59 protein-coding genes, 4 tRNA genes and 1 pseudogene (2 of these 64 only partly in view) are annotated in these 56,641 nt (G+C 57.7%); 8 read left to right on the forward strand and 56 right to left on the reverse strand.

Annotated features, from left to right (window positions below):
* On the reverse strand, window positions 1–504 hold the 5' portion of the coding sequence (locus BJ917_RS31255; RefSeq protein WP_096514793.1) for an NAD-dependent epimerase/dehydratase family protein. The gene continues 426 nt to the left of window position 1, outside the view; 504 of the gene's 930 nt are visible here — the first part of the coding sequence; its start codon is at window positions 502–504; the stop codon falls past the left edge of the window.
* Window positions 497–1,381, reverse strand: coding sequence for a sugar nucleotide-binding protein (locus tag BJ917_RS31260; RefSeq protein WP_096514791.1), 885 nt, complete (start codon window positions 1,379–1,381; stop codon window positions 497–499). The genes BJ917_RS31255 and BJ917_RS31260 overlap by 8 nt, the downstream gene beginning before the upstream one ends.
* A gap of 325 nt (window positions 1,382–1,706) precedes the next feature.
* On the opposite strand from BJ917_RS31260, the gene BJ917_RS31265 reads away from it, so the two are divergent.
* Window positions 1,707–6,011: a DEAD/DEAH box helicase gene (locus tag BJ917_RS31265; RefSeq protein WP_121106060.1), complete on the forward strand. Its 4,305-nt coding sequence runs from the start codon at window positions 1,707–1,709 to the stop codon at window positions 6,009–6,011.
* Between the two features lie 133 nt (window positions 6,012–6,144).
* Here BJ917_RS31265 and BJ917_RS31270 read toward each other — a convergent pair.
* Window positions 6,145–8,273, reverse strand: a pseudogene (locus tag BJ917_RS31270) (mechanosensitive ion channel family protein).
* Window positions 8,274–8,538: 265 nt separating this feature from the next.
* Between BJ917_RS31270 and BJ917_RS31275 the strand changes: the two are divergent.
* The 5 genes from BJ917_RS31275 to BJ917_RS31295 all read left to right on the forward strand — a co-directional run bounded on the left by BJ917_RS31275 (window position 8,539) and on the right by BJ917_RS31295 (window position 13,935).
* Window positions 8,539–9,750, forward strand: coding sequence for an MFS transporter (locus BJ917_RS31275; protein WP_096514785.1), 1,212 nt, complete (start codon window positions 8,539–8,541; stop codon window positions 9,748–9,750).
* A 202-nt stretch (window positions 9,751–9,952) separates the two neighbouring features.
* On the forward strand, window positions 9,953–10,879 hold the full coding sequence (locus BJ917_RS31280) for a DUF72 domain-containing protein (protein WP_121106061.1): 927 nt from the start codon (window positions 9,953–9,955) through the stop codon (window positions 10,877–10,879).
* Entirely contained in the window at window positions 10,876–11,673 is a 798-nt protein-coding gene (locus BJ917_RS31285; protein ID WP_096514781.1) for an endonuclease/exonuclease/phosphatase family protein, read from the forward strand. The genes BJ917_RS31280 and BJ917_RS31285 overlap by 4 nt, the downstream gene beginning before the upstream one ends.
* Window positions 11,670–12,962, forward strand: coding sequence for a cardiolipin synthase ClsB (gene clsB / locus BJ917_RS31290; protein ID WP_121106062.1), 1,293 nt, complete (start codon window positions 11,670–11,672; stop codon window positions 12,960–12,962). The genes BJ917_RS31285 and clsB overlap by 4 nt, the downstream gene beginning before the upstream one ends.
* Window positions 12,949–13,935: a lysylphosphatidylglycerol synthase domain-containing protein gene (locus BJ917_RS31295; protein ID WP_121106063.1), complete on the forward strand. Its 987-nt coding sequence runs from the start codon at window positions 12,949–12,951 to the stop codon at window positions 13,933–13,935. Before clsB ends, BJ917_RS31295 begins: the two co-directional genes overlap by 14 nt.
* A gap of 114 nt (window positions 13,936–14,049) precedes the next feature.
* On the opposite strand, the gene BJ917_RS31305 is transcribed toward BJ917_RS31295, so the two are convergent.
* The 3 genes from BJ917_RS31305 to BJ917_RS31315 form a co-directional block, all read right to left on the reverse strand.
* Entirely contained in the window at window positions 14,050–14,808 is a 759-nt protein-coding gene (locus tag BJ917_RS31305; RefSeq protein WP_096514775.1) for a S9 family peptidase, read from the reverse strand.
* Window positions 14,798–15,907, reverse strand: a complete 1,110-nt coding sequence (locus tag BJ917_RS31310; protein ID WP_096514773.1) for a DUF3182 family protein — start codon at window positions 15,905–15,907, stop codon at window positions 14,798–14,800. The genes BJ917_RS31305 and BJ917_RS31310 overlap by 11 nt, the downstream gene beginning before the upstream one ends.
* A gap of 287 nt (window positions 15,908–16,194) precedes the next feature.
* A complete protein-coding gene (locus tag BJ917_RS31315; protein ID WP_121106065.1) occupies window positions 16,195–17,187 on the reverse strand; it encodes a GlxA family transcriptional regulator in 993 nt (330 codons plus the stop codon).
* A 101-nt stretch (window positions 17,188–17,288) separates the two neighbouring features.
* Between BJ917_RS31315 and BJ917_RS31320 the strand changes: the two genes are divergently transcribed.
* Window positions 17,289–17,843, forward strand: coding sequence for a cysteine hydrolase family protein (locus BJ917_RS31320; RefSeq protein ID WP_096514769.1), 555 nt, complete (start codon window positions 17,289–17,291; stop codon window positions 17,841–17,843).
* A 97-nt stretch (window positions 17,844–17,940) separates the two neighbouring features.
* Here the strand turns inward: BJ917_RS31320 and BJ917_RS31325 are convergent, their stop codons facing one another.
* Window positions 17,941–18,453, reverse strand: coding sequence for a single-stranded DNA-binding protein (locus tag BJ917_RS31325; protein ID WP_096514767.1), 513 nt, complete (start codon window positions 18,451–18,453; stop codon window positions 17,941–17,943).
* Between the two features lie 9 nt (window positions 18,454–18,462).
* Window positions 18,463–19,860: an MFS transporter gene (locus tag BJ917_RS31330; protein WP_121106066.1), complete on the reverse strand. Its 1,398-nt coding sequence runs from the start codon at window positions 19,858–19,860 to the stop codon at window positions 18,463–18,465.
* 191 nt (window positions 19,861–20,051) lie between these two features.
* On the opposite strand from BJ917_RS31330, the gene uvrA reads away from it, so the two are divergent.
* Window positions 20,052–22,886, forward strand: coding sequence for an excinuclease ABC subunit UvrA (gene uvrA, locus BJ917_RS31335; RefSeq protein WP_096514763.1), 2,835 nt, complete (start codon window positions 20,052–20,054; stop codon window positions 22,884–22,886).
* A 64-nt stretch (window positions 22,887–22,950) separates the two neighbouring features.
* On the opposite strand, the gene bfr is transcribed toward uvrA, so the two are convergent.
* From bfr to BJ917_RS31575, 48 genes are all read right to left on the reverse strand, one after another.
* Window positions 22,951–23,415, reverse strand: coding sequence for a bacterioferritin (gene bfr / locus BJ917_RS31340; protein ID WP_008053867.1), 465 nt, complete (start codon window positions 23,413–23,415; stop codon window positions 22,951–22,953).
* A 148-nt stretch (window positions 23,416–23,563) separates the two neighbouring features.
* Window positions 23,564–25,018, reverse strand: coding sequence for a catalase (locus tag BJ917_RS31345; protein WP_121106067.1), 1,455 nt, complete (start codon window positions 25,016–25,018; stop codon window positions 23,564–23,566).
* Between the two features lie 196 nt (window positions 25,019–25,214).
* The gene (rplQ, locus tag BJ917_RS31350; RefSeq protein ID WP_007955635.1) at window positions 25,215–25,601 is read right to left on the reverse strand and encodes a 50S ribosomal protein L17; all 387 of its coding nucleotides are present in this window, start codon (window positions 25,599–25,601) and stop codon (window positions 25,215–25,217) included.
* Window positions 25,602–25,643: 42 nt separating this feature from the next.
* On the reverse strand, window positions 25,644–26,645 hold the full coding sequence (rpoA, locus tag BJ917_RS31355; protein WP_007924176.1) for a DNA-directed RNA polymerase subunit alpha: 1,002 nt from the start codon (window positions 26,643–26,645) through the stop codon (window positions 25,644–25,646).
* A 22-nt stretch (window positions 26,646–26,667) separates the two neighbouring features.
* Window positions 26,668–27,288: a 30S ribosomal protein S4 gene (rpsD, locus tag BJ917_RS31360; RefSeq protein ID WP_003176404.1), complete on the reverse strand. Its 621-nt coding sequence runs from the start codon at window positions 27,286–27,288 to the stop codon at window positions 26,668–26,670.
* 18 nt (window positions 27,289–27,306) lie between these two features.
* Window positions 27,307–27,696, reverse strand: coding sequence for a 30S ribosomal protein S11 (rpsK, locus tag BJ917_RS31365; RefSeq protein ID WP_002555466.1), 390 nt, complete (start codon window positions 27,694–27,696; stop codon window positions 27,307–27,309).
* Between the two features lie 30 nt (window positions 27,697–27,726).
* Complete coding sequence (gene rpsM / locus BJ917_RS31370) at window positions 27,727–28,083, reverse strand: 30S ribosomal protein S13 (RefSeq protein ID WP_009045849.1); 357 nt, start codon at window positions 28,081–28,083, stop codon at window positions 27,727–27,729.
* 130 nt (window positions 28,084–28,213) lie between these two features.
* Entirely contained in the window at window positions 28,214–28,330 is a 117-nt protein-coding gene (gene rpmJ, locus BJ917_RS31375; RefSeq protein WP_002555468.1) for a 50S ribosomal protein L36, read from the reverse strand.
* Between the two features lie 27 nt (window positions 28,331–28,357).
* Window positions 28,358–29,686: a preprotein translocase subunit SecY gene (secY, locus tag BJ917_RS31380; RefSeq protein WP_003228718.1), complete on the reverse strand. Its 1,329-nt coding sequence runs from the start codon at window positions 29,684–29,686 to the stop codon at window positions 28,358–28,360.
* Window positions 29,687–30,124: a 50S ribosomal protein L15 gene (gene rplO, locus BJ917_RS31385; protein ID WP_003228720.1), complete on the reverse strand. Its 438-nt coding sequence runs from the start codon at window positions 30,122–30,124 to the stop codon at window positions 29,687–29,689. It abuts the gene before it with no gap.
* A gap of 3 nt (window positions 30,125–30,127) precedes the next feature.
* Complete coding sequence (gene rpmD / locus BJ917_RS31390; RefSeq protein ID WP_003176408.1) at window positions 30,128–30,304, reverse strand: 50S ribosomal protein L30; 177 nt, start codon at window positions 30,302–30,304, stop codon at window positions 30,128–30,130.
* 2 nt (window positions 30,305–30,306) lie between these two features.
* Window positions 30,307–30,807 (reverse strand): 30S ribosomal protein S5, encoded by a 501-nt coding sequence (rpsE, locus tag BJ917_RS31395; RefSeq protein WP_003186035.1) that lies wholly within the window; start codon window positions 30,805–30,807, stop codon window positions 30,307–30,309.
* 3 nt (window positions 30,808–30,810) lie between these two features.
* Window positions 30,811–31,161, reverse strand: coding sequence for a 50S ribosomal protein L18 (rplR, locus tag BJ917_RS31400; RefSeq protein WP_003186037.1), 351 nt, complete (start codon window positions 31,159–31,161; stop codon window positions 30,811–30,813).
* Between the two features lie 10 nt (window positions 31,162–31,171).
* Window positions 31,172–31,705: a 50S ribosomal protein L6 gene (gene rplF, locus BJ917_RS31405; RefSeq protein WP_003176412.1), complete on the reverse strand. Its 534-nt coding sequence runs from the start codon at window positions 31,703–31,705 to the stop codon at window positions 31,172–31,174.
* 12 nt (window positions 31,706–31,717) lie between these two features.
* On the reverse strand, window positions 31,718–32,110 hold the full coding sequence (gene rpsH / locus BJ917_RS31410; protein WP_003228724.1) for a 30S ribosomal protein S8: 393 nt from the start codon (window positions 32,108–32,110) through the stop codon (window positions 31,718–31,720).
* A gap of 209 nt (window positions 32,111–32,319) precedes the next feature.
* A complete protein-coding gene (gene rpsN / locus BJ917_RS31415; RefSeq protein ID WP_003228726.1) occupies window positions 32,320–32,625 on the reverse strand; it encodes a 30S ribosomal protein S14 in 306 nt (101 codons plus the stop codon).
* Between the two features lie 13 nt (window positions 32,626–32,638).
* Window positions 32,639–33,178 carry a 50S ribosomal protein L5 gene (gene rplE, locus BJ917_RS31420; RefSeq protein WP_003210069.1) on the reverse strand — a complete coding sequence of 180 codons (540 nt, stop codon included), beginning with the start codon at window positions 33,176–33,178 and terminating at the stop codon, window positions 32,639–32,641.
* A gap of 20 nt (window positions 33,179–33,198) precedes the next feature.
* Window positions 33,199–33,513: a 50S ribosomal protein L24 gene (rplX, locus tag BJ917_RS31425; RefSeq protein ID WP_003186046.1), complete on the reverse strand. Its 315-nt coding sequence runs from the start codon at window positions 33,511–33,513 to the stop codon at window positions 33,199–33,201.
* An 11-nt stretch (window positions 33,514–33,524) separates the two neighbouring features.
* Window positions 33,525–33,893 (reverse strand): 50S ribosomal protein L14, encoded by a 369-nt coding sequence (gene rplN, locus BJ917_RS31430; RefSeq protein WP_002555479.1) that lies wholly within the window; start codon window positions 33,891–33,893, stop codon window positions 33,525–33,527.
* A gap of 23 nt (window positions 33,894–33,916) precedes the next feature.
* Window positions 33,917–34,183, reverse strand: coding sequence for a 30S ribosomal protein S17 (gene rpsQ / locus BJ917_RS31435; RefSeq protein ID WP_096514759.1), 267 nt, complete (start codon window positions 34,181–34,183; stop codon window positions 33,917–33,919).
* A 2-nt stretch (window positions 34,184–34,185) separates the two neighbouring features.
* Window positions 34,186–34,377, reverse strand: coding sequence for a 50S ribosomal protein L29 (rpmC, locus tag BJ917_RS31440; RefSeq protein ID WP_002555481.1), 192 nt, complete (start codon window positions 34,375–34,377; stop codon window positions 34,186–34,188).
* Window positions 34,377–34,790, reverse strand: a complete 414-nt coding sequence (gene rplP / locus BJ917_RS31445; protein ID WP_003228729.1) for a 50S ribosomal protein L16 — start codon at window positions 34,788–34,790, stop codon at window positions 34,377–34,379. Before rplP ends, rpmC begins: the two co-directional genes overlap by 1 nt.
* Window positions 34,791–34,802: 12 nt before the next feature.
* Complete coding sequence (gene rpsC / locus BJ917_RS31450; protein ID WP_007970424.1) at window positions 34,803–35,489, reverse strand: 30S ribosomal protein S3; 687 nt, start codon at window positions 35,487–35,489, stop codon at window positions 34,803–34,805.
* Window positions 35,490–35,502: 13 nt separating this feature from the next.
* A complete protein-coding gene (gene rplV / locus BJ917_RS31455; RefSeq protein WP_003103908.1) occupies window positions 35,503–35,835 on the reverse strand; it encodes a 50S ribosomal protein L22 in 333 nt (110 codons plus the stop codon).
* A gap of 11 nt (window positions 35,836–35,846) precedes the next feature.
* Window positions 35,847–36,122 carry a 30S ribosomal protein S19 gene (gene rpsS, locus BJ917_RS31460; RefSeq protein WP_002555486.1) on the reverse strand — a complete coding sequence of 92 codons (276 nt, stop codon included), beginning with the start codon at window positions 36,120–36,122 and terminating at the stop codon, window positions 35,847–35,849.
* Window positions 36,123–36,138: 16 nt separating this feature from the next.
* Window positions 36,139–36,963, reverse strand: coding sequence for a 50S ribosomal protein L2 (gene rplB, locus BJ917_RS31465; protein ID WP_003186055.1), 825 nt, complete (start codon window positions 36,961–36,963; stop codon window positions 36,139–36,141).
* A 14-nt stretch (window positions 36,964–36,977) separates the two neighbouring features.
* On the reverse strand, window positions 36,978–37,277 hold the full coding sequence (gene rplW / locus BJ917_RS31470) for a 50S ribosomal protein L23 (RefSeq protein WP_002555488.1): 300 nt from the start codon (window positions 37,275–37,277) through the stop codon (window positions 36,978–36,980).
* Entirely contained in the window at window positions 37,274–37,876 is a 603-nt protein-coding gene (rplD, locus tag BJ917_RS31475; protein WP_007924200.1) for a 50S ribosomal protein L4, read from the reverse strand. Before rplD ends, rplW begins: the two co-directional genes overlap by 4 nt.
* Before the next feature lie 12 nt (window positions 37,877–37,888).
* The gene (gene rplC / locus BJ917_RS31480) at window positions 37,889–38,524 is read right to left on the reverse strand and encodes a 50S ribosomal protein L3 (RefSeq protein WP_003186059.1); all 636 of its coding nucleotides are present in this window, start codon (window positions 38,522–38,524) and stop codon (window positions 37,889–37,891) included.
* Window positions 38,525–38,604: 80 nt separating this feature from the next.
* Window positions 38,605–38,916, reverse strand: a complete 312-nt coding sequence (rpsJ, locus tag BJ917_RS31485; RefSeq protein WP_003186070.1) for a 30S ribosomal protein S10 — start codon at window positions 38,914–38,916, stop codon at window positions 38,605–38,607.
* Between the two features lie 158 nt (window positions 38,917–39,074).
* Window positions 39,075–40,268 (reverse strand): elongation factor Tu, encoded by a 1,194-nt coding sequence (tuf, locus tag BJ917_RS31490; RefSeq protein WP_008018195.1) that lies wholly within the window; start codon window positions 40,266–40,268, stop codon window positions 39,075–39,077.
* A 30-nt stretch (window positions 40,269–40,298) separates the two neighbouring features.
* Complete coding sequence (gene fusA, locus BJ917_RS31495; RefSeq protein ID WP_046815908.1) at window positions 40,299–42,404, reverse strand: elongation factor G; 2,106 nt, start codon at window positions 42,402–42,404, stop codon at window positions 40,299–40,301.
* Between the two features lie 30 nt (window positions 42,405–42,434).
* On the reverse strand, window positions 42,435–42,905 hold the full coding sequence (gene rpsG / locus BJ917_RS31500) for a 30S ribosomal protein S7 (protein WP_002555493.1): 471 nt from the start codon (window positions 42,903–42,905) through the stop codon (window positions 42,435–42,437).
* Window positions 42,906–43,024: 119 nt separating this feature from the next.
* Window positions 43,025–43,396, reverse strand: a complete 372-nt coding sequence (gene rpsL / locus BJ917_RS31505; RefSeq protein WP_003186084.1) for a 30S ribosomal protein S12 — start codon at window positions 43,394–43,396, stop codon at window positions 43,025–43,027.
* Between the two features lie 216 nt (window positions 43,397–43,612).
* Window positions 43,613–47,812, reverse strand: coding sequence for a DNA-directed RNA polymerase subunit beta' (rpoC, locus tag BJ917_RS31510; protein WP_096514757.1), 4,200 nt, complete (start codon window positions 47,810–47,812; stop codon window positions 43,613–43,615).
* A 64-nt stretch (window positions 47,813–47,876) separates the two neighbouring features.
* A complete protein-coding gene (rpoB, locus tag BJ917_RS31515) occupies window positions 47,877–51,950 on the reverse strand; it encodes a DNA-directed RNA polymerase subunit beta (RefSeq protein ID WP_008018199.1) in 4,074 nt (1,357 codons plus the stop codon).
* Window positions 51,951–52,170: 220 nt separating this feature from the next.
* Window positions 52,171–52,536, reverse strand: a complete 366-nt coding sequence (gene rplL / locus BJ917_RS31520; protein ID WP_007970414.1) for a 50S ribosomal protein L7/L12 — start codon at window positions 52,534–52,536, stop codon at window positions 52,171–52,173.
* A 75-nt stretch (window positions 52,537–52,611) separates the two neighbouring features.
* Window positions 52,612–53,112, reverse strand: a complete 501-nt coding sequence (gene rplJ / locus BJ917_RS31525; RefSeq protein ID WP_007970413.1) for a 50S ribosomal protein L10 — start codon at window positions 53,110–53,112, stop codon at window positions 52,612–52,614.
* A gap of 198 nt (window positions 53,113–53,310) precedes the next feature.
* A complete protein-coding gene (rplA, locus tag BJ917_RS31530) occupies window positions 53,311–54,006 on the reverse strand; it encodes a 50S ribosomal protein L1 (RefSeq protein ID WP_003186095.1) in 696 nt (231 codons plus the stop codon).
* Window positions 54,006–54,437, reverse strand: coding sequence for a 50S ribosomal protein L11 (rplK, locus tag BJ917_RS31535; protein ID WP_007933726.1), 432 nt, complete (start codon window positions 54,435–54,437; stop codon window positions 54,006–54,008). Before rplK ends, rplA begins: the two co-directional genes overlap by 1 nt.
* A gap of 117 nt (window positions 54,438–54,554) precedes the next feature.
* Window positions 54,555–55,088: a transcription termination/antitermination protein NusG gene (gene nusG / locus BJ917_RS31540; RefSeq protein WP_007957598.1), complete on the reverse strand. Its 534-nt coding sequence runs from the start codon at window positions 55,086–55,088 to the stop codon at window positions 54,555–54,557.
* Between the two features lie 9 nt (window positions 55,089–55,097).
* Window positions 55,098–55,466 carry a preprotein translocase subunit SecE gene (gene secE / locus BJ917_RS31545; RefSeq protein WP_121106068.1) on the reverse strand — a complete coding sequence of 123 codons (369 nt, stop codon included), beginning with the start codon at window positions 55,464–55,466 and terminating at the stop codon, window positions 55,098–55,100.
* Window positions 55,467–55,511: 45 nt separating this feature from the next.
* Window positions 55,512–55,587 (reverse strand) — tRNA-Trp (locus BJ917_RS31550).
* A gap of 171 nt (window positions 55,588–55,758) precedes the next feature.
* Window positions 55,759–55,834: transfer RNA gene (locus BJ917_RS31555), tRNA-Thr, on the reverse strand.
* A gap of 26 nt (window positions 55,835–55,860) precedes the next feature.
* Window positions 55,861–55,934 (reverse strand) — tRNA-Gly (locus tag BJ917_RS31560).
* Between the two features lie 24 nt (window positions 55,935–55,958).
* Window positions 55,959–56,043, reverse strand: a tRNA-Tyr gene (locus BJ917_RS31565).
* Between the two features lie 142 nt (window positions 56,044–56,185).
* On the reverse strand, window positions 56,186–56,626 hold the full coding sequence (locus BJ917_RS31570) for a hypothetical protein (RefSeq protein WP_121106069.1): 441 nt from the start codon (window positions 56,624–56,626) through the stop codon (window positions 56,186–56,188).
* 7 nt (window positions 56,627–56,633) lie between these two features.
* A protein-coding gene (locus BJ917_RS31575) for a pantothenate kinase (protein ID WP_121106070.1) crosses the window boundary here: on the reverse strand, window positions 56,634–56,641 show its 3' end. It continues 742 nt past the right edge of the window; 8 of the gene's 750 nt are visible here — the last part of the coding sequence; its start codon lies beyond the right edge, outside the window; it ends in the stop codon at window positions 56,634–56,636.

Here is a 56,641-nt window from a genome sequence, read left to right on the forward strand (position 1 = left end):
CGGTTCAAGTGCATGTTGGCGCCGGTAGAAATCGAAATAATGCTCGCTGGCCAACTTGTCGGATGCATAGGGCGTCAACGGTGCCTTGGGCGTGTCTTCATCGATTGACTCACCTTCGCCATTGTTGCCATACACCGCCGCGCTGGAGGCAAACAGCACACGCTTGACGCCCGCCTGGCGCATGGCTTCGCAGACATTCAGCGAGCCGACGAAATTACTCTGGTGCGTCTTCACCGGATCGTCCACCGAAGCTTGCACCGAAGCCACCGCCGCCAGATGCGCCACTGCACTGCAACCGACCATCGCCCGTGCCACCAGCGCGGCATCGGCGACGTCGCCGACGATCAACTCGACCCTGGGATTGTCCAGCGGCAGGTTGCTGCGCTTGCCGGTGGACAGGTCATCGAGAATCCGTACCGAATGCCCCTTGGCGAGCAAGGCGTCGGTCAGGTGCGAACCGATGAAACCGGCGCCGCCGGTGATTAAAACGGGGGTATCAGCCATGGCGATAGAACCTGTCCAAAAGGCCCGGAAGCGCCGCACGCCAGGCGCGCGGTTTGATTCCGAAGGTGTGCAGAATTTTTTTGCAGGCCAACACCGCGTGTTGCGGCTCTTCGGCGGCGTCCGGCCGCGCGGCGTGAGCCTGGGCGGTCGGTGCTTCGATGGCCAGCGGATGCAAGGCACGCGCCTCGCTGAGAATGGCTTGCCCCAGCGCCAGCGGCGTGGTCGCCTCATGCCCGGCGTAATGGTAGGTGCCCCACAGCGGCGCCGCGCAGTCGAGTTGCTTGAGTACCGAAATGATCACGCGGGCGGCATCGTCCACCGGCGTCGGATTGCCCCGGCGGTCATCGGCCATCAGCAGCTCTTGCGGTTGTTCGGCCCGACCGAGGAACCGTCCGAGGGTGCCCTCGGGGCTGTCATCGAGCAACCAGCCGAAACGCAACAGCACGTGTTGCGGGCAAGTGGCGCGAACGCTTTGCTCGATCCGCCACAAGGCCTGACCGCGCAGCCCCAGCGGCACTGGCTCGTCTTTTTCGCTGTAGGCAGTGGCGCGGGAGCCATCGAACACACGATAGCTCGAAGGCTGCAACAGAACGATATTGTGATGCTGGCACAGTTCGGCCAGGCGCTCGATCGCCCGCTCCTGCCCGGCCAAACGCTGCTCGCTGACCGCCTCGGCCTGGAACCAGTCGAAGTAGTAGGCAAGGTTGATCAGCGCATCCGGGCGGGTGTCGTCGAGCAGTTGCGTCAGGCTCGCGGCGTCCCAGCCGTCTTGTGGCGGGCGGGGGGCGAGGAAGCCGATGTCTTCCTCCGCACCGAGGCGAATCAGCGCCTGCCCAAGGGCATTTCCGCCGCCCAGTAACATAAGGCGCATTCGCATAAAGTCAGCAGGCCCAGTCTGATTGGAACAATGGTTTTATCGACAGCGCTTGCGGGCGATGTCGTCGATAGTTGCAGGAATCGTTGCATTTTGCGGGTTTAGTGCGCAACCGTCATCCGTAAAGTGTAGATGCCCCGGATTTGTGGTGCTGCTACTGACCCCATTGCTGGCGAGCCAGCTCCCACAGTGATTTCCGTTGTTCACACGAATTGCGTCCACTGAAGATCCCTGTGGGAGCTGGCTTGCCAGCGATGGGGCCTTGCCAATCAACACAGATCCCCAGTGGTACTTGCATCTTCGGCCCCCCACCCGCATAAATTGCCCCATGAACCTGCCCATCCCCGCAGACAGTGCCCTGAACGGCTTCCATCCTGCCGTCAGCGCCTGGTTCAGCAATACCTTCGCGACGGCCACCGCCGCCCAGGCCAGGGCATGGCCGCTGATCCGCCAGCGCCGCTCGACCCTGATCGCCGCGCCCACCGGGTCCGGCAAGACATTAACCGCATTTCTTGCGGTCATTGATGATCTGGTTCACCGCGGGCTGGAAACCGACAATGGCCTGCCCGACGAAACCCTGGTGGTCTACGTGTCGCCGCTCAAGGCGTTGTCCAATGACATCCAGATCAACCTGCAAAACCCGTTGGCCGGCATCACCGAACAACTGCGCGTGATGGGCCTGCCCGAATTGCAGATCACCACCGCCGTGCGCACCGGCGACACCCCGCAAAAAGACCGTTCGGCGATGCGCAAGACTGCGCCGCACATTCTGGTCACCACCCCGGAGTCGCTCTATGTCTTGCTCGGCTCCGACTCTGGCCGAAAAATGCTCGGCACCACGCGCACAGTGATCGTCGACGAAATCCACGCCATCGCAGCCAGTAAACGCGGCAGCCATCTGGCCCTGAGCCTGGAACGCTTGCAGGCGCTCTGTGCCGAGCCGCTGGTGCGCATTGGCCTGTCGGCTACGCAAAAACCCATCGAAGCGGTCTCGCGCTTTCTGGCAGGTCGCGACCGCGATTGCGAGATCATTGACATCGGCCACGCCCGGCCACGGGACCTGAGCATTGAGGTTCCGCCCGTACCGTTGTCGGCGGTGATGGCCAATGATGTGTGGGAGCTGGTTTACGACCGCCTCGCCGCCCTCGCCCGCGAACACCGCACCACGCTGATTTTCGTCAACACCCGACGCCTCGCCGAGCGCCTGAGCCGGCATCTGAGCGAGCGCCTGGGCAAAGACGCCGTAGCCGCCCACCACGGCAGCCTGGCCAAGGAGTTTCGCCTGGACGCCGAGCAACGGCTCAAGCGCGGTGACCTCCAAGTGCTGATCGCCACGGCGTCGCTGGAACTGGGCATCGACATCGGCGATGTCGACCTGGTGTGCCAGATCGCCTCGCCGCGCTCGATTGCCGGGTTTCTACAACGGGTCGGACGCTCCGGGCACCAGGTCGGGGGAACGCCCAAGGGCCGCTTGTTCGCCACCACCCGCGACGATCTGATCGAATGCGCCGCGCTGCTCGATTGTGTGCGCCGGGGCGAGCTGGACACCTTGCAGATCCCGCTGGCGCCGCTGGACGTACTGGCGCAGCAGATCATCGCCGAGGTCAGTTGCCAGGAATGGCCGGAAGACGCTTTGCTTGCCCGGTTCCGCCAGGCTTCGCCCTACGCCACGCTTGACGAGAAGCACTATCAGGCGCTGCTGCACATGCTCGCGGAGGGCTACAACGGGCGCCAGGGCATCCGCAGTGCCTACTTGCATCGTGATGCCGTGAACCGCACGCTGCGCGGGCGTCGCGGCGCCAAACTGACGGCCGTCACCAGTGGCGGGACCATTCCCGACAACGCCGACTACAGCGTATTGCTGGAACCCCAGGGGCTGAACATCGGCAGCGTCAACGAAGACTTTGCCGTGGAAAGCATTGCCGGCGACGTGTTCCAGTTAGGCAATACCTCGTACCGCATCCTGCGGGTCGAAACCGGCAGGGTCCGGGTCGAGGATGCCCAGGGGCAACCGCCAACCATTCCGTTCTGGCTCGGTGAAGCGCCAGGGCGCAGTGCAGAATTGTCGTTTGCCGTCGCGCGCCTGCAAGCACAACTCGATGAACTGCTGGGCGCTACACCAGGCAACCTGCAACCGGCCCTCGATTGGCTGACCGAGACCCTTGGCCTCAATCTCGCCAGCGCCGAACAACTGGTCGAATACCTGGCCCGCGCCCGCCAGACCCTCGGCGCTTTGCCGTCCCGGGACACGTTGCTGATGGAGCGGTTTTTCGACGAGTCCGGTGGCACCCAACTGGTCATCCATACGCCGTACGGCAGCCGCATCAACCGTGCCTGGGGCCTGGCCTTGCGCAAGCGTTTTTGCCGCACCTTCAACTTCGAGTTGCAGGCTGCCGCCAGTGAAGACGCCATCGTGCTGTCGTTGTCCACCAGCCACAGTTTTGAATTGGACGAGGTCTGGCGTTACCTGCACAGCAACAGTGCCGAACACACGCTGATCCAGGCCGTGCTCGATGCGCCGCTCTTCGGCGTGCGCTGGCGCTGGAATGCCGGCGTGGCCCTGGCATTGCCGCGCTACTCCGGTGGACGCAAGGTACCGCCGCAGATCCAGCGGATGAAAAGCGAAGACCTGATCGCCAGCGTGTTCCCCGACCAGATCGCCTGCGTGGAAAACCTCGCCGGCGAACGGGAAATTCCCGACCATCCGTTGGTGGAACAGACCCTCGACGATTGCCTGCACGAGGCCATGGACAGCGAAGGCTGGCTGGCGTTGTTGCGGCGCATGGAACGGGGCGAAATCCGCCTGATCAGCCGCGACTTGCCGGCGCCCTCGCCGCTGGCCGCGGAAATTCTCAGTGCCCGCCCCTACACGTTTCTCGACGATGCGCCGCTGGAAGAGCGCCGCACCCAGGCGGTGCTCAATCGCCGCTGGAGTGACCCTCAATCCACCGACGACCTCGGCGCGCTGGACGCCGACGCCATCGCCGCCGTGGCTGAAGAAGCCTGGCCGACGCCCAACGGCATCGATGAAATGCACGAGGCGCTGATGAGCCTGGCGTGCATCACCGAGGCCGAAGTGCGGGCGAATCCGAACTGGCTCGACTGGCTGAAAACCCTGGCCGACAGCGGCCGCGCCTGTTGCATCAATCAATCGCTATGGCTGGCGCGAGAGCGGCTGAGCTGCCTGCGGGCCATTTATCCACAGGCTGATTTGAGTCCCGCGCTGGACGCTTTGCGGGGGTTTGATGAACCCTGGGAAACGGAGGACGCCGTACTGGAGCTGATTCGCGCACGGCTCAGCGCATTTGGCCCATTGCCGCTGCCGGAAATCGCCGAACCGCTCGGATTGGCGCCAGCCCAGGTCACACAGGCACTGGCGCAATTGGAGCGCGAAGGTTATGTGCTGCGCGGTCACTTCACCCCAGGCACCGCCGAAGAGGAATGGTGCGAACGGCATTTGCTGGCGCGGATTCATCGCTACACGGTCAAGCGTCTGCGGCGCGAAATCGAGCCGGTGGCGTTGCAGGATTTCATGCGGTTTCTGTTCGACTGGCAGCATCTGTCCAGCACCACCCAGGGCCAGGGCAACGCGATATTGCAAGCGATCGTCGCTCAGTTCGAGGGCTACCCCGCCGCCGCATCCGCCTGGGACAGCGACATTCTGCCGGCGCGGCTCAAGGACTATTCACCCACTTGGCTGGATGATCTGTGTCGCAGCGGCAAACTGGTCTGGACCCGCCTTACCGCGCACAACAAAGGCGCCAGCAGCGCACTGCGCAGCACGCCGATTGTGTTGTTGCCGCGCAATCGCGTCGGGTTGTGGAGCGACTTGACCGAGCAGACGCCGGTCAACGAACTGTCGCCCAAAACCCAAAAAGTCTACGAAGCACTCCACCAGCATGGCGCGCTGTTTTTCGATGAGCTGGTGCATGAAGCGCATGTGTTGCGCACAGAACTGGAGATCGCCCTGCAGGAATTGGTGGGCGCCGGACGGGTGAATGCCGACAGCTTCGCCGGCCTGCGCGCGCTGATCACCCCGGCCAGCAAACGGCAGAATCGCAGCAGCCGTCGTGGACGCGGGGCATTCATCGGCGGCATGGACGATGCGGGGCGCTGGGCCTTGCTTCGACGCGGGTCGCCAGCGCCGATTGTGGATAACCCGCGTCCGGCACCCACACCCGCCGAGACGCTGGAACACATCGCCATGACCTTGCTGCGCCGATACGGCGTGGTGTTCTGGCGTCTGCTTGAGCGCGAGGCGGACTGGCTGCCGAGCTGGCGTGAACTTCTGCGCACCTTTCACCGGCTGGAAGCGCGGGGCGAGATTCGTGGCGGACGTTTTGTCAGTGGCCTGGCGGGCGAGCAATTTGCGCTGCCCGAAGCGATACCGTTGCTGCGTGAAGTGCGGCGGCGACCCCATGACGGCAGCCTGATTGCGGTGTGCGGGGTTGATCCGCTGAACCTGGCCGGCACTCTGCTGCCCGGCGCGAAAGTGCCGGCGCTGGCGAGCAATCGGCTGGTGTATCGCGATGGGTTGCCGGTGGCTGCCGAGATTGCTGGCAAGCAGCAGTTCTGGCTGGATTTGGATGAGCAGGTCATGGCTGAAGTGCGTAGTAAATTGATCCGACATTGATGCTGTCTGGCCCGGCCTCTTCGCGAGCAGGCTCGCTCCCACAGGGGATTTGTGTCCGACTCACATCTGGCCTTCAACGCAGAACACTGTGGGAGCGAGCCTGCTCGCGAAGAGGCCAGCACTGCCACCCCCATTACTGAGGCCGCGGCCGATCCGGCATCAACACCGCCGAATGCTCCGGCTCAGTCGCACCGTCCTGCAGCGGCTCAATCGCCTGCCTCGGCATCAAGACCTGCTGTGGATAAGTCTGCGCGAAATGCACGCATGGACTGTTATCCACAAGCTTTTTCAGCCGCTGGTTGAATGCCCGGCTCACCGCATATTGCCCACCGGAGACGGTGCGAAACTGCGCCGTCAACACCACGCCGTTGAGGTCCATCTTGTCGACGCCGAACACATCCAGCGGCCCCTCCCCTGCAGGTTGTACTTGAGGAACGGATCGCCAGTAATCGAATGCCCGGCCTCGCGGATCAGTTCGATGGCCTTGTCGACGTCGGTGTCGTAGGTGAATTGCACCGAAAAAAACGCATAGGCAAATTGCCGGGATTGGTTGGTCACGGCCTTGATCTGGCCGAATGGCACCGAGTGCACAAACCCCTTGCCGTCGCGCAGGCGCAAGGTACGGATGGTCAGGCCTTCGACGGTGCCGGCATGCCCGGAGTCGAGTACCACCCAGTCGCCGATGGACAGGGTGTCTTCGATGATGATGAACAGCCCGGTGATCACATCCTGCACCAGTTGCTGGGAGCCGAAGCCGATCGCCAGCCCGATGACACCGGCACCGGCCAGGAACGGTGCGACGTTGATGCCCAGGTTAGCCATGGTGGTGATTGCGCAGATCACCACCAGAATGATTTTGATCGCATTGCGCAGCAACGGCAGGATGGTCTTGACCCGTGTACTGGGCTGGCGCGCCGAGCGTTTGTTGACCGGCGGTTTCAAGGCTTCCTGAATCGCCGTGTCGAGCACGACCCAGACCATCCAGGTGATCAGGAAGATCAAACCGATGTGGCTCAACGAGTCGCTGATCGCCCGACCGACCGAATTGCTCACCGCGAATTCGAACAGCGAGACGCCCCAGATACGCCCCAGAATGTCGATGAACACGATGGCTATGGCAATGCGCAGCAACGCGTGGGAAAGGTTCAGAAAGCGTTCCTTGTAGGCACTGCTGCGTCGCAGGTCCGCTTCATGGCGCGTCTTGAACAGGTGATGCAGCGTGGTGCTCAGAAACACCGTGGCAATCAGCAGAACCGTGGTAAACAGCGCACTGCGCAGTACCTGTTGATTGTCGGCGCTGACGCTGATCAGGTTGATGACCGAAACCAGTACCATCAACAGAATCGGCCAATACCAGAGCCCGGAAAAAATCCGCAGGGTTTCGCGCAGCGCCGGCTGCGATCGACGCTGAGCCAGCGGCAGAATCCGGATGACATGGGCGACGGGACGGCGCATGCGAAATACCAGCAGACCGAAGGAAATCGATGCCGCCAGACCGGTAAACACGGCGATGCTGCTGGTGAGGTTGCTGCCTAGCTGCTGGGCGATCTGCGGGCTGGTCAGGGCGTCGCTCAGGGCGACCAGGAAGCCGATCAGAAACAGCGGTCGCGGGCTGTCCTGGTGAATGATCTGCACCGCCCTGCGTTTGTGACCGACGTTGAACAACACCACCAGTGACATCACCAATGACGCGGCGAAAATGCCGCTGCTGGTGGCATAGGCAAAACACAACGCCATCGCCCGACCGGCCGACACCGGCAAAAACTGACTGACATAAATCGTCAACGGCAGACTGATCAACGCGGGAAGACTGTAGGGCAACACATACCCCAGCAATGCCTGACCACGCTCTCGACTCAACAGCACGCGATGCCGACACAGACGCTGGGTCAAGAACTTGCCGAACATCCGCAGCAGGCCGAAGACGCCCGCCCACACAGCGGTCAGCAGCAGGAAATCCCCCGTTACGCGCCAGCCCGAACGGGCAGAGGGCCGATTGACCAATTGATCCACTTCATCTGCCGCACGGTCGGCACGCAGGCGCCAGGCGTCGACCAGGTTTTCGTTGAGATCGAGTTTTGCCTGCACCTCATCGATGCTTGAACTGATGGCCCCCAGCAATCCGCCTTGCACCAGCGGTTGCGGGTGTGCCGGTGGCGTCGCGGTGGCGGCCGGCAGACCCGGGATCGTTGCCGCATCCAGTTCCTCGCTGCCCAGAACCAGCAGCGCTCCCAGAAATATCGCGGTCTTGAGCTTGATCAACGTATCCGCTCCCTTGGATGAGACTGTAAGGAACTGATCGGGAAATCCCCCTGTAGGAGCCGGCTTGCCGGCGAATGCGGTGTGTCAGACATCATGTAGGTTGGTTGATACACCGCCATCGCCGGCAAGCCGGCTCCTACAGGTCCAGCATCCTCGTTCGATATTTGATCTGTACGCAAATATCAAATGCCCATACCTGTATTTTTCCGCACGACCCAAACCCCGACACTGCACTCCATCAATTCAACCCACCGGAGTTGCAGCCATGCCCATTGCCTTGCTCGCGCTGACCCTCAGCGCCTTTGCCATCGGGACGACCGAGTTCGTCATCGTTGGCCTGTTACCCACCATCGGCGCCGATCTCGGGGTCAGCCTGCCGTCCGCCGGCCTGCTTGTCAGCCTGTACGCATTGGGCGTCGCCGTCGGTGCCCCGGTGCTGACTGCCCTGACCGGCAAAGTCCCGCGTAAATTGCTGCTCTTGTCGCTGATGGTGCTGTTCACCCTCGGCAACCTGCTGGCCTGGAAAGCGCCAGGCTACGAGTCGCTGATTCTGGCGCGAATCGTCACCGGCCTGGCCCACGGGGTGTTTTTCTCGATCGGTTCAACCATCGCCACCAGTCTAGTGCCCAAGGAAAAAGCCGCCAGCGCGATCGCCATCATGTTCACCGGATTGACCGTGGCACTGGTCACTGGCGTACCGCTGGGCACCTTCATCGGCCAGCATTTCGGCTGGCGTGAAACCTTCCTCGCCGTGTCGGCGTTGGGCGTCATCGCGTTCATCGGCAGCCTGCTCTACGTGCCGAAAGACATTGCCCACAGCAAACCCGCGTCGCTGTTGCAACAGTTGCAGGTACTCAAGCAACCCCGACTGTTGCTGGTGTACGCCATGACTGCGATCGGCTACGGCGGTTCGTTTATCGCCTTCACTTTCCTGGCACCGATCCTTCAGGACCTTTCCGGTTTCAGCGCCAGCACCGTCAGCCTGGTGCTGCTGGTCTACGGCATCTCGGTGGCCGTGGGTAACATCTGGGGCGGCAAACTGGCGGATAAACGCGGCCCGATCAGTGCCCTGAAAATCATCTTCGCCCTGCTCGCCGCTGTGTTGTTCGTGCTGACCTTCACGGCCGGCAATCCATGGCTGGCGCTGGCCACCGTGCTGGTCTGGGGTGCAGTGGCGTTCGGCAACGTGCCGGGGCTACAGGTCTATGTGGTGCGCCAGGCCGAACATCACACCCCCCATGCGGTGGACGTGGCTTCCGGCCTGAACATCGCCGCGTTCAACCTCGGCATTGCCGGCGGCGCGTGGGGCGGCGGCTTGATCGTTGCGCACTTGGGCCTGATCCACACCGCGTGGATCGGTGGTCTGGTGGTGTTGGGGGCGTTGGCGTTGACGGCGTGGAGCGGGCGTCTGGATCGGTTGGGGCCGGTGTATGCCGAACCGGCTGAGGGCTCTGCCCGCGTTATCACGGGTCACTGATTAACCCTGTGGGAGCGAGCCTGCTCGCGAAGACGGTGGCACATTCAACATTGATGTGACTGACACACCGCTTTCGCGAGCAGGCTCGCTCCCACATTGGATCTGCGGTGATTCGTGAATATGTACCGTCCGTACCCCCACCGAAACTTTCGTCGCCGCCCCACAGTCAGCAAAAGAACGGGGCACTCAGACGGGAGGCGACATGGCGGCGATTCATATCGGCATTTCAGGTTGGCGCTACACGCCCTGGCGAGGGGATTTCTACCCCAAGGGGTTGCCCCAGAAACGCGAGTTGCAATTCGCGTCACGGGCGGTCAACAGCATCGAAATCAATGGATCGTTTTACGCCCTGCAAAAGCCCGAGCGCTATGCCCAGTGGTACATCGAAACGCCGATGCACTTCGTGTTCAGCGTCAAGGCCCCACGTTTCATTACCCACATCAAGCGTCTGCGTGACATCCACAAACCCCTGGCGAATTTTTTTGCCTCCGGCGTTCTGGAGCTCAAGGAAAAGCTCGGGCCGATCCTCTGGCAGTTTCCGCCCAACTTCAAATTCGATGCCGAACTGTTCGAGACCTTTCTCGAACAATTACCCCGTGACACCGAACAGGTGGCCGCCCTCGCCCGTCAGCACGACTCGCACCTCCACGGCCACGCCAGCCTGAAGGCGTACAAGAAAAAACCTGTGCGCCATGCCGTGGAAATCCGTAACGACAGCTTCATCGACCCGGCTTTTGTCCGGCTGCTCAAACGCTACAACACGGCACTGGTGATCGCCGACACCGCCGGCAAATGGCCGTACCGCGAGGACATCACCAGCGACTTCGTCTACCTGCGCCTGCACGGCGCCGAAGAACTCTACGCCAGCGGCTACACAACGCAGGCACTGCAGCGCTGGGGTGAGCGGATCGAGGCCTGGCATCAAGGGCGGCAACCGAAAGATCCACAGTTGATCGCGCCCCGGCAGAAACCCAGGGTCTGCAAATCCCGCGAAGTGTTCTGCTATTTCGACAACGACATCAAAGTCCGCGCGCCTTTCGATGCGCGTCGCCTGCTGGAGCGATTCGACCTCGACCAGGAGCTGCTCACCGCCCCGGGTGAACCCGTTGCCGAAGGAGCGCTGCCATGAGCATTCGCGAACCGGTCGGCGTCACCGACGAGCAGGCCTCCATCGACACCATGGTGCATCGTTTCACGGTGCTGACGGTCAACACCCACAAGGGTTTCACCGCGCTGAATCGGCGTTTCATCCTGCCGGAACTGCGCGAAGCGGTGCGCAGTGTCTCTGCCGATGTGGTGTTTTTGCAGGAAGTCCACGGCACCCATGAACAGCATCCCAAGCGCTACAACAATTGGCCGGCGATGCCGCAATACGAATTCCTCGCCGACACCCTGTGGCCGCAGTTCGCCTACGGGCGCAATGCGGTCTATCCGGCGGGCGATCACGGCAACGCGCTGCTGTCGAAATTCCAGATCGTGCGGCACGACAACCTCGACGTGTCCATCAGTGGCCATGAGAATCGCGGCCTCCTGCATTGCATCTTGCGCCTGCCCGGCGAAGGCCCGGAGGTGCACGCGATATGCGTCCACCTGGGCCTGCGCGAAAGCCATCGCAACGAACAACTCAGGTTGCTGGCCCGCCGGCTGGAAGAACTGCCAAACGATGCGCCAGTGATCGTCGCCGGGGATTTCAATGACTGGCGTCAGCGTGCCGATGCCCTGCTCAACCCTTGCGGTTTGCGCGAAGTGTTCGCCGAGCACCATGGCAAGCCCGCGCGCAGTTTTCCCGCTCGATTACCCGCGCTGCGTCTTGACCGCATCTACGTGCGCAACCTCCAGGCCAGCCAACCACAAGTGCTGACGTCCCGGCCCTGGTCACACCTTTCGGACCATGCACCGCTGTCGGTAGAGATCGAGTTATGAGCCTCTCGCCGATGGAAAAAACCACCGTGGAGCAGATTGCCGCGCCGCCGACCAGCGAACCCGCAGCGGTCGACGTCGAGTACCGTTGGCAAGGCAACAACCGCGTCGAGCTGCTGGAAAACGGCGAGGCCTATTTTCCCCGGGTGTTCGAGGCCATGCGCCAGGCCAAGACCGAGATCCTTCTGGAAACCTTCATCGTGTTCGAGGACAAGGTCGGCGAAGAGCTCAAGACCGTACTCATCGGCGCCGCGCAACGCGGGGTACGTGTCACCGCCAGCTTCGACGGATTTGGCTGCGGCGAACTGAGTACCGGTTTTCTCACCGCGCTCAGTGGAGCCGGCGTGCATCTGCAAATGTTCGATCCGGCACCCAAGCACCTGGGCGTCCGCACCAACTGGTTCCGCCGCCTGCACCGCAAGATAGTGGTCGTAGACGGAACCGTCGCCTTCATTGGCGGGATCAACTTCTCCGCCGATCATCTGGCCGATTTCGGTCCCGAGGCCAAACAGGATTATTCGGTAGAAATACAAGGCCCGGCGGTGGCCGACATTCATCACTTTGCCCTGTTGCAATGCGGTCGTCCCGCGCGGGCCAAGTACTGGTGGCAACGGCGTCGACAACGTCGCTCGGAACTGGCCTTCGATGAGCATGACGGTCAGGTGCGGCTGGTGTACCGCGACAACGCCGAGCACTTGACCGACATCGAAGAGGTTTACCGCCTGGTGTTACGCACTGCGCAGCGGCGCGTGGTCATCGCCAACGCTTACTTTTTCCCCGGCTACCGATTGCTGCGCGAGATCCGCAACGCCGCCCGCCGCGGTGTTGATGTGCGGCTGATTCTGCAAGGTCAACCCGACATGCTGGTGGCTAAACTCGCTGCGCGCATGACCTACGATTACTTGCTCAAATCCGGGGTGAAGATCTACGAATATTGCGACCGCCCCCTGCACGGCAAGGTCGCGCTGGTGGACGAAGACTGGAGCACCGTCGGTTCCAGCAACCTCGACCCGTTGAGCCTGTCGATGAACCTGGAAGCCAATGTGTTGATCCGCGACCGCGCATTCAACCGTGACCTGTTCGAGCGCCTCGAAGAACTCAGTGACCATCACTGCAAGGCCATGTCGGTGGACAACGCCCCACGCGGCCGCGTCTGGCACATGACCGTGGGTTTTCTGGTGTTCCACTTCCTGCGGCATTTCCCGGCATGGGCCGGCTGGTTGCCGGCGCATAAACCACGCCTGAAAGCGTTCACTTCACCGACCGGGAGCGATCAGCATGAGCCGCACTGAAGCACACGCGGCGACCCACGCCGACCACCCGGCAAAATCTCGCCTGAGCCGCTGGAAAAGACCGCTGACGATGCTGTTTTTCCTGGCGCTGATCGTGCTGTTGAGCCTGTTCGCCTCGCGCATGGAATGGGGCGAAGTGTTCGACACCCTGGCTGACTTCAAGGTGCGCACGCTGATCATCGCCTCTGGATTGACCCTGGTGAGTTTTCTGGTCTACGCCAGTTTCGACCTGATCGGCCGCACCTACATTCGCCAGGATCTGACGTGGAAACAGATCCTGCCGGTGGGGATCATCAGCTACGCCTTCAACCTCAACCTGAGTGCCTGGGTCGGCGGCATTGCCATGCGTTATCGGCTGTATTCGCGGCTCGGTGTGAGCAAAGGCAACATCGCAAAAATCCTCGGCCTGAGCCTGGCCACCAACTGGTTCGGCTACATGGTGATTGCCGGGGCAGTGTTCAGCAGCGGGCTGGTACGCATGCCCCCGGGATGGAAACTGAGCAGCGACGCGCTGCAAGGTATGGGCGTTTTGTTGCTGCTGGTGAGCGCGGGATATCTCGCGGCGTGCCGGTTTTCCAAACGGCGCGAGTGGGCGATACGCGGCATTGAAATCGACTTGCCGTCCTTGCGCATGGCCATTGTGCAACTGGCCCTCGGGGCGTTGAACTGGTCGCTGATGGCGGCGGTGATCTTCACCCTGCTGCCGAGCAAACTCGACTACCCATTGGTGCTTGGCGTGTTGCTGATCAGTGCTATTGCCGGGGTCATTACCCACATACCGGCCGGGCTCGGTGTGCTGGAAGCGGTGTTCGTGGCTTTGCTGCAACACGAGGTATCGCGGGGCAGTCTGGTGGCGGGTCTGCTGGCTTATCGGGCGATCTATTTTCTGCTGCCGTTGTTGATCACGCTGGTGATGTATTTGCTGGTGGAGGCCAAGGCCAAGTCGCTGCGGATCTCGAAAAAACCCAAGTGATTTGTGGTGACGGTGATGACGCCATCGCGGGCAAGCCTTGCTCCCACAGATGGTCGACACAAATTCTGTGGGAGCAAGGCTTGCCCGCGATGCGTCCGCAAGAACACCACACGATCATTTGGATTGAATAATGCTCAACCGCTCACCCACCACCATTTCCGTGATCCAGTCCACCAGGATCGAGGTGTAGGCCTGCTGCGAAACCGGATCGCTCAGCGCATGGTCGGCACCGTCGATAATGCGGTGCGTCATCGAATGGGTCTGCTGACACGCTGCGCGATAACTCATGATCGTCGCGTGGGGCACATAGTCATCGGTTTCGGACTGGACCAACAGCACATCCCCGGTAAATTGCGAACAGGCATGCAGCGCCCGATTGCTATCGGCACGCACCAGCGTACCGCGGTAATCGCGCAAATCGAGCTTGTCCAGGTCACGCTTGGGTGTGTGCCATTGCTCGTCGCGATACAGTGCTGGCACCCGTAGCGCCAGCCAGCGCACCGGACGCAACGACGTGAGGATCGAGGCCAGGTAACCGCCATAGCTGGTGCCGACCACGGCAATGGCCGAGGTATCCAGCGCCGGGTGCGCGAGCAAGCGGTCGTAGGCCGCCAACAGGTCGCGCAGGTTATCTTCACGGGTTACCCGGGTCAGCGGAATGCCGGTGCCGCCGGTGTGGCCCCGCAGGTCGAAGGTCAGGCACACACAACCCAAGCCGGCGATGCCCTTCGCCCGCTCCAGATCGCGCTCCTGACTGCCGCCCCAACCGTGCACGAACAACACGCCGGGGACTTTCGATTTGGGGCTGAGAAAGGTCCCGCTCATCTGCTCGTCGTCGATGTCGATTTGAATGCTTTCGCTTCTAGCCGTCATAGGATTTGACCGTTACGTACTTGAGTAGGAAATCACTGTTTTGCGCCGGACCGCGATACACCTCGATGGCGTCCGCCGGAAGCGGCCGATCGGTGTAGGTTTCCACCGAAGACACGCGAATCGCGCGCATTTGCGGGTCGTTGACGAAGCTCTGCAAGGCAGCGACTTCGGCGCTGCTGGCCCCGCCCATGCGCCAGGATTGCTCGAGCACGCCGCTGCGGGGTTTGCCATCACTGGCCACCCCCTGGGCGATGTCGTAGTTGCGCCGCGACGCATAGAAGCCGGGGTAGGCTTCATTCGCCGCGTCGTCGAATACCTGCGCTTGCCTGATCGCCAATCGCACGTCTTCAGGCAAGTCCAACGCCAACAGATCCTGATAGCCACCCTGCACCACCAGCAGGTTGGAGCCGCCATACACCTCTTCGCCTTGAGGGTCCTTGGTCAAGAATTGCTCACCGCAATAACTCAGCACCCTGTCACCGATGAAACTCTGACCGACGCTGTGGGTGATCACCTGATCCAGGTCCTGCTCGAGCACCACACCTTCGTTGAACAGGGTCTTGGCCTCGGGCCGAGCGAGGATTTCGTCGAACTGGTCGAGGCTTTTGATCACTTCCTGACCGCGCCCGGCGCAGGCGTGAATCGGCTTGAGGCGGATCGGGCCGCTGTAGAGCAAATGCTCCGCCGCTGGCCGTGCATCGTCGAGGGAAAAAACACTGAGGCCATCGAGCACGACGTTGCGCACCCGTTCGCAAAACAGCGGCACCCAACCTGGTGGCGCATGGGCATGATGATTCAGCAAACCGTGGCTGATGGCTTTGGTGCAGATGAAGGCATGTTCGACATAGCCACCCCACAAATCCTCAGGACCTTTGACCCCCAACTGCCGGGCGGCTGCGGCCCCCACCAGCGTTTGGGTGGGCAGCAGGTAAATGTCTCGTCCGCGATGCTGCCCAGGGTCGTAACTGCCACCGAACTTGAGCCCGAGGATTTGTGCCAGCCACTTGGCCAGCGCGCGATTGGTTTCAATTTCATGCAATGGCGCGTCGGGGTGCACCGAGTGGGCGACCACCAGTTTCTTGCGGTTTGTTGGGGTCATGCGTCCCCCTTCAATCGGCAGTAGATGAATGTAGGTGTAGGAGGTGCAGAGATCAGGCCAAACGGGGCTGCCGGGAAACGCTTTTCAAATCATGTGGTTGCACGAACAGTAGTGGCAGGAGGCCTGTTTGATTCTGCACGATAGCCTTTCAAAATCCGGCATTTTGCACGATCCCTTGTAGGAGCGAGCCTGCTCGCGAATAGGCCCTTTCACTCACCATCGATGTGGGATGTCAGACTGCTTTCGCGAGCAGGCTCGCTCCTACAAGGGGAACTGCGGTGTTGTGCCTAGCGTGCGGCGACACCCGGCAACACCCCAAACCGCGCCCGATAATCGCTCGGCGCCAGCCCGGTGATTTTCTTGAACGTGGAGCGAAACGCCCCCGGGTCCTGATAGCCCACGGTCCAGGCAATGTGATCGATGGTGCCGTTGGTGAATTCGAGCATTTCCCTGGCCTTGCCGACCCGCAGGTGCTGGCAGTACTCAGTAGGCTTTAGCCCGGTCGCCGCGCGGAAGCGGCGCAGGAACGTGCGTTTCTCCAGCCCTGCCCGCTCGGCCATCGCCGTCAGCGACACATCGGTGGCTCCGGTGCTTTGCAGCCAGTGCTGCACCTTGAGAATCGAAGCATCGCCATGGCTGAGTATCGGCGCGAAGTTGCTGCCGCATTCACTGGCACTGTCGCTGTGCTCCACCACCAGAAAACACGCGGTGCCTGTGGCAATGCTCGGCCCCAACAGGCGATCCACCAGGCGCAGACCCAGTTCGGACCAGGCCATCAGCCCCGCGGTGGTAATCAGGTCGCCGTCATCGACGATGGGCGTATCGGCCTTGAGTTTGATCGCCGGGTATCGCTCGGCGAAAGCCTTGGCGGAGGTCCAGTGGGTGGTGGCGCTGCGGCCGTCGAGCAGCCCACTTTCGGCCAACAGAATCGAACCCACGCAAACACCACCGAGGGTCGCTCCACTGGCGTGTTGCTGCCTGAGCCAGCGAATCAGCGCCTGCGATGCCTGGCCTTCGCAGAACCCGGCAATCGACGGTGGAATCAATACCGCCACCAGTGCACCGTCCGCTGCGGGATGGCTGTCGTAGACCCGAATGGGTGGCTGATCGCCTTCGACCCGCCAATGGCTGACCCGCAACAGCGGCAAGCGCGCAGCCTGATGTTCGGCGGCGATCCGATTGGCCACCCCGAACAGGTCGGTCAACCCATGCACCGCCGCCATCTGCGCGCCGGGATAGATCAACACGCCCACTTCGGCGATTGCCCTTTGTGCATCCATTGTCAGTTTTCCCCCTGCTATTGTCGGTGCGGCCAATCCCCGGACGGCCTGCTTGAGCCAATACTCCATTCCACACCCAAACCACACTCGAGGAAACACTCATGGCCAAGCAAGCACTCATCGTAGTCGATATCCAAAACGACTACTTCCCCCAAGGCAAGTGGCCGCTGGTCGGCGCCGATGCCGCCGCGGACAACGCCGTCCGTCTGCTAGCGGCCTTCCGCGAGGCCGGCGATTCGGTGGTACACATCCGCCACGAGTTCACCTCCGACGCCGCGCCTTTCTTCACCCCCGGCTCCGAAGGCGCCAAGCTGCACCCCAAAGTCCTCAACCTGGGCAATGAGCCTGTGGTGCTCAAACACTACGTCAACTCGTTCCGCGAAACCGAACTGCAATCGATCCTCGACCAGCAAGGCATCAAGGAACTGGTGGTCGTCGGCAGCATGAGCCACATGTGCATCGATGGCATCACGCGTGCCGCCAATGACCTTGGTTACAGCGTCACCGTGATCCACGACGCGTGCGCCTCCCGTGACCTGGAGTTCAACGGCCTGACCGTTCCGGCGGCCCAGGTGCATGCCGCTTTCATGTCGGCCTTGGGCTTTGCCTACGCCAACGTGGTGTCCACCGATGAGTTCCTCGCGGCCAACCGCTGAGTACAAGACTGACCTCCGGATTGCCGGCCAAATCCGAGGCAAAAAAAACCCGCGCTCTTGAGCGCGGGTTCTATTTTCACGTTGAAGCTCTATGGCTTCAGAACGGGATATCGTCATCAAAGCTGTCGAAGTCCGGAGCTGGCTGTGGAGCGGCCTGCTGTGGAGCCGGGCGCGACTGCTGCGGTGCCGACTGCTGTGGACGTGGAGCCTGCTGGCGTGGCGCGGACTGCTGGTAGTTGCCCCCGCCTTGTTGGTCGCCCTGCTGTGGACGGCCGCCCAGCAGTTGCATGGTGCCTTGCATGTCGACCACGATTTCGGTGGTGTAACGCTTGATACCGTCTTTTTCCCACTCGCGGGTCTGCAGCTTGCCTTCGATGTAGACTTGCGAGCCTTTACGCAGGTATTCGCCGGCGATTTCCGCAACTTTGCCGAACATCGACACACGGTGCCATTCAGTCTTTTCGACTTTCTGACCGGTTTGCTTGTCAGTCCATTGTTCGCTGGTCGCCAGACTCAGGTTGGTCACGGCGTTGCCGTTCGGCAGGTAGCGAACTTCAGGATCCTGGCCGCAAGTGCCGACCAATATGACTTTGTTAACCCCACGGGCCATTACGTTCTCCTAGGCTACGCACGCTTCCCCGGCCGGGTTGTTCACCAGGCTTTCAAGGGTGGTGCGATCCAATAGTTCGGTGTCCAATTTGATGTAAATGGCCGCCTCATCAGCGACTATCACTGCATCTGTTACCCCTACGACGGCCTTCAGGCGCTCGACCAGACCCGCTTCGCGGATCGCCTCGGGCGACAATGGCAAGCGCAGGCTTGTCACGTAGGGAGGTTCTCGCATGGTAACAGCAAAGGCCAGCCAGAGGGCAGCCAGACCCGCGCATCCAAGGAACACAACCGACAAACCGCCATGCTGGAACAACCAGCCACCGAGGATTCCGCCCAGTGCCGATCCGAGGAATTGGCTGGTGGAATAAACCCCCATCGCCGTGCCCTTGCCGCCGGCGGGTGAAACCTTGCTGATCAACGACGGCAGCGAAGCTTCCAGCAGATTGAACGCGGTGAAAAACACCACCGTCCCGATCACCAGAGCCCGCAAACTATCGCCGAACTGCCAGAAGAATAGCTCAGTGAGCATCAGCGTCACGACGGCACCGAGCAAAACTCGTTTCATTTTGCGTCGCTTCTCGCCGTAGATAATGAACGGGATCATGGCGAAGAAAGAAATCAGCAATGCCGTCAGGTACACCCACCAATGCTGCTCCTTGGGCAATCCGGCTTTTTCCACCAGCGCCAGCGGCAAGGCAACGAAGCTCGACATCAACATCGCGTGCAACACAAAAATGCCCAGGTCCAGACGCAGCAGGTCCGGGTGTTTGAGCGTCGGTATCAAGGCCTGGCGCGCGACACCCGACTCACGGTGCTGCAACGGGTGGGTGGAGCGCGGCACCATGAACATCACGATCACGATGCCGAACAGCGCCATGCCGCCCGTGGCGAGGAACAGTCCGGACAAGCCGAAAGCGCGAGTCAGCAAGGGCCCGACAACCATCGCGACCGCGAACGACAGACCGATTGTCATGCCGATCATGGCCATGGCCTTGGTTCGATGCTGCTCACGGGTCAGGTCCGATAGCAACGCCATGACCGCGGCGGAAATCGCCCCGGCGCCTTGCAGGACGCGTCCGGCGATCACACCCCAGATCGAATCGGCGTTGGCCGCCAATACGCTGCCGAGGGCAAAGACAATCAGCCCCAGGTAAATCACCGGGCGGCGGCCGATGCGGTCGGAGATGAAACCAAAGGGAATCTGGAAAATTGCCTGGGTCAGGCCATAAGCGCCAATCGCCAGCCCGATGAGGGCGGGGGTCGCTCCAGCCAGGTCCATGCCATAGGTCGCCAGGACCGGCAACACCATGAACATGCCAAGCATACGGAAGGCGAACACCAGGGCCAGACCGCTCGCCGCGCGGGTCTCGCTGCCACTCATGCGTTCGCTGTGGGGATCGTGCATGGAAAAACCTCATGTGAACCGGCGGCGATTCTACCAGTCCCATCGATTGGCGGGGTATATCGCGACGCTTTGCCGCGTGTAGATGACAGACCTTTCATGTAAGTCAGCCATGACATCATTCGATAGTGTGCATCCATCCAGTATTTGGCCGTATACTCCTACGTTTTCGACGCCCGCCAAGCGAGGCCACTTTGGACAAGATCCTGATTCGTGGGGCTCGAACCCACAACCTGAAGAACATCGACCTGACCCTGCCCAGGGACAAACTGATTGTCATCACCGGCCTGTCCGGCTCCGGCAAGTCGTCCCTGGCCTTCGACACCCTGTACGCCGAAGGCCAGCGCCGCTACGTCGAATCGCTATCGGCCTATGCCCGGCAGTTCCTGTCGATGATGGAAAAGCCTGACGTCGACACCATCGAAGGCCTGTCGCCAGCGATCTCCATCGAACAGAAATCGACCTCGCACAACCCGCGCTCGACTGTCGGGACCATCACCGAAATCTACGACTACCTGCGTTTGTTGTATGCGCGCGTAGGCATTCCGCGCTGCCCGGATCACGACATTCCGCTGGAAGCGCAGACCGTCAGCCAGATGGTCGATCTTGTCCTCGCCGAGCCGGAAGGCAGCAAGCTCATGCTGCTGGCTCCGGTCATCCGCGAACGCAAAGGCGAACACCTCTCGGTCTTTGAAGAGCTTCGAGCCCAGGGCTTCGTCCGTGCCAGGATCAACGGCAAGCTTTATGAGCTGGACGAAGCGCCCAAGCTCGACAAACAGAAAAAGCATTCCATTGATGTCGTGGTTGACCGCTTCAAGGTCCGCGCCGATCTGCAACAGCGCCTGGCCGAATCCTTCGAGACCGCGCTGAAGCTGGCGGACGGCATCGCGCTGGTGGCACCGATGGACGATGAGCCGGGCGAAGAAATGATCTTCTCCGCGCGCTTCGCCTGCCCGATCTGCGGTCACGCCATCAGCGAACTCGAGCCCAAACTGTTTTCCTTCAACAACCCGGCCGGTGCCTGCCCGACCTGCGACGGTTTGGGGGTAAAGCAATTTTTCGACATCAAGCGACTAGTCAATGGCGAGCTGACCCTCGCTGAAGGTGCAATTCGCGGCTGGGACCGGCGCAACGTCTATTACTTCCAGATGCTCGGTTCATTGGCGTCCCACTACAAGTTCAGCCTGGAAGTGCCGTTCAACGAGCTGCCGAGCGATCAGCAGAAGAACATCCTGCATGGCAGCGGCTCGCAAAACGTCGACTTCAAATACCTGAACGACCGCGGCGACATCGTCAAACGCTCACATCCATTCGAAGGCATCGTACCGAACCTGGAACGTCGCTACCGCGAAACCGAGTCGGCTTCGGTTCGCGAAGAGCTGGCCAAGTTCCTTAGCACCCAATCCTGCCCGGACTGCCGCGGCACCCGACTGCGACGGGAAGCACGGCACGTGTGGGTTGGCGAGAAAACCTTGCCGGCGGTGACCAACCTGCCAATCGGCGACGCCTGCGACTATTTTGGCGAGCTGAAGATGACCGGGCGTCGTGGCGAGATTGCCGACAAGATCCTCAAGGAGATCCGCGAACGCCTGCAGTTTCTGGTCAACGTCGGTCTCGATTATCTGTCGCTGGATCGTAGTGCGGACACATTGTCCGGTGGTGAGGCTCAGCGCATACGCCTGGCCAGCCAGATCGGCGCGGGCCTGGTCGGCGTGCTGTACATTCTCGACGAACCATCGATCGGCCTGCATCAGCGCGATAACGACCGGTTGCTCGGCACACTCAAGCACCTGCGCGACATCGGCAACACGGTGATCGTGGTCGAGCACGACGAAGATGCGATTCGCCTGGCGGATTATGTTGTGGATATCGGGCCGGGCGCCGGCGTCCATGGCGGCCATATCGTTGCCGAAGGTACGCCTGCTGAGGTGATGTCGCATCCGGACTCCTTGACCGGCAAGTACCTGTCAGGCCGGGTGAAAATTGCTGTTCCGGCCAAACGCACCCCGCGCAACAAGAAGCTGTCGCTGTCGCTCAAGGGCGCCCGCGGCAACAATTTGCGCAATGTCGACCTGGATATTCCGATCGGCCTGCTGACCTGCGTAACCGGGGTGTCCGGTTCGGGCAAGTCGACGCTGATCAACAACACGCTCTTCCCCCTGAGTGCCACCGCGCTCAATGGCGCAACGACACTTGAAGCGGCCGCCCATGACAGCATCAAGGGTCTGGAGCACCTGGATAAAGTCGTCGACATCGACCAGAGCCCTATCGGTCGTACGCCTCGCTCCAACCCGGCGACCTACACCGGTTTGTTCACACCGATTCGCGAGCTGTTCGCGGGCGTGCCGGAGTCCCGCTCCCGGGGTTACGGTCCGGGGCGCTTCTCTTTCAACGTGAAGGGCGGACGTTGCGAAGCCTGCCAGGGTGATGGCCTGATCAAGGTGGAAATGCACTTCCTGCCGGACATCTATGTGCCGTGCGACGTCTGCAAGAGCAAGCGCTACAACCGCGAAACGCTGGAGATCAAGTACAAAGGCAAGAGCATCCACGAGACTCTCGAGATGACCATCGAGGAAGCCCGGGAATTCTTCGATGCGGTACCGGCCCTGGCGCGCAAGCTTCAGACACTGATGGACGTGGGCCTGTCCTACATCAAGCTGGGACAATCTGCGACGACGCTGTCGGGTGGTGAGGCTCAACGAGTCAAGCTGTCCCGCGAGCTGTCCAAGCGTGATACCGGCAAGACGCTATATATCCTCGACGAACCGACAACCGGCCTTCACTTCGCGGATATCCAGCAATTGCTCGACGTACTGCATCGGCTGCGTGACCACGGCAATACGGTGGTGGTGATCGAGCACAACCTGGACGTGATCAAGACCGCCGACTGGCTGGTGGACCTGGGGCCGGAAGGCGGCTCCAAGGGCGGTCAGATCATCGCGGTCGGCACACCGGAAGAAGTCGCAGAGATGAAGCAATCTCACACTGGCTTCTACCTCAAACCGCTGCTGGAGCGTGATCGGGCTTAACCGGGCGCCATGAAAAAGCCCCTGTCACTTCATCAGTGACGGGGGCTTTTTTGTATCCGCTGGATCAGGTGTGGGACTGCAGATAATTCTCAAGCCCGATCAACTTGATCAGACCCAACTGTTTCTCGAGCCAGTAGGTGTGATCTTCTTCGGTGTCATGCAATTGAACCCGCAGCATTTCGCGGCTGACATAGTCCTTGTGCTGCTCACAGAGCTTGATGCCTTTGCACAGCGCAGCACGCACCTTGTATTCCAGGCGCAAATCCGCTTCAAGCATCTCTGTCACCGTGGTGCCGACATCGAGATCGTCCGGACGCATGCGTGGCGTGCCTTCGAGCATCAGAATTCGGCGCATCAGAGCATCAGCGTGCCCTGCTTCTTCTTCCATTTCATGATTGATTCGTTCGTAGAGCTTGGTGAATCCCCAGTCCTCATACATCCGCGAGTGGACGAAATATTGATCACGCGCAGCCAGTTCGCCGGTCAGCAACGTGTTGAGGTAATCGATCACATCTGGGTGGCCTTGCATCGCCCTACATCTCCCTGCTTGAAAGTTGTAGTTTGAACCAACATCCCCGTATCGTCACGAGAAAGCCGCAATAAAAGCGAAGATATTCTGAGAAAAACAGCTTAAATAACGCAAAAACCGCCCAAACAAGGGCGGTTCTGCTTCTCATTTAGACTTCGTTAAGCTGTACGTTGAGCAGCTTTGCGATTGCTTCTCCGTACGCCGGATCGGCCCTGAAGAAATGTTGCAATTGACGGTCGACGACGTCACTCGATACACCTGCCATCGCTCCGGCGATGTTGCCAACCAATAACGCCTTCTGCTCGTCACTCATCAGACGGAACAGCGCACCGGCGTGGCTGTAATAGTCAGTATCTTCGCGATGATCGTAACGATCGGCCGCGCCGCTCAAAGCCAAACCAGGCTCGGCGTAACGAGGCGCCTGCTTCGGCGAATCGACGTAGCTGTTCGGCTCATAATTCGGCGCCGCGCCACCATTGCTGCCAAACGCCATCGAACCATCGCGCTGGTAGCTGTTAACCGGGATACGCGGGGCGTTCACCGGCAGTTGCTGGTGATTGGTACCTACACGGTAGCGATGCGCATCAGCGTAGGCGAATACCCGACCTTGCAGCATTCGGTCCGGCGACAGGCCCACACCCGGCACCATGTTGCTTGGACCGAAGGCTGCTTGCTCGACTTCAGCGAAGTAGTTGAGCGGGTTACGATTGAGCTCCAACTCACCGACTTCGATCAACGGAAACTCTTTCTGTGACCAGGTCTTGGTGACGTCGAACGGATTCTCATAATGCGCGGCGGCCTGAGCCTCGGTCATGATCTGGATGCACACGCTCCATTTCGGAAAATCACCGCGCTCGATGGCCTCGAACAAGTCGCGCTGAGCGTAATCCGGATCAGTACCGGCCAAACGGGCCGCTTCTGTCGGTGCCAGGTTCTTGATGCCCTGCCTGGTCTTGTAGTGCCATTTCACCCAGTGACGCTCGCCATTGGCGTTGATGAGGCTGTAGGTGTGGCTGCCAAAGCCGTGCATGTGACGGTAACCATCAGGGATGCCGCGATCCGAGAACAGGATCGTGACCTGGTGCAATGCCTCTGGAGAGTGCGACCAGAAGTCCCACATCGCCTGCGGGCTTTTCAGGTTGCTTTGTGGCAGACGCTTTTGAGTGTGGATAAAGTCAGGGAATTTCAGCGGATCACGAATGAAAAACACTGGAGTGTTGTTACCCACGATGTCCCAGTTGCCCTCTTCGGTGTAGAACTTCAACGCGAAACCACGCGGATCCCGCTCAGTGTCAGCCGAACCGCGCTCACCACCCACAGTGGAAAAACGCAGGAACGTGGGTGTTTGCTTGCCAACCGACTCGAACAGCCTCGCGCTGGTGTACTGAGTGATATCGCGAGTGACGGTAAACGAACCGTAAGCACCCGAGCCCTTCGCGTGCACACGACGCTCAGGAATGTTTTCACGATTGAAATGAGCCAGCTTCTCGATCAAGTGGAAGTCGTCGAGCAGAAGCGGGCCACGTGGGCCGGCGGAACGGGAATTCTGATTGTCGGCGACAGGGGCGCCACTGGCGGTGGTAAGCGTTTTATTTTGGCTCATGCGATCTCTTTCCTTAGTCAGTCTCGAACTGCCGGCTAATCGGCTGAAGGGAGTATTGACGATCAACATGACGCTTACTAATTCATTAAATACTCACAATCGATAGATATTACCTATGCGACTGCAAATGCCGCACTTTTCATGCGCGCACAAAAAACCGGGCACTAGGCCCGGTTCTTCGTTTCAGACTGACGTCTTACTCAGCGGATACAGCTTCACCGCCGACAGCACGATCAACCAACTCGACGTACGCCATAGGCGCGTTGTCGCCAGCGCGGAAACCGCACTTGAGGATGCGCAGGTAGCCACCCTCACGGGTAGCGTAACGCTTGCCCAGGTCGTTGAAGAGCTTACCAACGATAGCTTTCGAACGAGTACGGTCGAAAGCCAGGCGGCGGTTAGCAACGCTGTCTGTCTTGGCCAAAGTGATCAGCGGCTCGGCAACGCGGCGCAGTTCTTTAGCTTTTGGCAGAGTAGTTTTGATCAGCTCGTGCTCGAACAGCGACACCGCCATGTTTTGGAACATGGCCTTGCGGTGCGAGCTGGTGCGGCTGAGGTGACGACCACTTTTACGATGACGCATGGTTCATTCCTTACCAAACACTACGTTCGGTGATTACGACGATCAGGCAGTCGCCTTGTCGTCCTTCTTAAGACTTGCAGGCGGCCAGTTGTCGAGGCGCATGCCGAGGGACAGACCGCGGGAGGCCAGAACGTCCTTGATTTCAGTCAAGGATTTCTTGCCAAGGTTCGGAGTCTTCAACAGCTCTACTTCGGTACGCTGAATCAGGTCACCGATGTAGTAGATGTTTTCCGCCTTAAGGCAGTTAGCCGAACGTACAGTCAGTTCCAGATCGTCAACCGGGCGAAGCAGGATCGGATCGATCTCGTCTTCCTGCTCGATTACCACTGGTTCGCTGTCACCTTTGAGGTCGACGAACGCAGCCAACTGCTGTTGCAGGATGGTTGCAGCGCGGCGGATAGCCTCTTCAGGATCCAGAGTACCGTTGGTTTCCAGATCAATAACCAGCTTGTCCAGGTTAGTACGCTGTTCGACACGGGCGTTTTCCACCACGTATGCGATACGGCGAACCGGGCTGAACGAAGAGTCAAGCTGCAAGCGACCAATGCTGCGGCTTTCGTCTTCATCGCTCTGACGCGAGTCGGCCGGTTCATAACCACGACCACGAGCTACTACGAGCTTCATGTTCAGGGCGCCGTTAGACGCCAGGTTAGCGATTACGTGATCGGGATTAACGATCTCGACATCATGATCCAGCTGAATATCGGCAGCGGTAACCACCCCCGAACCCTTCTTCGACAAGGTCAGCGTAACTTCGTCTCGACCGTGCAGCTTGATAGCCAGACCTTTAAGGTTCAACAGGATTTCAATTACGTCTTCCTGTACACCTTCGATGGCGCTGTACTCGTGGAGCACACCGTCAATCTCGGCCTCGACTACTGCACAGCCGGGCATGGAGGACAACAGGATGCGGCGCAGCGCGTTGCCCAGGGTATGGCCAAAGCCACGCTCGAGAGGCTCGAGCGTGATCTTGGCGCGGGTTGGACTGACAACCTGCACATCAATGTGGCGGGGTGTCAGGAACTCATTTACCGAAATCTGCATGGATGCACCTATTTTCTAGCCCTTACTTGGAGTAGAGCTCGACAATCAGGCTTTCGTTGATGTCGGCGGACAGATCACTGCGAGCTGGAACGTTCTTGAAAACGCCCGACTTCTTCTCAGTGTCTACTTCTACCCATTCTACGCGGCCACGTTGGGCACACAGATCGAGAGCTTGGACAATGCGAAGTTGGTTTTTTGCTTTCTCGCGAACAGCAACCACGTCACCAGCACGAACCTGGTAGGACGGAACGTTAACGGTTTGACCGTTTACGCTGATCGACTTGTGCGATACCAGCTGACGGGATTCGGCACGAGTCGAACCAAAGCCCATACGGTATACAACGTTGTCCAGACGGCATTCGAGCAGTTGCAACAGGTTTTCGCCAGTTGCGCCTTTCTTGCCAGCAGCTTCTTTGTAGTAGCCGCTGAATTGACGCTCGAGAACGCCGTAGATACGACGGACCTTCTGCTTTTCACGCAGTTGGGTGCCGTAGTCGGACTGGCGACCGCGGCGTTGGCCGTGGATACCAGGTGCTGCTTCAATGTTGCACTTCGATTCGATCGCGCGCACGCCGCTCTTCAGGAAGAGATCGGTGCCTTCGCGACGAGCGAGTTTGCATTTTGGACCAATGTAACGAGCCATTCTTTACAATCTCCTGGATTACACGCGGCGCTTCTTCGGCGGACGGCACCCGTTGTGCGGGATTGGCGTCACGTCGGTGATGCTGGCGATCTTGTAGCCACAGCCGTTCAAAGCGCGGACTGCGGATTCACGACCTGGACCTGGACCTTTGACGTTGACGTCGAGGTTTTTCAGGCCGTATTCCAGCGCAGCTTGACCAGCACGTTCAGCAGCTACTTGAGCAGCAAACGGGGTGGACTTGCGGGAACCGCGGAAACCCGAACCACCGGAGGTAGCCCAGGAAAGAGCGTTACCTTGACGGTCGGTGATGGTCACGATGGTGTTGTTAAAAGATGCATGGATGTGGGCGATGCCATCAACCACTGTCTTTTTAACTTTTTTACGAGGACGAGCAGCAGGTTTTGCCATGATTAAATTCCTGTCGATTCGCTGGGGCGATTACTTGCGGATCGGCTTACGCGGACCTTTACGGGTACGCGCGTTGGTCTTGGTACGCTGACCGCGTACTGGCAGACCACGACGATGACGCAGACCGCGATAGCAACCGAGGTCCATCAAGCGCTTGATTTTCATGTTGATTTCGCGACGCAGGTCACCTTCAGTGGTGAACTTCGCCACTTCGCCACGCAGCTGTTCAATTTGCTCGTCGCTCAGATCCTTGATCTTTGCGGCTGGGTTTACCCCAGTCTCTGCACAAATTTTCTGTGCAGTAGTGCGACCAACACCATAGATGTAGGTCAGCGAGATAACAGTATGCTTGTTATCTGGAATGTTAACGCCTGCAATACGGGCCATTCAGTGGGACTCCAATTGACAGCTACCTACGCCCCGGAAGCCAAGAAATAGGGCGCGAGATAATATCGCTGTAATAACAAATAATCAACCCGGCAGCGCACTAGCTGCCGGGCTTGAAGCACAATCACACTCAGCCTTGGCGCTGTTTGTGACGCGGTTCCGCGCTGCAAATTACTCGAACAACACCTTCGCGGCGAATAATCTTGCAGTTACGGCACAGCTTTTTCACCGATGCACGAACTTTCATCACCAACTCCTCGAACCTTATGGGTACTCAGCGCAACATGCCGCTGCCGTAACCCTTCAGGTTGGCTTTCTTCATCAGGGATTCGTACTGGTGCGAAACGAGGTGCGATTGTACTTGGGACATGAAGTCCATCACAACCACGACCACGATCAGCAACGAGGTCCCGCCAAGGTAGAACGGTACGTTGGCTGCAACCACCAGGAACTGGGGCAGCAGGCAGACGGCCGTCATGTAAAGAGCACCGAACATGGTCAAGCGAGTCAGAACGCCATCAATGTAGCGCGCGGACTGCTCACCTGGACGGATGCCCGGAATAAAGGCACCGGACTTCTTCAGGTTTTCCGCTACGTCTTTCGGATTGAACATCAACGCCGTATAGAAGAAGCAGAAGAAAATAATCCCTGCACTAAACAGCAGAATATTCAACGGCTGACCAGGAGCGATCGACTGCGAGATGTCCTGCAACCAGCCCATACCTTCAGACTGGCCGAACCAGGCACCCAACGAAGCCGGGAACAGCAAGATGCTGCTCGCGAAAATAGCCGGAATAACACCGGCCATGTTCACCTTCAGCGGCAAGTGGCTTGTCTGCGCAGCGAAGACCTTGCGGCCCTGCTGACGCTTGGCGTAGTGAACAGCAATACGACGCTGACCACGCTCAATGAACACCACGAAACCGATAATCGCTACTGCCAGCAAACCGATGGCAACCAGGGCGAAGATGTTGATATCACCCTGACGTGCAGACTCGAAAGACTGCCCAATCGCTCTCGGAAGACCGGCGACGATACCCGAAAAAATCAACATCGAGATACCGTTGCCAACACCACGCTCAGTAATCTGCTCACCCAGCCACATCATGAACATCGCACCAGCCACAAAAGTGGATACCGCGACGAAATGGAAGCCAAAGTCACCAGTGAACGCAACGCCCTGCCCCGCCAGACCAATGGACATGCCAATGGCCTGAACGAGAGCGAGAACGACAGTGCCGTAGCGGGTGTACTGGCTGATCTTGCGACGGCCAGCTTCACCTTCCTTCTTCAACTGCTCCAGCTGCGGGCTGACGGCGGTCATCAGCTGCATGATGATCGATGCCGAAATGTACGGCATGATCCCCAGTGCAAAGATGCTCATCCGCTCCAGCGCGCCGCCGGAAAACATGTTGAACAAGCTAAGAATGGTCCCCTCATTCTGTCGAAACAGGTCCGCGAGTCGGTCCGGGTTGATACCTGGAACCGGGATGTGTGCGCCTATTCGGTAGACGATAATCGCCAGGAACAGAAAACGCAGACGAGCCCAGAGTTCAGACATACCGCCTTTGCCGAGCGCAGAGAGAGCACCTTGCTTAGCCATTTATTCCTCGAACTTGCCGCCAGCTGCTTCGATAGCCGCACGCGCACCTTTGGTGGCGCCGATTCCCTTTCCGATGGTCACAGCGCGAGTCACTTCGCCGGACAGCATGATTTTCACACGCTGTACGTTGACGTTGATCACGTTGGCATCTTTCAGGGACTGCACGGTGACGATGTCGCCTTCCACTTTAGCCAGCTCGGACAGACGCACTTCTGCGCGATCCATGGCCTTCAGGGACACGAAACCGAATTTCGGCAGGCGACGATGCAGCGGCTGTTGACCGCCTTCAAAGCCTGGAGCAATGGTGCCACCGGAGCGGGAAGTCTGACCTTTGTGACCACGGCCACCAGTCTTACCCAAACCACTACCGATACCACGGCCCGGACGATGCTTTTCGCGACGGGAACCCGGCGCTGGACTCAGATCATTGAGTTTCATCGATTAACCCTCGACACGCAGCATGTAGTAAGCCTTGTTGATCATCCCGCGATTCTCGGGAGTATCCTGGACTTCTACAGTGTGACCGATGCGACGCAGACCCAGACCCTTAACGCACAGTTTGTGGTTAGGGATGCGGCCGGTCATGCTTTTGATCAGCGTAACTTTAACGGTAGCCATGATCAGAAGATCTCCTTGACGCTTTTGCCACGCTTGGCGGCAATGGATTCAGGAGACTGCATTGCTTTCAAACCCTTGAAAGTGGCGTGAACCACGTTTACCGGGTTAGTCGAGCCGTAGCACTTGGCCAGAACGTTCTGAACGCCAGCAACTTCGAGAACGGCACGCATTGCGCCGCCAGCGATGATACCGGTACCTTCAGAAGCAGGCTGCATGTACACCTTCGAAGCGCCGTGAGCGGACTTCATTGCGTACTGCAGAGTGGTGCCGTTCAGATCAACCTGGATCATGTTGCGGCGAGCAGCTTCCATTGCCTTCTGGATCGCAGCAGGCACTTCACGCGACTTGCCACGGCCGAAGCCAACACGCCCTTTACCATCACCAACCACGGTCAACGCGGTGAAAGTGAAGATACGGCCGCCTTTAACGGTTTTGGCTACGCGGTTAACTTGAACCAGCTTCTCGATGTAGCCTTCGTCGCGCTTTTGGTCGTTATTTGACATAACTTAGAACTCCAGCCCAGCTTCACGAGCAGCATCAGCCAGCGCTTTAACGCGGCCGTGGTACTTGAAGCCAGAGCGGTCGAAAGCCACCTGCGAGACGCCAGCGGCCTTAGCACGCGTAGCGACCAGCTGGCCAACCTTAGTGGCCGCGTCGATGTTGCCAGTGGCGCCATCACGCAGTTCTTTATCCAAAGTCGAGGCGCTTGCCAGGACTTTGTTGCCGTCGGCCGAAATGACCTGGGCGTAGATGTGCTGCGAAGAGCGGAACACGCAGAGACGCACGACTTCGAGTTCGTGCATTTTCAGGCGTGCTTTGCGAGCGCGACGCAGTCGAGTAACTTTTTTGTCGGTCATTTGCTATGCCCTACTTCTTCTTGGCTTCTTTACGACGGACGACTTCGTCCGCGTAGCGCACACCTTTGCCTTTGTACGGCTCTGGTGGACGGAAGTCGCGGATCTCGGCGGCCACTTGACCTACCAGCTGCTTGTCGATGCCCTTGATCAGGATATCGGTCTGGCTAGGAGTCTCAGCGGTGATGCCTTCCGGCAGTTCGTAATCCACTGGATGCGAGAAGCCAAGAGCCAGGTTCAGCACTGTGCCTTTTGCTTGCGCTTTGTAACCAACACCGACCAGCTGGAGCTTGCGCTCGAAGCCTTGGCTTACGCCTTGGACCATGTTGTTAACCAACGCACGAGTGGTACCAGCCATTGCGCGAGTCTGTTGATCGCCATTGCGAGCAGCGAAACGCAGCTCACCAGCTTCTTCAACGATCTCAACGGACGAATGGATGTTCAGTTCGAGAGTGCCCTTGGCACCCTTCACCGAAAGCTGTTGGCCTGCGAATTTTACTTCGACGCCGGCTGGCAGCTTAACGGGGTTCTTAGCGACGCGAGACATGCTTATCCCCCCTTAGAACACAGTGCAAAGAACTTCGCCGCCGACACCGGCAGCGCGCGCAGCACGATCAGTCATCACACCTTTGTTGGTGGAGACGATAGACACACCGAGGCCGCCACGAACTTTCGGCAGATCCTCGACGGACTTGTACTGACGCAAGCCTGGACGGCTAACGCGCTTCACTTCTTCGATAACCGGACGGCCTTCGAAGTATTTCAGCTCGATAGACAGCAGTGGTTTGGTTTCGCTGCTGATCTGATAACCCGCGATGTAACCTTCGTCCTTCAGGACTTTGGCAACAGCTACCTTCAACGTGGAAGATGGCATGCTTACGACGGACTTTTCAGCCATCTGGGCATTACGGATTCGAGTTAGCATGTCCGCTAACGGGTCCTGCATACTCATGGGCTAGACGCTCCTAATACAGAAAAATTAGCCTTGCGGCTACTACGTGTCGCCGAGAATCTCCGAGCATAGAAAACACGGGCTCAGGCGAGCCGGGTATTCTAGACACACCCCAGAAATGAATCAAGCCCCAAAAGGGGCTTGATTCAGATTCAAGGCCACCGATGGTCAGGTTCTTGCGAACCTGACCACCAAGGCTTTGACAGCGATTACCAGCTGGCTTTAACCAGACCTGGAACGTCACCACGCATTGCCGCTTCACGCAGTTTGTTACGGCCGAGGCCGAACTTGCGGTAAACGCCGTGCGGACGACCAGTCAGGCGGCAACGGTTACGCATGCGCGAAGCGCTTGCGTCACGTGGTTGCTTCTGCAGAGCTACGGTTGCTTCCCAACGCGCTTCTGGACTTGCGTTCAGATCGACGATGATAGCTTTCAGCGCTGCACGCTTGGTGGCGTACTTGGCAACGGTGAGCTGACGCTTCAGCTCACGGTTTTTCATGCTCTTCTTGGCCATTTTCCTACTCCAATCAGTTGCGGAACGGGAATTTGAAAGCGCGCAGCAGAGCACGGCCTTCGTCATCGTTCTTGGCAGTGGTGGTCAGGGTAATGTCCAGACCGCGGAGAGCATCGATCTTGTCGTAGTCGATTTCCGGGAAAATGATCTGCTCTTTTACGCCCATGCTGTAGTTGCCACGACCATCAAAGGACTTGGCATTCAGGCCGCGGAAGTCGCGAACCCGTGGCAGGGAGATCGACAGCAGACGATCCAGGAACTCGTACATACGCTCACGGCGCAGGGTCACTTTGACGCCGATCGGCCAACCTTCACGGACTTTAAAGCCAGCGATGGATTTCCGAGCGTAAGTCACAACGACTTTCTGGCCGGTGATCTTTTCCAGGTCAGCAACAGCGTGCTCGATGACTTTTTTGTCGCCGATCGCTTCGCCCAGACCCATGTTCAGGGTGATTTTGGTAACGCGCGGAACTTCCATCACGTTCGAAAGCTTAAGTTCTTCCTTAAGTTTCGGTGCGATTTCCTTCCGGTAAATCTCTTTTAGTCGTGCCATGGTCTTCTACCTAGCAGTGTTCAAGCATCAACCGCTTTTTGGGTCGACTTGAAGACACGAATTTTCTTACCGTCTTCTACTTTGAAACCAACGCGGTCAGCCTTGTTGGTTTCGCCGTTGAAGATGGCGACGTTGGAAGCGTGCAGTGGCGCTTCTTTCTCGACGATACCGCCCTGTACGCCCGACATCGGGTTAGGCTTGGTATGACGCTTGACCAGGTTCAGACCACCAACAACCAGACGGTTGTCAGCAAGAACCTTCAGCACCTTACCGCGCTTACCTTTGTCTTTGCCGGCGATCACGATGATCTCGTCGTCACGACGAATCTTTTGCATGTCGGATCTCCTTACAGCACTTCTGGGGCGAGCGAGACGATCTTCATGAACTTCTCAGTACGAAGTTCACGGGTCACTGGCCCAAAGATACGGGTGCCGATCGGCTCTTGCTTGTTGTTCAGAAGAACAGCAGCGTTGCCATCAAAGCGGATAATGGAGCCATCAGCACGGCGTACGCCGTGACGAGTGCGGACTACAACAGCAGTCATCACTTGGCCTTTTTTCACTTTACCGCGAGGAATTGCTTCCTTGACGGTAACTTTGATGATGTCACCGATACCAGCGTAACGACGATGGGAGCCACCCAGCACCTTGATGCACATAACACGGCGAGCGCCGCTGTTATCGGCCACATCGAGCATGGATTGAGTCTGAATCATATAATTTCTCCGACCCCTAGTCCTTAGACTTCCACAGCGCGTTCGAGAACTTCAACCAGCGCCCAAGACTTGGTCTTGGCCAAAGGACGAGTTTCACGAATAGTGACTTTGTCGCCGATGTGGCACTGATTGGTTTCGTCGTGCGCGTGCAGCTTAGTCGAACGCTTAACATATTTACCGTAGATCGGGTGCTTAACGCGACGCTCGATCAGAACGGTGATGGTTTTGTCCATCTTGTCGCTGACAACACGGCCAGTCAGCGTACGGACAGTTTTTTCGGCTTCAGCCATGATCACTTACCTGCCTGCTGGTTGAGCACAGTCTTCACGCGAGCGATGTCACGCTTAACTTGCGAGAGCAGATGAGACTGCCCCAACTGGCCAGTTGCTTTCTGCATACGCAGATTGAACTGGTCGCGCAGCAGGCCGAGCAGTTGCTCGTTCAGCTGCTGTGCGGATTTTTCACGAAGTTCATTCGCTTTCATCACATCACCGTCCGTTTAACAAAGGAGGTGGCGAGCGGCAGCTTTGCAGCAGCCAGGGCGAAAGCCTCACGCGCCAGCTCTTCAGAAACACCCTCGATTTCATACAGGACTTTGCCTGGCTGAATCTGGGCAACCCAGTACTCCACGTTACCCTTACCTTTACCCATCCGAACCTCGAGAGGTTTTTTGGAGATCGGCTTGTCCGGGAATACACGGATCCAGATCTTGCCGCCACGTTTTACGTGACGGGTCAGAGCACGACGCGCTGACTCGATCTGACGAGCGGTGAGACGACCACGAGCAACAGACTTCAGCGCGAACTCGCCGAAGCTGACTTTGCTACCGCGCAATGCCAGGCCACGGTTGTGACCAGTCATTTGCTTGCGGAACTTCGTACGCTTTGGTTGCAACATTTGGCGTACCCCTTACTTAGCAGCTTTTTTACGAGGCGCTGGTGCTTGTGGTTTCAGTTCTTCTTGGCGACCACCAATTACTTCGCCTTTGAAGATCCAAACCTTTACACCGATCACACCGTAAGTGGTGTGAGCTTCGTAGTTGGCATAGTCGATGTCGGCACGCAGGGTGTGCAATGGCACACGACCTTCGCGATACCATTCAGTACGTGCGATTTCAGCACCGCCGAGACGACCGCTCACTTGGATTTTGATGCCTTTGGCACCAATGCGCATGGCGTTCTGTACAGCGCGCTTCATAGCGCGACGGAACATTACGCGACGCTCCAGCTGCTGAGCTACGCTCTGCGCAACCAGCATACCGTCGAGTTCCGGCTTGCGGATCTCTTCGATATTGATGTGCACAGGCACACCCATTTGCTTGGTCAGGTCCTGACGCAGTTTCTCAACATCCTCACCTTTCTTCCCGATAACGATACCTGGACGAGCGGTGTGGATGGTGATGCGTGCAGTTTGGGCCGGACGATGGATATCGATACGGCTTACGGACGCGCTTTTTAGTTTGTCTTGGAGATACTCACGCACATTCAGATCTGCGAGCAAATAGTCCGCATAAGTCCGACCGTCTGCGTACCAGACGGAGGTGTGCTCCTTGACGATTCCCAGGCGAATGCCAATGGGATGTACTTTCTGACCCATCTCTTCGACTCCGTTACTTGTCAGCAACCTTGACAGTGATATGGCAAGACCGCTTGACGATGCGATCAGCACGGCCTTTGGCACGTGGCATGATGCGCTTCAGCGAACGCCCTTCGTTAACGAAAACGGTGCTGACCTTCAGGTCATCAACGTCTGCGCCTTCGTTATGCTCGGCGTTGGCTACGGCCGACTCCAGCACTTTCTTCATGATCTCGGCGGCTTTCTTACTGCTGAAAGCCAACAGGTTGAGCGCTTCGCCCACCTTCTTCCCGCGGATCTGGTCGGCGACCAAGCGGGCTTTCTGGGCGGAGATTCGAGCGCCCGACAACTTAGCGGCTACTTCCATTTCCTAACCCCTTAACGCTTGGCTTTCTTGTCTGCCACGTGCCCGCGATAAGTGCGGGTACCGGCGAACTCGCCCAGTTTGTGGCCGACCATGTCTTCGTTCACGAGAACTGGGACGTGCTGACGACCGTTGTGTACTGCGATGGTCAGACCGACCATTTGTGGCAGGATCATCGAACGACGCGACCAGGTTTTAACTGGTTTGCGATCGTTCTTTTCCGCCGCCACTTCGATCTTCTTCAGTAGGTGAAGATCGATAAAAGGACCTTTTTTCAGAGAACGTGGCACTGTCGTATCCCTCTATTTACTTGCGACGACGGACGATCATTTTGTCGGTACGCTTATTACCACGAGTCTTCGCGCCCTTAGTCGGGAAGCCCCATGGCGATACCGGATGACGACCACCAGAGGTACGACCTTCACCACCACCATGTGGGTGGTCAACCGGGTTCATGGCAACACCACGAACGGTTGGGCGAACGCCACGCCAGCGTTTGGCACCAGCTTTACCCAGCGAACGCAGGCTGTGCTCGGAGTTCGAGACTTCGCCCAGGGTCGCACGGCATTCAGCCAGCACTTTACGCATCTCACCAGAACGCAGACGCAGGGTCACGTAGACACCTTCACGAGCGATCAGCTGAGCCGAAGCACCAGCGGAACGAGCGATCTGAGCGCCTTTACCTGGCTTCAATTCGATGCCGTGTACGGTGCTACCAACTGGAATGTTACGCAGTTGCAGAGCGTTGCCCGGCTTGATCGGTGCCAGAGCACCTGCGATCAGCTGGTCGCCAGCACTCACGCCTTTAGGGGCGATGATGTAGCGACGCTCGCCATCTGCGTACAGCAGCAGAGCGATGTGAGCAGTACGGTTTGGATCGTATTCGATACGCTCGACAGTGGCAGCGATGCCATCTTTGTCGTTGCGACGGAAGTCGACCAGACGATAATGCTGCTTATGACCACCACCGATGTGACGAGTGGTAATACGGCCATTGTTGTTACGACCACCAGACTTCGATTTCTTCTCGAGCAGCGGTGCGTGAGGAGCGCCTTTATGCAGCTCCTGGTTGACCACCTTGACCACAAAACGGCGGCCAGGGGAAGTCGGTTTGCATTTAACGATTGCCATGATGCACCCCTTCCTTACTCAGCACTGCTGCTGAAATCGAGATCTTGGCCTGGCTGAAGGGAGATAACTGCCTTCTTCCAGTCATTACGCTTGCCCAGACCGCGAGCAGTGCGCTTGCTCTTACCCAGAACATTCAGGGTAGTTACACGCTCTACTTTCACGCTGAACAGGCTTTCGACGGCCTTCTTGATTTCCAGCTTGGTTGCATCAGTAGCAACCTTGAAAACGAACTGGCCTTTCTTGTCTGCCAGAACCGTAGCCTTCTCGGAAACGTGCGGGCCAAGCAGAACTTTAAATACGCGTTCCTGGTTCATCCCAGCAGCTCCTCGAATTTCTTCACGGCCGACACGGTGATCAACACCTTGTCGTATGCGATCAGACTAACTGGATCGGAACCTTGCACATCACGTACATCTACGTGCGGCAGGTTGCGAGCAGCCAGGTACAGATTCTGATCAACAGCGTCCGACACGATCAGAACGTCGGTCAGGCTCATGTTGTTCAGCTTGCCCAGCAGGTCTTTGGTTTTCGGCGTTTCAACAGCGAAATCCTGAACCACGACCAGACGATCAGTACGCACCAGCTCAGCAAGGATGGAACGCATTGCTGCGCGATACATCTTCTTGTTCAGCTTCTGGGAGTGATCCTGAGGACGAGCTGCGAAAGTGGTACCGCCGCCACGCCAGATTGGGCTACGGATAGTACCGGCACGAGCGCGGCCAGTACCTTTCTGACGCCATGGGCGCTTACCGCCACCAGAAACGTCGGAACGGGTCTTTTGCTGCTTGCTACCTTGACGGCCGCCAGCCATGTAGGCCACGACTGCTTGGTGAACCAGCGTCTCGTTGAATTCGCCGCCAAATGTCAGTTCGGAAACTTCGATCGCTTGAGCGTCATTTACATTTAATTGCATGTCAGCTTCCCCTTAACCGCGAGCCTTGGCTGCTGGACGTACAACCAAGTTGCCGCCAGTAGCGCCAGGAACAGCGCCCTTGACCAACAACAGATTGCGTTCAGCGTCCACGCGCACTACTTCGAGGGACTGCACGGTCACGCGCTCAGCGCCCATATGACCGGACATTTTTTTGCCCTTGAATACACGACCAGGAGTCTGGCACTGGCCGATAGAGCCTGGAACGCGGTGGGATACGGAGTTACCGTGGGTGTTATCTTGCCCGCGGAAGTTCCAACGCTTGATCGTACCCTGGAAGCCTTTACCCTTGGACTGACCGGTTACATCAACCAGTTGACCAGCGGCGAAGATTTCAGCGTTGATCAGATCGCCGGCCTGGTACTCGCCTTCTTCAAGGCGGAATTCCATTACGGTACGACCAGCGGCAACGTTCGCCTTGGCGAAGTGGCCAGCCTGAGCTGCTGTTACACGCGAAGCGCGACGCTCGCCGACAGTGACTTGCACTGCACGATAGCCATCGGTCTCTTCAGTTTTGAACTGGGTGACGCGATTCGGCTCGATCTCAATGACCGTGACCGGAATGGAGACACCTTCTTCGGTGAAAATACGGGTCATACCGCATTTACGACCGACTACACCAATAGTCATGTTGTAAACCTCATGAGTGTACGGGGCTTTCACCCGCTATGGCCGCCCATTTCAGAGCGTTACACGACTAAGACCGAGTCTTAGCCGAGGCTGATCTGCACTTCCACACCGGCCGCAAGATCAAGCTTCATAAGTGCATCAACGGTTTTATCCGTTGGCTGGACGATGTCCAGAACGCGCTTATGAGTACGGATCTCGTACTGGTCACGCGCGTCTTTGTTGACGTGCGGGGAGACCAGAACGGTGAACCGCTCTTTACGGGTAGGCAGTGGAATTGGACCACGCACTTGAGCACCAGTACGTTTCGCGGTTTCCACGATTTCCTGGGTTGATTGGTCGATCAGGCGATGGTCGAAAGCCTTCAACCTGATACGGATTTGCTGATTTTGCATTGGATTTCAGACTCCGGCTGCTATTCCCACCGGGCGCAATACGCCCGTTAAAAGGAGGCGCAATTCTATAGACGCCCCAGATAGGTGTCAACCCAATAAAAAAGCCCCCGCTGAGCGGGGGCCTTTTCAAAGCATCGAAGCTATCTCAAAAGAGAAGCTTACTCGATGATTTTAGCTACAACGCCAGCACCAACGGTACGGCCGCCTTCACGGATAGCGAAGCGCAGACCGTCTTCCATTGCGATGGTTTTGATCAGGGTAACAGTCATCTGAATGTTGTCACCTGGCATTACCATTTCAACGCCTTCTGGCAGTTCGCAGTTACCGGTCACGTCAGTAGTACGGAAGTAGAACTGTGGACGGTAGCCTTTGAAGAACGGAGTGTGACGGCCGCCTTCTTCCTTGCTCAGAACGTAAACTTCTGCGGTGAACTTGGTGTGCGGCTTAACCGAACCTGGCTTAACCAGAACCTGGCCACGCTCAACGTCGTCACGCTTGGTACCACGCAGCAGAACGCCGCAGTTCTCGCCAGCACGACCTTCGTCGAGCAGCTTGCGGAACATCTCAACACCGGTGCAGGTGGTGGTGGTGGTGTCACGCAGACCAACGATTTCCAGTGCATCTTGAACGCGAACGATACCGCGCTCGATACGACCAGTCACAACAGTACCACGACCCGAGATCGAGAATACGTCTTCGATTGGCATCAGGAATGGCTTGTCGATAGCACGCTCTGGCTCTGGGATGTAGGTATCCAGAGTTTCAACCAGCTTGCGAACAGCGCTGGTGCCCATTTCGTTATCGTCTTTGCCTTCCAGAGCCATACGAGCCGAACCGATGATGATCGGGGTGTCGTCGCCTGGGAAGTCGTAGGTGGACAGCAGGTCGCGAACTTCCATCTCAACCAGTTCCAGCAGCTCAGCGTCGTCTACCAGGTCAGCCTTGTTCAGGAAAACCACGATGTACGGAACGCCTACCTGGCGGGACAGCAGGATGTGCTCACGGGTTTGTGGCATCGGACCATCAGCGGCCGAGCAAACCAGGATCGCGCCGTCCATCTGGGCAGCACCGGTGATCATGTTCTTCACGTAGTCAGCGTGACCTGGGCAGTCAACGTGAGCGTAGTGACGAATGTTCGAGTTGTACTCGACGTGCGCGGTATTGATGGTGATACCACGAGCCTTTTCTTCTGGCGCGCTGTCGATCTTGTCGAATTCAACTACGGCCGAACCGAAAACTTCGGAGCAGACGCGAGTCAGAGCAGCGGTCAGAGTGGTTTTACCGTGGTCAACGTGACCGATGGTGCCAACGTTGACGTGCGGTAGGGAACGATCAAATTTTTCTTTAGCCACGACAATTAACTCCTTGCCTAAAGGACTGAATCAGCCTTGTTTTTTGGTAACGGTTTCGACGATGTGCGACGGAGCCGTATTGTATTTTTTGAATTCCATAGAGTAGCTTGCGCGACCCTGGGACATCGAACGAACGTCGGTCGCATAACCGAACATCTCGCCCAACGGAACTTCAGCACGGATAACCTTACCGGAAACCGTATCTTCCATACCCAGAATCATGCCGCGACGACGGTTAAGGTCGCCCATCACGTCACCCATATAGTCTTCAGGCGTAACAACCTCTACCGCCATGATCGGCTCGAGCAACTCACCACCGCCCTTCTGGGCCAGTTGCTTGGTCGCCATGGAAGCAGCCACCTTAAACGCCATCTCGTTCGAGTCGACGTCGTGGTAAGAACCATCAAACACGGTAGCCTTCAGGCCGATCAGCGGATAGCCGGCAACAACGCCGTTCTTCATCTGCTCTTCGATACCCTTCTGGATAGCCGGGATGTATTCCTTAGGAACCACACCACCCACTACTTCGTTCAGGAATTGCAGACCTTCCTGACCTTCGTCAGCAGGTGCAAAACGGATCCAGCAATGACCGAACTGGCCACGACCACCGGACTGACGAACGAACTTGCCTTCGATTTCGCAGCTCTTCGTGATGCGCTCACGATAGGAAACCTGAGGCTTACCGATGTTGGCTTCGACGTTGAACTCACGGCGCATCCGGTCAACCAGGATGTCCAGGTGCAGCTCGCCCATGCCGGAGATGATCGTTTGACCAGTCTCTTCATCAGTCTTGACGCGGAAAGACGGGTCTTCCTGAGCAAGTTTGCCCAGTGCGATACCCATTTTTTCCTGGTCATCCTTGGTCTTTGGCTCAACGGCAACCGAAATAACCGGCTCCGGGAAGTCCATGCGAACCAGGATGATTGGCTTGTCAGCGTTGCACAAAGTTTCGCCAGTGGTGACGTCCTTCATGCCGATCAAGGCCGCGATGTCGCCAGCGCGTACTTCCTTGATTTCTTCACGGGCGTTTGCGTGCATTTGCACCATACGACCCACGCGCTCTTTCTTGCCTTTAACCGAGTTGATCACGCCGTCGCCGGAGGCCAACACGCCCGAGTAAACACGGACGAAGGTCAAGGTACCCACGAATGGGTCGGTAGCGATCTTGAACGCCAGAGCCGAGAACGGCTCATTGTCGTCTGCATGACGCTCCATTTGCTTTTCCTCGTCATCCGGGTCAGTACCCTTGATGGCAGGAATGTCGGTAGGAGCCGGCAGGTAGTCGATAACGGCGTCGAGAACCAGGGGAACACCCTTGTTCTTGAAGGAAGAACCGCAAACAGCCAGAACGATCTCACCAGCGATGGTACGCTGACGCAGAGCGGCCTTGATTTCCTCGATGGAGAGCTCTTCGCCTTCGAGGTACTTGTTCATCAGCTCTTCGCTGGCTTCGGCCGCAGCCTCAACCATGTTGCTGCGCCACTCTTCAGCCAATTCCTGCAGTTCAGCAGGGATAGCTTCGCGACGTGGAGTCATGCCCTTGTCAGCATCGTTCCAGTAAACCGCTTCCATGGTCATCAGATCGATCTGACCCTGGAAGTTGTCTTCGGAACCGATAGCCAACTGGATCGGCACCGGAGTGTGACCCAGGCGCTGCTTGATCTGAGCGATCACGCGCAGGAAGTTCGCACCGGCACGGTCCATCTTGTTCACGTAAACGATACGTGGAACGCCGTACTTGTTGGCTTGACGCCATACGGTTTCGGACTGAGGCTCAACACCCGAAGTACCACAGAACACAACGACCGCGCCGTCGAGTACACGCAGGGAACGCTCAACTTCAATGGTGAAGTCAACGTGGCCCGGGGTGTCAATAACGTTGAAGCGGTATTGGTCTTTGTGCTGCTTCGCAGAACCCTGCCAGAAGGCGGTAATAGCAGCAGAAGTAATGGTAATACCACGCTCCTGCTCCTGCACCATCCAGTCTGTGGTCGCGGCGCCGTCATGCACCTCGCCCATCTTGTGACTTTTGCCGGTGTAAAAAAGGACGCGCTCGGTGGTGGTGGTTTTACCAGCATCCACGTGAGCAACGATACCAATGTTACGGTAGCGATTAATCGGTGTAGTACGAGCCATAAAGCCCTCGCAAAATTAGTGACGCTAAAATTAGAAGCGGTAGTGCGAGAAAGCTTTGTTAGCTTCAGCCATACGGTGCACGTCTTCACGCTTCTTAACTGCAGCACCTTTACCTTCGGCAGCGTCCAACAGTTCGCCAGCCAAACGCAGAGCCATAGACTTCTCGCCGCGCTTACGGGCGAAGTCTACCAACCAGCGCATTGCCAGAGCGTTACGACGGGACGGACGAACTTCAACCGGAACCTGGTAAGTAGCACCGCCTACACGGCGCGACTTTACTTCGACCAGCGGAGCGATGGCGTCGAGAGCTTTCTCGAAGATTTCCAGGGGGTCGCTGTTCTTGCGTTCTTTAACCTTTTCCAGCGCGCCATAAACGATACGCTCGGCAACGGCTTTCTTGCCGCTTTCCATTACGTGGTTCATGAACTTGGCCAGGATCTGGCTTCCGTATTTTGGATCGTCAAGCACTTCGCGCTTGGCTGCTACGCGTCTTCTTGGCATGGATAAGCCCTCAAACGGTCTTCAGGTTCGCTCGGAATCGGTGCCCTCTACGGGACGCCTCCGACCTTACTCTTATCGACTCAGAAAAATAGAAATCAGTTTTTTGCAGCAAGCGGCCATTACTTCGGACGCTTGGTACCGTACTTCGAACGACCCTGGTTACGACCTTTAACGCCGGAAGTATCCAAAGAACCGCGAACGGTGTGGTAACGAACACCTGGCAAGTCTTTTACACGACCGCCGCGGATCAGTACCACGCTGTGCTCTTGCAGGTTGTGACCTTCACCACCGATGTACGAGGAAACCTCGAAACCGTTGGTCAGGCGCACACGGCATACTTTACGCAGTGCCGAGTTAGGTTTTTTCGGCGTGGTGGTGTACACGCGGGTGCACACGCCACGACGTTGCGGGCAGTTCTGCAGCGCAGGCACGTCGGATTTCTCGACGATACGCTTACGCGGCTGACGTACCAGCTGGTTGATAGTTGCCATCTACTAGCTCCACTGTTGTCTTGCGACGCTATTGTCTTGCAAGAAAAGCAAAATGGCAGGAACGAATCCCCGCCAAATTTAGGGGTACAAGAGTCTAAAGAGGATCTTGCCCCCAGTCAAGGCAAGGCCCCGCCCTCCCCGCTCATCCAACCTCGACAATTTGTCTCGATTCGATGAACGGAGCGACCAGGGCCTTACGCTCATTTACCGCAGAACTCAGTTACCGCTCGAGTTCAGCGCTTCGGTCAGTGCAGCTTCCACTTCACTGGCGCTTACGCGCAACGGTTTGTCTGCATCACGGCGACGCTTACGCTCGCTGTGATAAGCCAGACCGGTACCAGCCGGGATCAGACGACCCACGACCACGTTTTCTTTCAGGCCGCGCAGGTAGTCGCGCTTGCCGGTTACCGCCGCTTCGGTCAGTACACGGGTGGTTTCCTGGAAGGAAGCCGCCGAGATGAACGATTCGGTGGACAACGACGCCTTGGTGATACCCAGCAGAACGCGAGTGAACTTGGAGACAAACTTGTCCTCGCCGCTCAAACGCTCGTTCTCTACCAGAACGTGAGTCAATTCCATCTGGTCGCCCTTGATGAAACTGGAATCGCCGGATTCAGCGATTTCAACTTTACGCAGCATCTGACGCAGAATGGTCTCGATGTGCTTGTCGTTGATCTTCACGCCTTGCAGACGATAAACGTCCTGGATCTCGTTAACGATGTACTTGGCCAGCGCACTCACACCCAGCAGACGCAGGATGTCGTGTGGATCGCTCGGACCGTCGGAGATAACTTCGCCGCGGTTTACCTGTTCGCCTTCGAACACGTTCAGGTGACGCCACTTCGGAATCAGCTCTTCGTACGGATCGCTACCGTCGTTCGGGGTGATCACCAGACGGCGCTTGCCCTTGGTCTCTTTACCGAACGCGATGGTGCCGCTGACTTCAGCCAGAATCGAGGCTTCTTTCGGACGACGGGCTTCGAACAAGTCGGCAACACGCGGCAGACCACCGGTGATGTCACGGGTCTTCGAAGTTTCTTGCGGAATACGAGCGATAACATCACCGATCGCAATTTTCGCACCGTCCGCTACACCGACCAGGGCGTTGGCTGGCAGGAAGTACTGAGCGATAACATCAGTGCCTGGCAGCAACAGATCCTTGCCGTTGTCGTCGACCATCTTCACAGCAGGACGGATGTCCTTACCGGCAGCTGGACGGTCTTTGGCGTCGAGTACTTCAATGTTGGTCATACCGGTCAATTCGTCAGTCTGACGCTTGATCGTGATGCCTTCTTCCATGCCCACGTAGGTCACGGTACCTTTCATTTCGGTAACGATCGGGTGAGTGTGCGGATCCCACTTGGCCACGATTGCGCCAGCGTCGACCTTGTCACCTTCTTTAACCGAAATCACAGCACCGTACGGCAGCTTGTAACGCTCACGCTCACGACCGAAGTCATCAGCGATGGCCAGCTCACCGGAACGGGACACAGCAACCAGGTGACCATCCACTCGCTCAACGTGCTTCAGGTTATGCAGACGGACGGTACCGCCATTCTTCACCTGAACGCTGTCGGCTGCGGAGGTCCGGCTTGCCGCACCACCGATGTGGAACGTACGCATCGTCAGCTGGGTACCCGGCTCACCGATGGACTGGGCAGCGATAACGCCGACCGCTTCACCGATGTTCACCTGGTGACCACGAGCCAGATCGCGGCCGTAGCACTTGGCGCAAATGCCGTAGCGGGTTTCGCAGCTGATCGGCGAACGCACGATCACTTCGTCGATGCTGTTCAGCTCGATGAACTCGACCCACTTCTCGTCTACCAGGGTGCCAGCAGGAACGATAACGTCCTCGGTACCTGGCTTGAATACGTCACGGGCGATAACACGACCCAATACGCGCTCACCCAGCGGCTCTACAACGTCGCCGCCTTCAATGTGCGGAGTCATCAGCAGGCCGTGCTCGGTGCCGCAATCGATCTCGGTTACAACCAGATCTTGTGCCACGTCTACCAGACGACGAGTCAGGTAACCGGAGTTAGCGGTTTTCAACGCGGTATCCGCCAGACCTTTACGAGCACCGTGAGTGGAGATGAAGTACTGAAGTACGCTCAAACCTTCACGGAAGTTCGCAGTAATCGGCGTTTCGATGATGGAGCCGTCCGGCTTGGCCATCAGGCCACGCATACCGGCGAGCTGACGGATCTGCGCAGCAGAACCCCGTGCGCCCGAGTCGGCCATCATGTACATCGAGTTGAAGGATTCCTGGTCGACTTCGACGCCATGACGGTCGATGACTTTCTCTTTCGAGAGGTTGGCCATCATCGCCTTGGAAACTTCGTCGTTCGCCTTGGACCAAAGGTCGATCACTTTGTTGTACTTCTCGCCCTGGGTTACCAGGCCGGAGGCGTACTGACTTTCGATCTCTTTCACTTCGTCGGTAGCAGTACCGATGATGCGGGCTTTTTCATCCGGGATAACGAAGTCGTTAACACCGATGGAAACGCCGGAAATGGTCGAATAGGCAAAACCGGTGTACATCAACTGGTCAGCGAAGATCACGGTCTCTTTCAGACCAACCACGCGGTAGCACTGGTTGATCAGTTTGGAGATCGCCTTTTTCTTCATTGGCAGGTTGACGACGTCGTACGACAGACCTTTCGGCACAACCTGGAACAACAGCGCACGGCCGACAGTAGTGTCGACGATACGGGTGTTGGTCACGCTGCCGCCATCACGGTCGTTGACGGTTTCGTTGATCCGCACTTTGACCTTGGCGTGCAGTGCGGCTTCGCCAGCACGGAACACACGGTCAACTTCTTGCAGATCCGCGAACACACGACCTTCGCCCTTGGCGTTGATCGCTTCACGCGTCATGTAGTACAGACCCAATACAACGTCCTGCGACGGAACGATGATTGGCTCACCGTTGGCTGGCGACAGAATGTTGTTGGTCGACATCATCAACGCACGCGCTTCGAGCTGGGCTTCCAGCGTCAGCGGTACGTGCACGGCCATTTGGTCGCCGTCGAAGTCGGCGTTGTACGCGGCGCAGACCAGCGGGTGCAGCTGAATAGCCTTACCTTCGATCAGTACCGGTTCAAACGCCTGGATACCCAGACGGTGAAGGGTCGGTGCACGGTTGAGGAGGACCGGGTGTTCGCGGATCACTTCAGCTAGAACGTCCCAAACTTCCGGCAGCTCGCGCTCGACCATCTTCTTGGCAGCTTTGATGGTGGTCGCGAGACCACGCATTTCGAGCTTGCCGAAAATGAACGGCTTGAACAGCTCGAGAGCCATTTTCTTCGGCAGACCGCACTGGTGCAGACGCAAGGTCGGACCTACGGTAATTACCGAACGACCGGAGTAGTCAACACGCTTACCGAGCAAGTTCTGACGGAAACGACCTTGCTTACCCTTGATCATGTCAGCCAGGGATTTCAGAGGACGCTTGTTGGAACCGGTGATAGCGCGGCCACGACGACCGTTGTCGAGCAGTGCGTCGACGGCTTCCTGCAACATACGCTTTTCGTTGCGCACGATGATGTCCGGAGCGGACAGATCCAGCAGGCGCTTCAAACGGTTGTTACGGTTGATCACTCGACGATACAGGTCGTTGAGGTCGGAAGTCGCGAAACGACCGCCATCCAATGGGACCAGTGGACGCAGATCTGGCGGCAGAACCGGAAGAACGGTCAGCACCATCCACTCTGGGAGGTTGCCGGAACCCTGGAAGGCTTCCATCAACTTCAGACGCTTGGACAGCTTCTTGATCTTGGTTTCGGAGTTGGTTTGCGGAATCTCTTCACGCAGACGGCCAATCTCGTGTTCCAGGTCGATAGCGTGCAGCAGTTCGCGGACAGCTTCGGCACCCATGCGGGCATCGAAATCGTCGCCAAACTCTTCCAGCGCTTCGAAGTACTGCTCATCGTTCAGCAGCTGACCTTTTTCAAGGGTGGTCATGCCTGGATCGATAACGACGTAGCTCTCGAAGTAGAGAACGCGTTCGATATCACGCAGGGTCATGTCCATCAGCAAGCCGATACGGGACGGCAGCGATTTCAGGAACCAGATGTGGGCAACCGGCGAGGCCAGTTCGATGTGTGCCATGCGCTCACGACGAACTTTTGCCAGCGCGACTTCAACGCCGCACTTCTCGCAAATTACACCACGGTGCTTCAAGCGCTTGTACTTACCGCACAGGCACTCGTAATCTTTTACCGGGCCAAAGATTTTGGCGCAGAACAGGCCGTCACGTTCAGGTTTGAACGTACGGTAGTTGATGGTTTCCGGCTTTTTAACTTCACCGAACGACCACGAACGGATCATCTCAGGCGATGCCAATCCGATACGGATGGCGTCGAACTCTTCGACTTGACCCTGGTTTTTCAGCAAATTCAGTAGGTCTTTCAAGGCCTTTCCTCCTGGCGGAGCAGAGAGCGGGCAATCCTGCCCCGCTCTCGATTCGCGTCACGTGTTATTCGGTTTCCAGATCGATATCGATGCCGAGGGAACGAATTTCCTTGATCAACACGTTGAAGGACTCGGGCATGCCCGGCTCCATACGGTGATCGCCGTCCACGATGTTTTTGTACATCTTGGTCCGGCCGTTCACATCGTCCGACTTCACTGTGAGCATTTCTTGCAGAGTGTAAGCAGCACCGTATGCTTCCAGTGCCCAGACCTCCATCTCCCCGAAACGCTGACCACCGAACTGCGCCTTACCACCCAGCGGTTGCTGGGTAACCAGGCTGTACGAACCGGTAGAACGAGCGTGCATCTTGTCGTCTACCAAGTGGTTCAGCTTCAGCATGTACATGTAGCCAACGGTAACCGGGCGCTCGAACTTGTTGCCGGTACGGCCGTCAGTCAGCTGCATCTGGCCGCTTTCTGGCAGGTCAGCCAGTTTCAGCATGGCCTTGATTTCGCTTTCCTTGGCGCCGTCGAACACTGGAGTGGCCATTGGAACGCCGCCACGCAGGTTTTGAGCCAGATCCAGGATTTCCTGGTCCGAGAAGTCATCGAGGCTTTCCTGACGACCGCCGATCTCGTTATAGATCTCGTGCAGGAATTTACGCAGCTCGGCAACTTTGCGCTGCTCTTCAACCATACGGTTGATCTTCTCGCCCAGCCCTTTAGCCGCGAGGCCCAGGTGGGTTTCAAGGATCTGACCGACGTTCATACGCGAAGGTACGCCCAATGGGTTGAGGACTACGTCGACCGGGGTGCCATTGGCATCGTGCGGCATGTCTTCAACCGGCATGATCACGGAGACCACACCTTTGTTACCGTGACGACCGGCCATCTTGTCGCCCGGCTGGATGCGACGACGGATTGCCAGGTAAACCTTGACGATTTTCAGCACGCCTGGAGCCAGGTCATCGCCCTGCTGCAGTTTGCGCTTCTTGTCTTCGAACTTGTCGTCCAGCAGACGGCGACGATCAACGATGTAGGCCTGAGCCTTCTCGAGCTGCTCGTTCAGAGCATCTTCAGCCATGCGCAGTTTGAACCACTGGCCGTGCTCAAGACCGTCGAGCACTTCGTCGGTGATGTCCTGGCCTTTCTTCAGACCGGCACCACCTTCGGCTTTGTGGCCGACCAGGGCGGAGCGCAGACGTTCGAAAGTAGCGCCTTCAACGATGCGGAACTCTTCGTTCAGGTCCTTGCGGATCTCGTCCAGCTGGGACTTCTCGATCGACAGGGCACGAGCGTCACGCTCAACGCCGTCGCGGGTGAAGACCTGTACGTCGATGACAGTACCTTTGGTACCGGTAGGTACACGCAGGGAAGTGTCTTTAACGTCGCTGGCTTTTTCACCGAAGATCGCACGCAGCAGTTTTTCTTCCGGAGTCAGCTGAGTCTCGCCTTTCGGAGTGACCTTACCAACCAGGATGTCGCCTGCGCCAACTTCAGCACCTACGTAAACGATACCGGCTTCGTCCAGCTTGTTCAGTGCAGCTTCACCCACGTTCGGGATGTCCGCAGTGATTTCCTCTGGGCCAAGCTTGGTGTCACGCGCCACACAGGTCAGTTCCTGGATGTGGATCGTGGTGAAGCGGTCTTCCTGAACCACACGCTCGGACAGGCAGATGGAGTCTTCGAAGTTGAAGCCGTTCCATGCCATGAACGCGATGCGCATGTTCTGACCCAGCGCCAGTTCACCCATGTCGGTGGACGGGCCGTCGGCCATGATGTCGCTACGCTGAACCCGATCACCCTTACGCACCAGCGGACGCTGGTTGATGCAGGTGTTCTGGTTGGAGCGGGTGTATTTGGTCAGGTTGTAGATGTCGACACCGGCTTCACCGGTTTCAACTTCGTCATCGGCAACACGAACCACGATACGGCTGGCGTCGACGGAGTCGATCACGCCGCCACGACGAGCCACGACGCAAACGCCGGAGTCACGGGCTACGTTACGCTCCATGCCGGTACCTACCAGCGGCTTGTCAGCACGCAGGGTCGGTACAGCTTGACGCTGCATGTTCGAACCCATCAACGCACGGTTGGCGTCGTCGTGCTCGAGGAACGGAATCAGCGACGCAGCAACCGAAACTACCTGCTTCGGCGAAACGTCCATCAAGGTGACGTCTTCCGGCGCCTTGACGGTGAATTCGTTCAGGTGACGAACAGCTACCAGCTCGTCGATCAGGACTTTCTTGTCGTTCATCGTGGCCGAAGCCTGAGCGATCACGTGATCGGCTTCTTCGATGGCGGACAGGAACACGATCTCATCGGTGACCAGAGCGTCTTTCACCACGCGGTACGGGCTCTCGAGGAAACCGTACTGGTTGGTGCGCGCATAGGCGGCCAGGGAGTTGATCAGACCGATGTTCGGGCCTTCCGGCGTTTCAATCGGGCATACGCGACCGTAGTGAGTCGGGTGTACGTCACGAACTTCAAAGCCCGCGCGCTCACGAGTCAAACCGCCTGGGCCGAGTGCAGAAACACGACGCTTGTGGGTGATCTCGGACAGCGGGTTGTTCTGGTCCATGAACTGGGACAGCTGGCTGGAACCGAAGAACTCTTTCACCGCCGCAGCCACTGGCTTGGCGTTGATCAGGTCTTGCGGCATCAGGCCTTCGCTTTCAGCCATCGACAGACGCTCTTTGACCGCACGCTCAACACGTACCAGGCCAACGCGGAACTGGTTCTCGGCCATTTCGCCTACGCAGCGAACACGACGGTTACCCAGGTGGTCGATGTCATCGACGATGCCTTTACCGTTACGGATGTCGACCAGGGTCTTCAGTACCGCGACGATGTCTTCCTTGCACAGCACGCCCGAACCTTCGATCTCGGTACGACCGATACGACGGTTGAACTTCATCCGGCCGACCGCAGACAGGTCATAGCGCTCAGGGCTGAAGAACAGGTTGTTGAACAGGGTCTCGGCAGCGTCTTTGGTTGGCGGCTCGCCAGGACGCATCATGCGATAGATCTCGACCAGCGCTTCCAGTTGGTTGCTGGTGGAGTCGATCTTCAAGGTGTCGGAGACGAACGGACCGCAGTCGATATCGTTGGTGTACAGAGTTTCGATGCGAACAACGCCGGCCTTGGCGATTTTCGCCAGGATCTCGGTGTTCAGCTCGGTGTTGCACTCTGCCAGGATTTCGCCGGTTGCCGGATGCACGATGACCTTGGCGGTTGTGCGACCCAGGACGTAGTCCAGAGGCACATCCAGCTCTTTGATCCCGGCTTTTTCCAGCTGGTTGATGTGGCGAGCGGTGATACGACGACCTTGCTCGACAATAACCTTGCCTTTGTCATCCTGAATATCGAGGACAGCGATTTCACCGCGCAGGCGCTGAGGCACCAGCTCCAGGCTCAGGGTCTCGCCCTTCACGTGGAATACGTTGGTGGTATAGAACGCGTCCAGCACTTCTTCAGTGGTATAGCCCAGCGCGCGCAGCAGTACCGAGGCAGGCAGCTTGCGACGACGGTCGATACGCACGAATACGCAGTCTTTCGGGTCGAACTCGAAGTCCAGCCACGAACCGCGGTAAGGAATGATGCGCGCGGAGTACAGCAGTTTGCCGGAGCTGTGCGTCTTGCCACGGTCGTGGTCGAAGAACACGCCCGGGGAACGGTGCAGCTGGGAAACGATTACACGCTCGGTACCGTTGATTACGAAGGTACCGTTTTCAGTCATCAGGGGGATTTCACCCATGTAGACTTCTTGCTCTTTGATGTCCTTGATCGCTTTGTTCGACGATTCTTTGTCGAAAATGATCAGGCGCACTTTTACCCGCAAAGGTACGGCGTAAGTTACACCGCGCAATACGCATTCTTTGACATCAAATGCCGGTTCGCCCAGACGATATCCGACGTACTCCAGCGCAGCATTGCCGGAGTAGCTGATGATCGGGAAAACGGATTTGAAGGCCGCATGCAGGCCCACGTCGCGGAACTGATCTTTAGTCGCTCCCGCTTGCAAGAATTCACGATACGAATCCAGCTGGATGGCCAGGAGGTACGGCACATCCATGACGTCCGGCAACTTGCTAAAGTCCTTGCGGATACGTTTTTTCTCAGTATATGAGTAAGCCATCAGCGTTCCCCAGCTTGGTCACCTGCTTGTTTGGCCCCTCCCGACGGGAGCAGCCAGAAAATCGTGCAAACCCCATGGTTTGCGCCACCGCATCGGGTGGTTACAGCACGTTATCGGCACCGACCCAGTCGGCTGCCAATAACGGAAAAAGGCCGGTGGCAAGAGCCACCAGCCATCAGCCTGTCGCTTAACGCTCGGGCTGGAGGAGCAAAGTCGATGCTTACTTCAGCTCGACTTTAGCGCCTGCTTCTTCCAGAGCTGCTTTGGCTTTGTCAGCTGCGTCTTTGGCAACAGCTTCCAGAACCATGGCAGGTGCGCCGTCAACTACAGCCTTGGCTTCTTTCAAGCCCAGACCGGTCAGTTCACGTACAGCCTTGATCACGTTAACTTTCTTCTCGCCAGCTTCGGTCAGCATGACGTTGAATTCGGTTTGCTCTTCAGCAACGGCAGCAGCAACAGCTGGACCAGCCGATGCAGCAGCAGCGGTAACACCGAATTTTTCTTCGAAAGCTTTGATCAGCTCAACAACTTCCATTACGGACATGTTGCCAACTGCTTCAAGGATATCGTTCTGAGAGATAGACATGAATCTAATTCCTGATATTGGGGACGGCCTACGCGACCATCGAAAAAAACAAAAAACGCGAGAAGTTGACGAGCCTTAGGCTGCAGCAGCTTCTTTCTGGTCGCGAATTGCCGCCAGAGTACGAGCCAATTTGCTGGTAGCGCCTTGAATCACGCTCATCAGCTGAGAAATTGCTTCGTCACGGGTCGGCAGAGTTGCCAGTACGTCGATTTGGTTAGCTGCGAGGAACTTGCCCTCGAACGCAGCTGCCTTGATCTCGAACTTGTCCTGACCCTTTGCGAATTCCTTGAAGATCCGGGCAGCAGCGCCTGGATGTTCCTTGGAGAACGCAATCAGGGTAGGGCCGGTGAACACGTCGTTGAGGACACTGAATTCAGTGTCAGCAACAGCGCGCTTGAGCAGGGTGTTACGTACAACACGTACGTAAACGCCAGCTTCACGAGCCTCTTTACGGAGTCCGGTCATCGCGCCTACTGTTACGCCACGGGCATCAGCCACGACAGCGGACAGAGCGACTTTGGCAGCCTCGTTGACTTCAGCGACGATGGCCTTCTTGTCTTCGAGTTTAATTGCCACGGGTTTAACTCCTGCTTGTTACCGTTTCATCTGGTCGAAACCGGATGTCGTTTTGGTGTCTGATTCGGTAAGGAACCGGGAGCACCATCTGCGTAGGCTTGTGGTTTAAGACTTGCGTCGCCTACGGTCTTGGATAGCCCCCGCCAGGCAGGGACCCCAATTTTTCAATTGGCGCAATCGCTTGCGCCAATTTGTGTCTTACGCGTCGAGCGAGCTTTGGTCGATGACCAGACCTGGGCCCATAGTGGTGCTCAGGGTAACGCGCTTGACGTAAATGCCTTTCGAGGAAGCTGGCTTGATACGCTTCAGATCAGCGATCAGGGCTTCAACGTTTTCCTTCAGCTTGACGGCGTCGAAGCCGATCTTGCCAACGGAAGTGTGGATGATGCCGTTTTTGTCGGTGCGATAACGAACCTGACCAGCTTTGGCGTTTTTAACCGCGGTAGCTACGTCTGGAGTTACGGTGCCGACTTTAGGGTTAGGCATCAGGCCACGTGGACCGAGGATCTGACCCAACTGGCCCACAACGCGCATTGCATCCGGGGATGCAATCACTACGTCATAGTTCAGGTCGCCGCCTTTCATTTCGGCAGCCAGGTCATCCATACCTACGCGGTCAGCGCCGGCAGCCAGAGCGGCTTCAGCAGCTGGACCCTGGGTGAACACGGCAACGCGAACAGTCTTGCCAGTGCCGTGTGGCAGCACGGTAGCGCTACGAACGACCTGGTCGGATTTACGCGGGTCAACACCCAGGTTTACAGCTACGTCGAACGACTCGCTGAACTTGACAGTCGACAGCTCGGCCAGCAAAGCAGCGGCGTCTACAAAGTTGTAGGCCTTGCCTGCTTCGATTTTGCCGGCGATAGCCTTTTGACGCTTGGTCAGCTTAGCCATTACACACCCTCCACGTTAAGGCCCATGCTACGAGCAGAACCGGCGATAGTACGCACGGCTGCTTCCATATCAGCTGCAGTCAGATCCGCGTTTTTGGTTTTCGCGATTTCTTCCAGCTGAGCACGAGTCACGGTGCCAACCTTAACGGTGTTCGGACGAGCGGAACCGCTGGTCAGACCGGCCGCCTTCTTCAGCAGAACCGAAGCAGGGGTGGATTTGGTTTCGAAAGTGAAGCTACGGTCGCTGTAGACAGTGATGATCACTGGAGTCGGCAGACCTGGCTCAAGACCCTGAGTACGGGCGTTGAAAGCCTTGCAGAATTCCATGATGTTCACGCCGTGCTGACCCAGAGCAGGACCAACAGGTGGGCTTGGGTTAGCCTGAGCGGCCTTCACTTGCAGCTTGATGTAAGCGGTAATCTTCTTGGCCATGAGGCACTCCAATTACGGGTTCAAACGCCTCGAAAGGCTCCCCGGTTACTTGCGCGTTTATCCCAGTGACGACAAAACCCCACAGCCTATGGCTGCGGGGTTGGGATGCTTGCTCAGCTAGACCTTTTCGACCTGACTGAACTCCAACTCTACCGGAGTAGAGCGACCGAAAATGAGCACAGCCACTTGGATCCGGCTCTTTTCGTAGTTAACTTCTTCGACAACACCGTTAAAGTCAGCGAACGGACCGTCATTGACGCGCACCGTCTCACCCGGCTCAAACAGAGTCTTCGGTTTCGGCTTATCGCTACCATCGGCGACGCGACGCAGAATTGCTTCCGCTTCTTTATCAGTGATCGGCGCAGGTTTATCGGCAGTTCCACCGATGAACCCCATCACTCGAGGAGTATCCTTGACCAAGTGCCAAGTACCCTCGTTCATATCCATCTGAACCAGCACATAACCCGGGAAGAATTTGCGCTCGCTCTTGCGCTTCTGGCCATTACGCATTTCAACCACTTCTTCAGTGGGAACCAGAATCTCGCCGAAGCCATCTTCCATGCCAGCCAGCTTTACGCGCTCAATCAACGAGCGCATGACATGCTTCTCGTAACCGGAGTAAGCATGCACTACATACCAACGCTTAGCCACGGGACACCCTTAGCCGACGATCAAGGAAACAAGCCAGCCGAGCAGGGAATCAAGCCCCCACAACAGCAACGCCATAACCAGGACAACAGCCACAACGATCAACGTGGTCTGCATGGTTTCTTGGCGAGTTGGCCATACGACTTTACGAATTTCGGTGCGCGCTTCCTTAACCAGTACAAAGAAAGACTTGCCCTTAACTGTCTGCAGGCCTACAAAGGCAGCTACAGCAGCAATCACAAGCAAAGCGAGCACGCGGTACAGGATCGGCGAAGCAGAGTAATACTGATTGCCAACAACGCCAACAACCACCAAAGCAACTACTACTAGCCACTTGAGCAGATCGAAGCGAGAGCCTTGAGCTTCAGCTTTAGGAGTCATCTATGAAGATCCTGTGAAAAGAAAGCCAGACACACCTGGTGAATCTGGCAGGTCAGGAGGGAATCGAACCCCCAACCTACGGTTTTGGAGACCGTCGCTCTGCCAATTGAGCTACTGACCTAAAACAAAATCAGGCCGACCATTATGCAGACCTGAAAAAGACTTTACAACCACTTGCTAGACAACCCGACTAAACACCAACATCTACGAGGGCAGTCGCCCTCAAACCGCGATGAGGCACAGCCGTAGCCGCCTAAAACAAAGGCAGATATTTTCATATCTGCCTTTTGTATGGAGCTCTTGAGCGGATTTGAACCGCTGACCTCACCCTTACCAAGGGTGTGCTCTACCAACTGAGCTACAAGAGCGTAACACCGTGCAAAACCTATAAACTTGGAGCGGGTAGCGGGAATCGAACCCGCATCATCAGCTTGGAAGGCTGAGGTTCTACCACTAAACTATACCCGCGAGGCTTACAGCTCTCGCTAAAAATGGTGGAGGGGGAAGGATTCGAACCTTCGAAGTCGTAGACGTCAGATTTACAGTCTGATCCCTTTGGCCGCTCGGGAACCCCTCCTAAGCGAGCCGGCATTCTATATCATGCCAGCCTTCTGTCAAGCATTTTCTCATTAAAAACCTGAGGTTAGCTGCGTTGACCTCGCTTCACACCGTTTACCGTTTTAGGTCTTCACTGTGGAGCGGGCGCCATTCTATGCAAACTATTCGGCGGGTGCAACCCCCTCGCAAGGCATTATTTTATGTTTTAACTCATTGAATTCTCTAGAAAGGTTTAACAGCTGCAAGTCATCAAGCCAGCGCCGGCTTTCGGGAGCCACCCGCACCCAGTAAGCAGCGGATTCGGAGCTACCTTTGGGTAGCGCCTGAAACTTGACATCCATACCACTCAGCCGGCGCTCAAGCCCCTGAGCAACATCCTGGCGAGTAAAGCCCCCCAGATAAAGACAACCCGCATCTGCCTGGGCAGCCTTTGCCTTATCTCTTGCCGAGTCCGCTGCCTCACTTAGCAGACGAATGTCCTGCTGCCCCCCCCGATACAAACTCAAGGGCGTTACATCCTTCGCGCGCAGAGGAGCCTCCTGTTGATGCCAGATGTAATAGAACACATTGAGAACAAGCAGCAGCAGAAACAACCAACGCATAAAGACCTCAGGACA

Source organism: Pseudomonas sp. WPR_5_2, assembly GCF_003634475.1.
Classification (GTDB): domain Bacteria; phylum Pseudomonadota; class Gammaproteobacteria; order Pseudomonadales; family Pseudomonadaceae; genus Aquipseudomonas; species Aquipseudomonas izuensis.

Coding starts and splice junctions, on each gene's coding strand:
- BJ917_RS31260 (WP_096514791.1), bottom strand. CDS start 1,381: ATGCGAATGCGCCTTATGTTACTGGGCGGCGGAAATGCCCTTGGGCAG.
- BJ917_RS31265 (WP_121106060.1), top strand. CDS start 1,707: ATGAACCTGCCCATCCCCGCAGACAGTGCCCTGAACGGCTTCCATCCT.
- BJ917_RS31275 (WP_096514785.1), top strand. CDS start 8,539: ATGCCCATTGCCTTGCTCGCGCTGACCCTCAGCGCCTTTGCCATCGGG.
- BJ917_RS31280 (WP_121106061.1), top strand. CDS start 9,953: ATGGCGGCGATTCATATCGGCATTTCAGGTTGGCGCTACACGCCCTGG.
- BJ917_RS31285 (WP_096514781.1), top strand. CDS start 10,876: ATGAGCATTCGCGAACCGGTCGGCGTCACCGACGAGCAGGCCTCCATC.
- clsB (WP_121106062.1), top strand. CDS start 11,670: ATGAGCCTCTCGCCGATGGAAAAAACCACCGTGGAGCAGATTGCCGCG.
- BJ917_RS31295 (WP_121106063.1), top strand. CDS start 12,949: ATGAGCCGCACTGAAGCACACGCGGCGACCCACGCCGACCACCCGGCA.
- BJ917_RS31305 (WP_096514775.1), bottom strand. CDS start 14,808: ATGACGGCTAGAAGCGAAAGCATTCAAATCGACATCGACGACGAGCAG.
- BJ917_RS31310 (WP_096514773.1), bottom strand. CDS start 15,907: ATGACCCCAACAAACCGCAAGAAACTGGTGGTCGCCCACTCGGTGCAC.
- BJ917_RS31315 (WP_121106065.1), bottom strand. CDS start 17,187: ATGGATGCACAAAGGGCAATCGCCGAAGTGGGCGTGTTGATCTATCCC.
- BJ917_RS31320 (WP_096514769.1), top strand. CDS start 17,289: ATGGCCAAGCAAGCACTCATCGTAGTCGATATCCAAAACGACTACTTC.
- BJ917_RS31325 (WP_096514767.1), bottom strand. CDS start 18,453: ATGGCCCGTGGGGTTAACAAAGTCATATTGGTCGGCACTTGCGGCCAG.
- BJ917_RS31330 (WP_121106066.1), bottom strand. CDS start 19,860: ATGCACGATCCCCACAGCGAACGCATGAGTGGCAGCGAGACCCGCGCG.
- bfr (WP_008053867.1), bottom strand. CDS start 23,415: ATGCAAGGCCACCCAGATGTGATCGATTACCTCAACACGTTGCTGACC.
- BJ917_RS31345 (WP_121106067.1), bottom strand. CDS start 25,018: ATGAGCCAAAATAAAACGCTTACCACCGCCAGTGGCGCCCCTGTCGCC.
- rplQ (WP_007955635.1), bottom strand. CDS start 25,601: ATGCGTCATCGTAAAAGTGGTCGTCACCTCAGCCGCACCAGCTCGCAC.
- rpoA (WP_007924176.1), bottom strand. CDS start 26,645: ATGCAGATTTCGGTAAATGAGTTCCTGACACCCCGCCACATTGATGTG.
- rpsD (WP_003176404.1), bottom strand. CDS start 27,288: ATGGCTCGTTACATTGGTCCAAAATGCAAACTCGCTCGTCGCGAAGGC.
- rpsK (WP_002555466.1), bottom strand. CDS start 27,696: ATGGCAAAACCTGCTGCTCGTCCTCGTAAAAAAGTTAAAAAGACAGTG.
- rpsM (WP_009045849.1), bottom strand. CDS start 28,083: ATGGCCCGTATTGCAGGCGTTAACATTCCAGATAACAAGCATACTGTT.
- rpmJ (WP_002555468.1), bottom strand. CDS start 28,330: ATGAAAGTTCGTGCATCGGTGAAAAAGCTGTGCCGTAACTGCAAGATT.
- secY (WP_003228718.1), bottom strand. CDS start 29,686: ATGGCTAAGCAAGGTGCTCTCTCTGCGCTCGGCAAAGGCGGTATGTCT.
- rplO (WP_003228720.1), bottom strand. CDS start 30,124: ATGAAACTCAATGATCTGAGTCCAGCGCCGGGTTCCCGTCGCGAAAAG.
- rpmD (WP_003176408.1), bottom strand. CDS start 30,304: ATGGCTACCGTTAAAGTTACGCTGATCAAAAGCATGACCGGCCGCATC.
- rpsE (WP_003186035.1), bottom strand. CDS start 30,807: ATGTCAAATAACGACCAAAAGCGCGACGAAGGCTACATCGAGAAGCTG.
- rplR (WP_003186037.1), bottom strand. CDS start 31,161: ATGACCGACAAAAAAGTTACTCGACTGCGTCGCGCTCGCAAAGCACGC.
- rplF (WP_003176412.1), bottom strand. CDS start 31,705: ATGTCTCGCGTCGCTAAGAACCCCGTTAAGCTGCCAGCCGGCGTCGAA.
- rpsH (WP_003228724.1), bottom strand. CDS start 32,110: ATGAGTATGCAGGACCCGTTAGCGGACATGCTAACTCGAATCCGTAAT.
- rpsN (WP_003228726.1), bottom strand. CDS start 32,625: ATGGCCAAGAAGAGCATGAAAAACCGTGAGCTGAAGCGTCAGCTCACC.
- rplE (WP_003210069.1), bottom strand. CDS start 33,178: ATGGCACGACTAAAAGAGATTTACCGGAAGGAAATCGCACCGAAACTT.
- rplX (WP_003186046.1), bottom strand. CDS start 33,513: ATGCAAAAGATTCGTCGTGACGACGAGATCATCGTGATCGCCGGCAAA.
- rplN (WP_002555479.1), bottom strand. CDS start 33,893: ATGATTCAGACTCAATCCATGCTCGATGTGGCCGATAACAGCGGCGCT.
- rpsQ (WP_096514759.1), bottom strand. CDS start 34,183: ATGGCTGAAGCCGAAAAAACTGTCCGTACGCTGACTGGCCGTGTTGTC.
- rpmC (WP_002555481.1), bottom strand. CDS start 34,377: ATGAAAGCGAATGAACTTCGTGAAAAATCCGCACAGCAGCTGAACGAG.
- rplP (WP_003228729.1), bottom strand. CDS start 34,790: ATGTTGCAACCAAAGCGTACGAAGTTCCGCAAGCAAATGACTGGTCAC.
- rpsC (WP_007970424.1), bottom strand. CDS start 35,489: ATGGGTCAGAAAGTACATCCCATTGGCATTCGCCTGGGAATCGTCAAG.
- rplV (WP_003103908.1), bottom strand. CDS start 35,835: ATGGAAGTAGCCGCTAAGTTGTCGGGCGCTCGAATCTCCGCCCAGAAA.
- rplB (WP_003186055.1), bottom strand. CDS start 36,963: ATGGCAATCGTTAAATGCAAACCGACTTCCCCTGGCCGCCGTTTTGTG.
- rplW (WP_002555488.1), bottom strand. CDS start 37,277: ATGAACCAGGAACGCGTATTTAAAGTTCTGCTTGGCCCGCACGTTTCC.
- rplD (WP_007924200.1), bottom strand. CDS start 37,876: ATGCAATTAAATGTAAATGACGCTCAAGCGATCGAAGTTTCCGAACTG.
- rplC (WP_003186059.1), bottom strand. CDS start 38,524: ATGACTATTGGTGTAGTCGGTCGTAAATGCGGTATGACCCGTATTTTC.
- rpsJ (WP_003186070.1), bottom strand. CDS start 38,916: ATGCAAAATCAGCAAATCCGTATCAGGTTGAAGGCTTTCGACCATCGC.
- fusA (WP_046815908.1), bottom strand. CDS start 42,404: ATGGCTCGTACTACACCGATTAATCGCTACCGTAACATTGGTATCGTT.
- rpsG (WP_002555493.1), bottom strand. CDS start 42,905: ATGCCAAGAAGACGCGTAGCAGCCAAGCGCGAAGTGCTTGACGATCCA.
- rpsL (WP_003186084.1), bottom strand. CDS start 43,396: ATGGCAACTATCAACCAGCTGGTACGTCAGCCGCGTAAGCGTATCGTC.
- rpoB (WP_008018199.1), bottom strand. CDS start 51,950: ATGGCTTACTCATATACTGAGAAAAAACGTATCCGCAAGGACTTTAGC.
- rplL (WP_007970414.1), bottom strand. CDS start 52,536: ATGTCTATCTCTCAGAACGATATCCTTGAAGCAGTTGGCAACATGTCC.
- rplA (WP_003186095.1), bottom strand. CDS start 54,006: ATGGCTAAGCTGACCAAGCGTCAAAAGGCTATCGCCGGCAAAATCGAA.
- rplK (WP_007933726.1), bottom strand. CDS start 54,437: ATGGCCAAGAAGATTACCGCTTACATCAAGCTGCAAGTGAAGGCCGCT.
- secE (WP_121106068.1), bottom strand. CDS start 55,466: ATGACTCCTAAAGCTGAAGCTCAAGGCTCTCGCTTCGATCTGCTCAAG.
- BJ917_RS31570 (WP_121106069.1), bottom strand. CDS start 56,626: ATGCGTTGGTTGTTTCTGCTGCTGCTTGTTCTCAATGTGTTCTATTAC.